Here is a 46,036-nt window from a genome sequence, read left to right on the forward strand (position 1 = left end):
CGCGCGCACGCTCGACCAGCTCCAGCAGGAGCTGACCGTGATGCCCCTGGCGGAGGCCGCCGCGGCCGGCGACGGCACGTCCGTGCCGGTGCCTGCCGCCACCCCGGAGAAGGCGGCCACCCCCGAGGAGGCCGCCGAGCCTGAGGCGTCCGAAGCCGCTGTTCCTCCTGAGGAAGCTCCCCGTTCCGGTGATGGAGACGCGGCCGGGGACGGCGACCGGGACATCACCCCCACCCGCACCGGACCGGAGATGCCACCCCGTATCCGGGGATGGCGCCTACCCGCTCTGCTGGCACTCGTCGGCGTGCTCGTGGCGGCCGGCGGCTTCGGCGTGGGTGCCGCGGTGTACAGCGACGACGGACAGCGACAGCGTCCGGAGGCCAGACAACAGCCGAAGGTGAGTGTGTCCCCGACCCCGACGCCGACCACCACCCGCAGTCCCTTCCCGTACGGCACCCGAGTGGGCCTGAAGAACGGGCTGATGCCAGGGCAGTGCGTGGACGCGGACTGGAAGGAGGGCGAGTACAAGGGGCAGCCCGAGCTGAAGCTCGTCAACTGCGAAGATGACGACCCCGAGGGCCAGGTGATCACGACCGTCGCGTCCGGCACTGGGCCGGCGTCCGGTGCCTCGTCCGCCCAGACAGAGTGCGCCGAGCGCACGGAGAAGCTGCGCAAGACCATGCCCGACCCCGTCCTGCACGTACTGCCGCCGGCCGCCGGACAGAGCCAGCCGCCGGACACGGCCTGCCTGGTCTTCCTGAAGAAGGCCACCATCGGGGGCCCGCTGGGCGAGTACCGCCCGCAGGGCGAGGAGACGTCCACGACGCAGCTGGGCCCGGGCGACTGCTTCAACACCAAGGATGAGGACAACGGCTGGACCCCCTACCTGGCCAGCTGCGACGAGCCGCACCATGAACAGGCCGTCGGCTGGACGTGGTCCTCGGGCAACGACTCCTCCGAGAGCGTCGACATGGGAGACCTGTGCGAGGAGAAGTACGGCGTCAACTGGGCCCGCGGCAAGGGCCATGCAATGGACGGCTGGTCGTCCACCGACGAGGAGTGGAACGCCGGATTCCGGTGGGTACTGTGCACGGTGTACCAGGAGGACGGCAAGAAGCTTCCCGCAGGGGCGCTGAAACCCGCGTACTGACCGCACTGACCAGGTAGTACCGATGGCACATTGACGATGTACTGACGCCGTACCGACGACATGCCAGGCATCCGGGGCAGCGCAGATGGACGAGATCGAGCAGGAGCACGGGGACCGCGGGGACACCAACGTGGCGCCCCCGCGCCCGTCCGCGCCCGACGCCCGGGCACGCGGCCCCTGGACACGGGTCATCGCCGAGCGGTACGGGCTGATCAAGCCGGTCGGCACTGGGGGCATGGGACGCGTCTGGCTGGCGTACGACCTGCGGCTGCGCCGAGAGGTCGCGGTGAAGGAGGTCGTCGTACGGACGCGGGCCGTGCCGGGGGAGGAGAGCCCGGAGGTACGGACTGCCCGGGCGCTCAGCGAGGCGTGGAGTCTTGCCGCCCTGCGTGAGGCGCCGCATGTGGTGGCGGTCCATGACGTCGTCGAGGAGGACGGCTTCCCGTGGATCGTGATGGAGTACGTCCGCGGCGCCACGACCCTGGAAGCGGTGGTCGAGGAGCGGATGCGGGCGGGCGAAGGGCCGCTGCCGGTCGGCGAGACGGCGCGGATCGGTCTCGCCGTGCTCAAGGCGCTCGCCGCCGGGCATCACATCGGGATCGTGCACCGGGATGTGAAACCGTCCAACATCCTTCTGGCACCGGACGGTTCGGGACACCCGCACGCGCGCGTGGTCCTCACCGACTACGGGATCGCCCACCGTATGGCGGGCACCGTGTCCCACACCGGGCCGCAGCGGGTGATCGGCACGCCCGGCTATCTCGCCCCGGAGCAGCTGTACGGGGGTTCGGCCACCCCTGCATCCGACCTGTTCGCTCTCGGTACGACCCTGTACTTCGCCGTCGAGGGCAGGGAGCCGTTCGCCGAGGGCTCCGGCGGCTACCCGCCGGCCCCCGCGCCGCCGCGCCGTGCCGGGCCGCTCGGCGAGGTGCTGACGCAACTGCTGGCCGCCTCGCCCCTGCACCGCCCGGAACACGGCGCGGTGCTGCGCCGGCTGCGCGAACTCACCGAGGAGACGGGCGCTTCCTGAGGGACTCGTATGTGGAGCGCGTGGTTACGCCTGTGTGGGGCGAGGGGAGGCTTCGCGCAGCCGTGGGGCGCGCACTTCTGGCGGCCTGCGCGGTGGAGTAGCAAGGGCACGGCCGGCAAGCGGGCATACGGCGCGCACCGCGGCACAAGCGTCACTGGAGCACAACACCCTTGGAAATCACGGTCATTCGCATGCGCGTGCTGGCTGAGGCGCCGTTCCGGCTGTGGATGGCGGTCAGCGGCACGCTGGGCGTCACCACGCAACGGCAGCTGAGACAGCGGCTGCACGACCAAGTCGAGGACGGGCACCGGGAGTTCTTCCTCGACCTGCAGGAACTCCGCTGTGCCGACGGGCTCTTCGAAGGCGAACCGCGCACCCTCTTCCCGAAGGATCCCGCCACGCGCTTCCATCTCATCGGAGCCCCCGACCGCATCCGCGAGTCCGTCACCGGCGACCCGCGGTTCACCCTGTACGCCGATCCGGGATCCGCCTGGCGCCAGTGGGCCGACGGCGCCTGATCCGGCTCGTACGCCCCCTTCTCAGCTTGTCTTTCAACCTCTGTGCGCTTCAGTTGTGTCTGCGGGTGCCTCTCCGTAGGGCGCGGTTTCTGATCACGCGGAAGGGGAGAGCTGTTCGCGCACCCATTCGGGATCGGGGTTGGTGTGTGGCTGGCCCGCCACGGCGACGGTCGGCACGGTCTCGTTGCCGTCGTTGGCTGCTCTCACCGCTGCGGCTCCTGCCGGGTCGCGCCAGATGTTGACCCAGTGCAACTGGCGGGCGCTGCGGCCCAGCCGGATGCGCAGTCGTATGCAGTACTTGCAGCCCGGCCGCCAGAAGACGACCGGTCGGCCGTCGACCGCGCTGCGGCGTTGTGCCTCCTGCGCACCGATCGACCTCGGGAAGATCAGGGGTGAGTTCACGCTGGCGAGCGCCAGGAACGCCAGCAGGAGTGCTGCGGCTGTGCCGGGGCTCCCCTTGAAGATCTGCCCAGCCGCGACGGCTGAGCCGCTGAGTACAAGCAGCATTGGCAAGGTCCAAGCGCGCATCATGGTGATGCAGGCTACCGATGAGTCGAAATGCTCCTCTGACTAGGCCGCTCACCTGGGCATTCGCCGGACAGGCGGACGGCCCCCGCGTGAGCATGCGTTCCGTCACAGAACCGTACTTATACGAAGGCCGCAGGGGTGAGTCTGCTGCACCACGATGCCCGGCACGAGGCATTCGGCTTCACGTCCCACTTCCGGGAGGACTTCTACGGATGCCTGACCCGGAGCGGTGACACGTTGTTCGAAGTCACGGACGCGATGCTCTGCGAGAACGGGCCGGTGACCTCGCCGGTCGACCTGACGCTGCTGGCTGAACACCGGCGTGGGCACGACGCGTCGAGCGGCGCTCCACCTCTCCGCGATTCTCATCTGGCCCGGTGCTGGCCCTAGGGCTGATCAACGGTGTGTTCCCTCAGGAAGGCCCCTGCGTAGGCTGCCGCCTCTTCCTTCGTCGCGTACGAGGTGTCGCCGTCGGGCGTGCCGTGTGTTCCGTCGGCGCCCTCGCCTGTCCACCTCCAGCCGCCGGACGAAGGCTCTTGCGTCAGTTCGGCCGTTCCACCGAACAGTTCGAGTACAGCGCTCGCGTGCGCTGCGGCGGTTGCCGGGCGGCTGATGGCATCAGGCCACTTCTTGCGGGCACCTTGCCGGGTGATGCCCCAAACGGCGCCCAGCTGCTCGTAGCTCGCGCCGTAAGACCCGGCGGTTCCCGCTGCGATCGCCGTCAACCGTTTGACCTCCGTGTCCACCGCCTTCCATGCGGCAAGGACGGACAGCGCCACTTCGATCGGGTCCGCCTCCCACATGCGGTCACCTGACAGCCCAGAACCCCGGGAGCGCATGGCCGATGCGAGCGGGTTCAGAGCGTCGTAGAGGGCCTTGTCGAGCTCTACCTGCTCTTCGGGGGTGATCTCAAGCGAAGTCATGTGACAACTTTAGTTACCCGCAATGAGGATTGTAAACAACAGTTTCCGGTCGAGAGTGTGAGCCATGCACCGTCAGCCTTGCACTGAGGGCCAGACCGGATCGTCGCAGCAACTTGCCAGTCCTACGGCTTCAAGCAGGCAGTCCCGCCGCACCAGCCAGTCGGCATCCCGCGAGAACGACAGAGACTGACGGTCGCCCGGACCGCCGCCACTCCTGGTTTTGTACGTGGGAGCGAGCAACGTTTGTCGACGGTTTTGGGCAGCACTTAGAAGTCATCTCATTTGATTGACTCGGCATTCTGTGGGTCATGGTGGGGATGATTGAGCGGTTGGTGCCGGACAAGTTGTGGGAGTTGTTCCAGCGGGTGGTAGCGGAGGCGCCGTCGCGACCTCAGGGGTGGCCGACGTCGGTACGGTGACCGGGAGGTGCTGGCCGCGATTGTGTTCGTAGCCACGTCGGGTTGCACCTGGCAGCAGGTGCCGTCGGCGTCGTTCAGGCTGTCGGGGGCGACGGCCCACCGCCGTTTCACGGAACGGTCGGGTCTGCCCATATCCGTCGGGATTTTCGGGGCCAACCTGCATGACGGCCAGGCCCTGATTCCGCTCGTGAAGGGCATCCCGCCGATCCGCTCGCGCCGCGGACGACGACGGCGCAAGCCCGCCAAGCTTTATGCCGACAAGGGCTACGACTACGCCTATCTGCGGCGATGGTTACGTGAGCGGGGCATCACGCACCGGATCGCCCGCAAGGGAGTGGAGTCCTCGCAACGACTGGGCCGTCACCGTTGGACCGTAGAGCGCACCATGGCCTGGCTCGCCGGCTGCCGCCGCCTCCACCGACGCTACGAACGCAAAGCAGACCACTTCCTCGCCTTCACCAGCATCGCCTGCACCCTCATCTGCTGCCGCAGGCTCTGCGGGGCACGTTCAAGTGCCCCCACGGGCATGGAACGCCTCCGCCGCCCTGCAGGTTGGCCGCCCACTTGTCGTCCTGCGTGGTGAAGTGTGTGCCTCTGATAACTCCGACAGCAGGGAGCGTTCCTTCCGATGACCACACAGCCCGCACGCCCTGAGCGCAGCGGTCCCGAGACCGCCTCGGTGATGGATGTCTCGCCGTTCAAGCCTTCTCTCGTCAAAGCGGTGTTCAGGGACGTGACCCCGATGCACGTCTCTCGGTCGGCCGCGTGGGCCGCCGCGTCGGTGACGCGGACAGTGCTGACGGAGATCATCGACGGCGCGAGGAGAGCGGCGGCGGCGGAGGCCCGGAAGAAGCTGATTCCCGGGGACCTTCTCTCGGCGATCGACCGGAACGTCGAGCTCGAGGTGGGGACCAAGTGGTACGACCACAGCCCGACGTTTCAAGGCCTGACCGGTGTCCTGTACGACGCCGAGGGCGTCATCGTGCCTTCTCGTAAGCGCAGTAGGTCGCGCAAACCGAGTGCTGTGGTCGGCGCCCACAGGTTCGAGGCTGGGGTCAAGAAGCTGCTGCGGAGCCAGAGGGCGACGGCCGTCCCAGCGATGGTCCGCGACCTGGACGGAATCGCGAGCGTGTTCCTGACGGACCTCGCCCGGGACGCGGCCTTGGTCGTCCGCGAGGGCGGGGTCAAACGTTTCGGTACGGTCACCCTAGTGATGTCGGGCGAACCGGCCCCACCCCCGTTCCTCAAGGATTCCCTCCGGGCACCGTCCACCCGCAGGGGGGACGGGCGGACCATCGGCAGGGAGGACATCCTGGCCGCCACCACGATTCAGTTGTTCGGCGGCAACCTCAGGCAGCGAGCCCTCACCGAAGCACGCAAGGCGACACAGAACACTTCGGTCGGCTGAGCGGGTGCGACCAACATCGCTGCCTGCACCCTCATCTGCTACCGCAGACTCGCCAAATGAGATGGCCTCTTAGCGATCACACGGCTCGGAAATGTCGATGAGAACCAGCAACGCTGCTGGCGCCTGAGGGCCCTTCGTGCGGCCGCGACATGGCGGTACTCCACATCGCAGGAATCGCTCTCTGGTCCGTGTAGCACTGCCTGGCTGTGGCGGCGCGTACGCCTCGGGGCTGATACGGCGGCAATACGGTTACGCCGTGTGGCTGATGGTGTTCATGCCGTGGCCGGACGCCGGGCGGCGGGGCCTGCGAAAACATCAAGGGCATCGCACGACATCGCTGATCAAGGAGCGTGCCGCATGCCCACGAGGAATAGTCAAGACCTGTGGATCTAGTGCCCCCCGAGCCGTCGTTCCGTCGCGAGGGAGCGGCCAACGTGCCAGGACAAATCACGTCAAGCCGTAACTCGCGTGGGCCGGTATCGCTGGGCTACCGCCCCCGACTGGAACTCATGGCGGTCCACGAGCTCGAGCTGGATGCGCTCGCGCAGACCGGCGAGCAACGTCGGCCCGTGTCCGGCAAGGACCGGCTGAACAAGGAACTCGTACTCGTCGATCAGTCCCAGATCTGCCAACGCCAGGGGGAGCGTCACGCCACCCACCCACAGGCCCTCGCCTGACTCCTGCTTGAGCCGCTGAACCGCTTGCCCCAAGTCGCCTCGCACCAGGTCGGCATTCCAATCGACCCCGCTCAGCGTGCTCGACACGACGTACTTCTTCGCCCGGTCGATGGTCTCGGCGAACGGGATCTGCCACTCATCCATCCAGTCAGGCCACGTGCCCGTGGCCGGCTTCCGCCACGCCGACTCCATCATCTCGTAGGTCACCCGGCCGAATAGCAGGGCATCGGCTCGCTCCATCTCAGCGGTCCAGTAGCGCATCGACTCCTCGTCCGGGGGGAGCCCTGCCTCGTGATGGCAGCAGCCGTCGAGCGTGACGTTGATCGAGTATCGAAGTGGTCTCATCTCGTTGCTCTCCCTTGATGCGCGCCCCGCGTTCACCGGACCGTACTCAGACGACTGCCGGCGCCATTTCTCATCGGCGCCCCGATCGCACCTACTTTGACGCCGTCGTGATGCGAACTTTAACGTCGTCGTGATGCGAACCAGACCGCAGACCGAGCGCGCGACCGATTCGGCGCTCGGAGCGTTCAGGTTCGCAACGGGACGGCGCCCATAACGCTCGACTTCGATGCACGGTGCCGCGTCACCTACCGTCGGCTCAGGGTCAACGACGAACGTCGCAAACGTTGCCTGACGCGGCACTAGTCAGTTCGGTGGTTGATCCAGTTGTTCCATCCGTCGGCTTGCCGCGTTGCGGACGCGGCGGGTTCGTCCCTGTTCGGCGAGCAGGCTGAGGGCGTCGGATGAGGTAATGATCTGCGCGGTCGCGGCTGTGCGTTGGAACCAGTCGGATGCGGCGGTAAGCGCCTCGGCGGCCCATGGCTCGTCCAGGGCGATGGTCCTCAGCAGGGTCCACTCGCGCAGGCGGCGGGCGAGGTAGTCCCGGTCCCCGATGACCGCGGCCATGATGTGAGCCCAGACGGTGAACTCGGCGTCGGTCAGCAGCTGGGCTGCCCGGCGGTCCAGGTGGTGAACCACCGCGCCTTGCGCCATCGCCTCATCCTGATCGCGCAGCACTGCGGCCACCAGCTCGGCCTCCTCCGCCTCCGAGGCGGCATCGAGGGCCTGCAGGTAGTGCGCGTAACGCTGGTGCTCGGTGGGTTCACGGTCGTGCTGGGGGTCGGTCATGCGGCCCTTCCTTCGGGCCGTTCGACCAGCTGGCCGCGTTCGAAGCGGGCGCCGGCACGGACGAGGGCGACGAGGTGGGGTGCGTTCACGGCTCGCCAGCGGGCCTGGGCGGACTCGATGAGCTTGAAGACCATGGCCAGGGCGGCGGCCCGGCTCCCGGCACCCTTGGTGACCCTCGTTCGAAGTCGCACGGTGGCGAAGGTCGATTCGATAGGATTCGTCGTACGTAGGTGGATCCAATGCTCGGCCGGGTAGTCGAAGAACGCCAGTAGCTCGTCCTCGTCGTCGGCGATCCGCCTGACGACCTTGGGGTACTTCGCGCCGTACTGCTTGGCGAAGGCGGCCACCGCCCGCGCCGCGTGCTCCTTGTCCTCGGCTTTGTAGATCTCCTGGATCGCGCGCTTGGCCGCCGGCTGCGCGGACTTCGGCAGCGCGTCCAGACAGTCGGCGGTTTTGTGAACCCAACACCGCTGGTGGCGGGTCATGGGGAAGACCTCGCTCAAAGCGTTCCAGAAGCCGAGTGCACCGTCGCCGACGGCCAGCACCGGGGCGCGCATGCCGCGGCGGGCGCAGTCGCGGAGCAGACCAGCCCACGCCTCTGACGACTCGCGGTAGCCGTCACTCATCGCGATCAGCTCCTTGGTGCCATCGGCGCGCACGCCCATCAACACCAGCACCGCGGCCTTCGCCTCCTCCAGGCGGATGCGCAGGTGGACGCCGTCGGCCCAGACGTAGACGTAGTCGGTGGCCGACAGGTCGCGATCCTGGAAGGCGGTGTGATCGGCCTGCCACTGCACGGTCAGCCGCGTCACCGTCGCCGGGGACAGACCGGCCGAGGAGCCCAGGAACTGCTCCAGGGCGGGCACGAAGTCACCAGAGGACAGGCCATGCAGGTAAAGCAGCGGCAGCACCTCGCTGACCTTCGGGGACTTGCGACACCACGGCGGCAGGATTGCCGAGGAGAACCGCCGACGCTCGCCATTCGCCTCATCGACGCGCTTGTCGTTGACGCGCGGCGCCTTCACCTCGACCGACCCGGCGGCGGTGGTGACCTTCCGCGGCTGGTGGTAGCCGTTGCGCACCACCAGGCGGCGACCGGACTCGTCGCGCTCCTCGGCCACCTCGGCTATGTAGGCGTTGACTTCCGCCTCGAGGGCGGCGGCCAGCATCCGCCGTGCGCCCTCGCGGACGATCTCGTCCATCAGGGAGCCGTTCGGGGTGGAGCCATCGGCGTTGACTACGCTGAGCACGGGCGTGCCTTCCCGACCGACGTTCGCAGCGTCGGCCTACTCGGTGACCATCAATCGATCACTCGGGAAGGTACGCCCTTCGCGCGCCTCCCGAGCCCCGATCCACAGGTCCTGAGCATTGCTCCATGCCCACCACTGTTCCCTTCTCCGACAACGCGCAGGCCGAAGGAAAGCACTTGTCCGACCGCGCATCGGGTCGGACGGTGCCGGGCGTCCCGGCCTGGGCGCGGCGTGCGGCGGCAGCGGTCGTCTGGGTGTCTCTGCCATCGGCTGTGTGGCGCCTCGCCGCCGTGCTGGGTGTTCCGCTGGGACTCGGACAGTCCGAGTACGATGCCATGCTCCTGCCCGGCTGGGGCCTGCTGGTGCTGCCTCTGCTGTCGCTGGCCCAAGAAGGTCTGGCCTGGCTGACACTCGGCTTGGTGCGGCCGTGGGGAGAAGTGTGGCCGCGTTGGCTGCCGTATCTCGGAGGCCGTCCGGTCCCGGTACGTGCCGCGGTTATCCCGGCGGCGTTCGGCACACTCGCCTGCAGCGTCTACGGAGTACTGTTTGTCTGGACGACCCTGCACGCTCAGATGGACATCACGCCGTGGGGCAACCGGCTCCTGACCGCCTGCTATCTGCCGGTGACCGCCTGGGGGCCGCTGCTGGGTGTGGTGACCGTGCACTACTACCGGCGCCGCACGCGCGGGTGAAGGGCGGAACCCCGTCACGGGCAAGTCCCGTCAGCTGGTGGCCGTGTCTTGCGCCGCCCGGACGCGGACCAACGGACTCTCTTCACAGCGTCACGATACGTCGACGTCGCCCTCTCTCGGGATCAGAAACAGGCACTCACGTACGAGTTCTCACGTACGGGCCGGCTGCCCCGTGTCGGCCCCGTGATGCCGCCCCATCGGAATGACCAGGGGTGTGCCGCTGACCGGGTCCATGGTGATCTTGCAGTTCAGGTCGAAGACGTCCGCCACGGTCTCGGCGGTGATGACCTCGGCCGGCGGGCCCTCGGCGGCGATCCGCCCGGACTTCATGGCGACGACGTGGTCGGCGTAGCGGCAGGCCTGGTTGAGATCGTGCAGCACCATCACGACGGTGCGGTTCTCGCGCCGGTTGAGGTCCGTGATCAGGTCCAGTACGTCGATCTGGTGGGCCAGGTCCAGATACGTCGTCGGTTCGTCGAGGAGCAGTACGGGCGTGCCCTGCGCGACCGCCATGGCGATCCAGGCACGCTGGCGCTGCCCGCCGGAGAGCTCGTCGACCGGACGGTCCGCGAGGTCGGTCATCGCGGTGGCGGCCAGCGCCTGGTGCACGGCCTGCTCGTCGGCCTTGGACCACTGCCGCCACCAGGTCTGGTGCGGTGAACGGCCGCGGTTGACCAGGTCGATGACGGTCAGTCCCTCGGGGGCCACCGGGCTCTGCGGCAGGATGCCGAGGCGCTGGGCGAGTTCCCGGGACGGTATGGACTGCAGAGCCCGGCCGTCCAGGTGGACGGCGCCCTCACGGGGCGCGAGCAGCCGGGCCAGGGCGCGCAGCAGCGTGGACTTGCCGCAGGCGTTGGCGCCGACGATCGCGGTGATCCGGCCGGGCGGTACGGCCAGGTCCAGGCCGTCCACGACCAGCCGGTTGTCGTACGCCAGGCGCAGCCCGCTCGCCCGCAGGTCCGGGTCGGCCGCGGGTGAGGCGTCCGCCGACTTGGGATCAACCGACATGGATCAACCTCCTGAACCCGCGCGGTTCACGCGGACGAGCAACCAGAGCAGGACCGGCGCGCCGAGCACGCCGGTGACGATTCCGACCGGCAGTTCCGTGCCGGAGATGAGCGTACGGGCGATGAGGTCGCTGCCGAGGACCATCAGGGCGCCGGTCAGCCCCGAGGCGACGGGGGGCGGCCAGGCGGTACCGGCCAGCCGCTGGGCGATCTGCGGCGCGGCGAGCGCCACGAAGGCGACGGGGCCTGCGGACGCGGTGGCGAAGGCGATCAGGCCGACCCCGGTGAGCAGGATGGACAGGCGCACGAACTGCACCCGGGTGCCGAGGCCGGTGGCGACGTCGTCGCCGAGCTGGAGGGTGCGCAGCAGCCGACCGAGCAGCAGCGACGCCGGCAGCAGCACCGCCAGTACGACGGCGAGCGGGGTGACCTGGTCCCACGTACGGCCGTTGAGGTTGCCCACCAGCCAGCCGAGGGCGGCCTGTGCCTCGAACCGTCCGCCCTTGGCCAGCAGATAGTCGGTGGCGCTGGTGCAGATCCAGGCCACGCCGATGCCGATCAGGATGATCCGGTAGCCGGTGGTGCCGCGCCGCCAGGCCAGGGCGTACACGATCAGGGCGGTGGAGAGCGCGCCGACCAGTCCGAGGGCCTGGGTGCCGAGGCCGCCGTCCCAGCCCAGCACGATGCCCGCGACCACGGCGGTGCCCGCACCCTGGGTGAGGCCGATCATGTCGGGGCTGGCCAGCGGGTTGCGGGTCATGGTCTGGAACAGCGCGCCGGAGACGGCGAACGCGATCCCGGCCAGCAGTCCGACCAGGGAGCGTGGCAGCCGCAGTTCCTGGACGACGAGGACGGTGCCGGGGTCGCCGGTGCCGACGAGGGCGCGTACGACATCGGCGAAGGCGATCGGATAGTCACCGATCGTCAGGCCCCAGCAGAACAGCAGGAAGGTGGCCGTGGCGAGCACCGCGTTCAGCGCCACCAGGCGGGGACGGAAGATCCCGGAGACCGGCGGGGCGGCCAGCCGGAAGGTGCGGTAGGAGCGGACGCGTTGGGGGGCGGGCGAAGTGCCGGAGTCCAAGGGGGACTTGGTGAGGGTGGACTTTGGGTTGGACATGGTCACACCTCCGCGAGCTGGCGTCGGCGGACCATGGCGATGAAGAACGGGCCGCCGATGAAGGCGACGACGATGCCTGCCTGGACCTCGGTCGGCCGTGCGACGAGGCGGCCGATGATGTCCGCGGCGAGCAGCAGACTCGGGGCGAGGACGGCCGACAGGGGCAGCAGCCAGCGGTGGTCGGGGCCGATTCCCGCCATCTGGACGAGGACCCGGGCGACATGGGGGACCACCAGGCCGATGAAGACGATCGGGCCGATGACCGCGACCGCGGCCCCGGTCAGCAGGGTGACCGCGGCGACGCCCTGCAGCCGGATCAGGCCGAGGTTTCGGCCGAGGGAGGCCGCCACGTCCTCGCCGAGGGCCAGGCTGTTGAGGGCCGGAGCGCAGGCCAGGGCCAGAATGGTGCCGGCGGCGAGGAACGGCAGGATCCGCAGCACCGTGGCACCGTCCTGGTCGGCCATGGAGCCGGCGGTGAAGAAGCGGTAGCGGTCGAGTGCGTCCGGGTCGGTCAGGGCGATGGCGCTGGTGAGTGAGGTGAGCAGGAAGGTCACCGCGATACCGGCGAGCGCCAGCTTCACCGGCGTCTGGCCGGAACGTCCAAGGCCGCCGAGGAGGTAGACCACGACGCTCGCCGCGAGCGCGCCAGCGAAGGCGAACCAGACGTACCCGTAGAACGAGCCGAACCCGAACACCCCGACCGCCAGCACGATGGCGAAGGTGGCGCCCGCGCTGACCCCCAGGATCCCGGGATCCGCGAGCGGATTACGGGTCAGGGCCTGCATGAGGGCGCCCGCGAGGCCTAAGGCGGCACCCGCCGCGAGGCCCAGCGTGGTGCGCGGCACCCGTGCCGACCAGACGATGTTGTCCACGAACCGGCTCGGGGCGTCGCCGAACAGCGTCCGGATCACCTGGTCCGGGGGAACGCTTGCGGCGCCCAGCGCGAGCGACAGCAGACAGAGCACCACCAGAACAGCGCCGAGCAGCGCCACCAGCAGTACGGGGCCAAGTCTCTTGCCCCGCTTCACCGTTCGGTCTCCACGGACCAGACTCCCTTAGGTTAGGCAGGCCTTAATCCTAGTCGTGAGCTTGGCCTCTGTGGCGATTGGGTCTTTTGGTTAGGTAATCCTTACCTTAGTATGACCTGCGGTCCTCCGGCAGAGCCGGTTCCGCACATCCGGGAGGCACGGTCAGCTGTGTCCGGTTTTGTAGAGCGTGTGTCAGGCATCGACGACAACGAAGTACAGACTTTTTGGAGTCGACGGCTCGACCCGCTTCCTCAGGAGACAGCCCTCCCGGTCGACTTCCCGTATCCCCTGCGGCCCGGCGGGCAACAGGGGGCGGTGAGTCGCCCGTTGGGCACCGCGGCCGACGAGGCGACGCTGCTGTCCGCGTATGTCGCGGTGCTGCACCGCTACAGCGGCGCGCGGGACATCACCGTCGGGTACGACGGCCTGCCGGTCAGGGTCGCCCTGGACGGCGGCATGGAGTTCACCGAACTGGTGCGCCGGGTGGCCGAAGCCTGTGCGGAGGCCCGGGACCACCGGGTCGAACTGTCCACGCTCATCGCCCAGTTGAGTCCGGAGCCCACCCGCGGCGACGGTCTGCTGTTCAACACGGCCTTCGGGGACACCGCATCGGCCGGCCCGCTGGACGTCACGCTCGAAGTCACCGCCGGCGAAGTCGCTGCGGACGTCTCTGACGGCGAAGTCTCCGCAGGCGAAGTGCGCGTGACCTACCGTCAGGATCTCTTCGAGGCCGCGACCGCCGAGCGCATCGCGGACCACTACGCGACCCTGCTGGCCGACGCCCTCACCCGGCCGCACACTCCCGTCGGTGAACTGGAACTGCTCGCCGCCGAGGAACGCCACCGCATCGTCGAGGAGTGGAACGACACCGAGCACGACGTTCCGTCACGCACCTGGCCGGAATTGTTCGCCGAGCAGGTACGCCTGCGCCCGGACGCCGTCGCCCTCGTCTTCGAGGACGCCCAACTGACCTACGCCGAGCTCGACGAGCGCGCCAACCGGCTCGCCCACGCCCTCATCGCCCGCGGCGCCGGACCCGAACGGGTCGTCGCGCTCGCGGTGCCCCGCTCGGCCGAACTGATCATCGCCGAGGTCGCCGTACTCAAGTCCGGCGCCGCCTACCTGCCGGTGGACACCGACTACCCGGCGGACCGCATCTCCTACATGCTCACCGACGCGGCCCCCGCCTGCCTGGTCACCACCACCGAGGTCGCCGCCGACATCCCGCCGAGCGACGGCATGGACCGCCTGATCCTCGACGAGCCCGACACCGTACGGGAGTTGGGGCAGCGCCCGGCGCACGATCCCACCCCCGAAGCGCTGTCCACCGGCAACGCCGCCTACGTGATCTACACCTCCGGCTCCACCGGCCGCCCCAAGGGCGTGATGCTCTCGCACGCGGGCGTCGCCAAGCTGGTCGCGACGCAGATCGAACGGTTCGGCATCGGCCCGCACAGCAGGGTGCTGCAGTTCGCCTCGCCCAGCTTCGACGTGGCGTTCTGGGACCTGTGCCTCGGACTGCTCTCCGGCGGCCGGCTCGTCGTCGTACCGACCGAGTGCCGGGTGCCGGGCGCACCACTCGCCGAGTACGCGCACGCCCACGGCATCACCTTCATGATCCTCCCGCCGGCCCTGCTCGCGGCCATGCCCGAGGACATCGAACTGCCGCCCGCCACCCTCCTCGCCGGCACCGAACGCGTCTCGCCCGAACTCGTCGGGCGTTATGCGCGCGGCCGGATGATGTTCAACGCGTACGGCCCGACCGAGGCGACCACCAACTCCACCCTCGGCCTCTGCGACCCCGACACCCCCGCCGGCACCATCGTGCCCATCGGCGTCCCCGACCCCGGAACTCGCGCCTACGTCCTCGACGCCCGGCTGAAGCCCGTCGCGGCGGGCGTGGCGGGCGAGCTCTACCTCGGCGGCGCGGGCCTGGCCCGCGGCTATCTGGGGCGGCCGGACCTGACGGCCGAGCGGTTCGTCGCGGACCCGTTCGGGGCGCCCGGCGAGCGGCTGTACCGCACCGGCGACCTGGTGCGCTGGAAGGCCGACGGGCGCCTTGAGTTCCTCGGCAGGGCCGACTCCCAGGTGAAGATCCGCGGCTTCCGCATCGAACCCGGCGAGATCGAGTCCGTACTGCGCGGCCACCCGGCCGTCGACCAGACGGCGGTCGTGGTGCGTGAGGACCGGCCCGGCGACCGCAGGCTGGCCGCCTATGTCGTGCCTTCCCTGGACGCCGAGGCGGCCGGGGACGAGACCGAGCAGGTCCAGGAGTGGAAGGACCTGCACGAACTGCTCTACTCGGCGGCCGGATCCGAAGGCCGCCGGGACAGCTCGGCGGGCTTTCGCGAGAACTTCGCGGGCTGGAACAGCATGTACGACGGCCTGCCCATCCCCGTCGACGAGATGCGGGAATGGCGTGACGCCACCGTCGCCCGTATCGAGGAACTGACACCCCGCCGGGTCCTGGAGATCGGCGTCGGCAGCGGACTGATCCTCTCCCGTGTCGCGCCCGGGTGTGAGGCGTACTGGGGCACCGACCTCTCCGAAGAGGCCGTACGCGCCCTGCGCACCCAGGTCGAGGCGGTGCCGGAACTGGTCGACCGGGTCCGCCTGAGCGCCCAGCCCGCGCACGACACCTCCGGGCTGCCGAAGGGCTACTTCGACACCGTCGTCATCAACTCCGTCGCCCAGTACTTCCCGAGCACCGACTACCTCGCCGAGGTACTGGGCGCCGCCGCGGAACTGCTGGCGCCCGGCGGCCGGCTGTTCATCGGTGACGTCCGCAACGCCCGTCTGCTGCGCTGCCTGCGCGCGGCCGTGGAGACCCGCCGCGCCGACGACCCGGAGGACAAGCAGGCCCTGCGCACCGCCGTGGAGCGGTCGGTGGCTTGGGAGGGGGAGCTGCTGCTCGACCCCGACTTCTTCGCCGCGCTCGACGGCTTCGACGCCGACATCCGCGTCAAGCGCGGAGCCCATCACAACGAGCTGACCCGGTACCGCTATGACGTGGTGCTCACCAAGCGGGCCGCCGCCGCTTCGGCTCCGGCCGACAGCGACGAGATCGCCTGGGCCGACCTCGGTGGCTTGGACGACCTCGACGCCCGCCTGGGCGAGGGGCCGTCCATGCTCCGGGTCGTGGGCGTGCCGAACGTCCGGCTCGCCGAGGACCTGGCCGCGCTGGCGACCCTGGACGGCCGCAGTCGCACCGTCACGTCCGCCGGCGCGCCGGATCCGGAGGCGTTCCATGCCCTCGCATCCCGGCACGGGCATCGGGTCGCCGTCACCTGGAACGGTTCCGCCGACGACGGCAGCCTCGATGTGCTGTTCGCCCTCGGTGACGCCCCGTACGACGGCCGCTTGTACCACCCGTCCGGCACGGTCCCGCACGCCAACCGCCCCGCGCCCTTCCGTGACGTGAACGCCCTGATGAGGACGCTGCGTTCGTACGCGGCCGACCGGCTCCCGGAGTACATGGTCCCGGCCGCCGTCGTCCCCCTTGACCGCCTCCCGGTCACCCCCAGCGGCAAGCTCGACTCGGCCGCGCTGCCCACCCCCGACTACGGCGCCCTCAGCTCCGGCCGCCCGCCGCGCGACGCCCGCGAGGAACTGCTGTGCGCGGCCTACGCCGAGGTCCTCGGCCTGCGCTCGGTCACCATCGACGACGACTTCTTCGCCCTCGGCGGTGACAGCATCACCGCCATCCAGCTCCTCGTCCACGCCCGCCGGGCCGGACTGCGTCTCAGCTCCCGCGACGTCTTCCGGCACCGTACGGTCGCGGCCCTGGCCGAAGCCGCCGACGTACGGACCGACGCGCCGGACACCGAGGAGGACACCCCGCTCGTCCGGCTCACGGAAGCCGAACTCGCCGAGCTGCAAGGTGAACACCCGGTCGGCGTCCAGGAGTTGCTGCCGCTGAGCCCGCTCCAGGAGGGCTTCTACTTCCACTCCCTCGTCGACGGCGCCGATCGCGACGCGTACGTCGTCCAGCAGGCCCTCGAACTGTCGGGCCCGGTCGACGGCGAGACCCTGCGCCGGGCCGCCCAGCGCGTCCTGGAGCGGCACGCCCCGCTGCGCGCCTGCTTCCGCCCGCTCGCCGACGGCCGCCCGGTGCAGATCGTCGCCGACCGCCTTGAGCTGCCCTGGCGCGAGGTGGACCTGTTCACGCAGGAGGCAGGGGTGCGGCCGTCGCTCGCCGGCGCGGTAGCCGCCGACGAACGTGCCCGCCGCTTCGACCTCGCCCGCCCGCCGCTGGTGCGCTGCGCGCTCGTGCGGCTCGGCGAGAACCACAGCCGACTGCTGTTGACGTTCCATCACATCATCGCCGACGGCTGGTCCCTGCCGGTACTGCACCGCGAGCTGATGGCCTGCTACGGGGACACTCCGGCTCCGCTGCCTGAAGTCGCGCCGTACGACGCGTATCTGCGTCGCCTGGCCACCGCCGACCGCGACGCCGCCCGCGAGGCCTGGCGCACCGTGCTCGCCGGTCTCGACGAGCCCACGCGGCTGGTCGAGGCGCCCGCCGACGGTACGCCGATCGAGCCCGCGCAGGTGCGCGTCGAGCTGTCCGAGCAGGTCACCGCCCGCCTTGCGGCGCGTGCTCGGGAGCTCGGGGTGACTCTCGGCACGGTCGTGCAGAGCGCCTGGGGTCTGCTGATCGGGCGGCTGACGGCCCGGCAGGACGTGGTGTTCGGCACCACCGTCTCCGGCCGTGACGCCGAGGTCGAGGGCATCGAGTCCATGGTCGGGCTGTTCATCAACACCCTGCCCACGCGCTTTTGTTGGGAGCCCGCCGACACCCTCGCCGAGCTGCTCGGCCGGCTCCAGGACGAGCAGGCGCGGCTGCTGGACCACCAGCACCTCGGCCTCGCGGAGCTTCAGCGGGTCGCCGGGCTCGCGGGCAGCGGCGAACTCTTCGACACCCTGGTCGTCTTCGAGAACTACCCGTCCGCGACCGGCCTCACCGACCCCTCCGGCACCGTCCACGTCACGGGCCACGAGTTCCACGACGCCGTGCACTACCCGCTCGCCCTGATCGTGAAGCCGGGCCGCCGACTCGATCTGCGCCTGAAGCACCACGCCCAGCGGCTCGACGCCGAGAGCGTGCACCGGATCGCGGACCGGCTCACCCGGATCCTGGGCGCCCTCGCCGCCGACCCCGGACAACCGGCCGCCGCCCTGGAACTGCTCTCTGCGGAGGAACTGTCCCTCGCCCACCCGGCCGGCGAACGACGCGACGTACCCGAGACGACGCTGGCCGCCGCCTTCGAGGCCCAAGCCGCCCGTAGCCCCCAGGCCACCGCTGTGGTGTACGAGAACGAGACGCTCACGTATCGCGAACTCGACGCCCGCGCCGAGGAGTTGGCAGCACGGCTCCGAGCCCGGGGCGCCCGTCCCGGCGCGGTCGTCGCGGTCGCCGTACCGCGCTCGACGGAACTCATGGTCGCCCTGCTGGGTGTGCTCAAGTCCGGCGCCGCCTACCTCCCGGTCGACGTGGACTACCCGGCCGACCGCGTGACGCACATGCTCACCGACTCCGGAGCGGCGACGGTCGTCACCACGACGGCCACCGTTCCCCGGCTGCCCGAAGTCCCCGGACTCACACCGTTGTTGGTGGACACCCCGGCCGAGTACGTGCCTGAAGCCGCGTCCGTCTCCGTTCCCGCGCGTCCCGACGACCCGGCTTACCTGATCTACACCTCCGGCTCAACCGGCCGTCCCAAGGGCGTAGTTGTCACCCACCGTGCCATCATCAACCGCCTGGCCTGGATGCAGGGCGAGTACCAACTTGCCCCCGACGACTGCGTGTTGCAGAAGACCCCCGCCAGCTTCGATGTCAGTGTCTGGGAGTTCTTCTGGGCACTGTGCGAGGGCGCCGCAGTCGTCCTCGCGCGCCCCGACGGGCACCGCGACCCGGTGTACCTGGCCGAGCTGATCCGCGAACAGGGCGTCACCACCCTGCACTTCGTGCCCTCGATGCTCGAAGCCTTCCTGCAGTCCGAGGAGATCACCGCCGACCCGGCCTGGGCCGCCTCCCTGCGCCGCGTCTTCAGCAGCGGCGAGGCGCTGCCCGTCGCCGCCGCGTCCCACTGGCGCGAGCTCACCGGGGTACCGCTGCACAACCTGTACGGCCCCACCGAGGCCGCCGTCGACGTCACGTACCACCCGTACGACGGCACACCCGGCACCACCGTGCCCATCGGCCGCCCGGTGTGGAACACCGGCCTGCGCGTGCTGGACTCCTGCCTGCGCCCCGTGCCCGAAGGCACCCCCGGCGAGCTGTACTTGACCGGCGTTCAGCTGGCGCGCGGCTATCACGCCCGCCCCGGCCTGACCGCCGAGCGGTTCGTGGCCGATCCGTACGGCGGGCCCGGCGAGCGCATGTACCGCACGGGTGACCTGGTGCGCCGCTGTGCCGATGGGACCGTCGAGTATCTGGGCCGCACCGACCGCCAGGTCAAGATCCGCGGCAACCGCATCGAACTCGGCGAGATCGAGGCCGCGTTGGGCCGACAGTCAGCCGTCGCCCAGGCCGCCGTGACCGTCGCGGGCAGCACCCTGATCGCGTACGTCGTCCCCGCCCGCGACGTCCGGCCGGAGCCCGCGGAACTCCAGGCCGCGCTCGCCGATTCGCTGCCCGCTCCCATGGTGCCCGGCGCCTATGTCGTCCTGGACGCCCTGCCGTTGGCCCCCAGCGGCAAGCTCGACCGGGCCGCACTGCCCGCGCCGCAGACCGTACGCGCCGAGGCGCGCGCCCCGCGCGACGAGCGCGAGCGCGCCCTCACCGAGATCTTCGCGGCCGTGCTGAAGCTCGACGGCGTCGGCATCGACGACGACTTCTTCATGCTCGGCGGCGACAGCATCACCTCGATCGGCGTCTCCAGCCGCGCCCGCAGGGCGGGCCTGGAGCTCAATCCGCGGGACGTCTTCGAGCACCGCACGCCCGCGGCCCTCGCCGCGGCGGCCGTCCCCGTGGCCTCGGCCCGCACGCTGACCTCCGCCTTCTCCCTCACCGCCGAGGAAACCGAGCGAGTCCACCGGCTCAGCCCGTACCCCGTCGAGGACGTCTGGCCGCTGGCCCCGCTCCAGGAGGGGCTGTTCTTCCACTCGACGTACGACGACAGCGCCTTGGACGTCTACACCGTCCATGAGTCGTTCGACTTCGCCACGCCCCTCGAGGCGGACCGGCTGCGCACCGCGGCCCGCGTCCTGCTGGAGCGCAACCCCAGCCTGCGCGCCGGGTTCACCAGCGAAGGCCTGCGCCAGCCGGTGCAGTTCATCGTGCGCGATCCGGAGATCCCGCTCCACGAGGTCGACCTGTCCGGGCTGCCCGCCGCCGAACAGGACGTGCGGCTACGGGAGTTGATGGACGAGGAGCGCACCCGCCGCTTCGACCTGACCCGGCCGCTGCTGTTCCGGATGCTGCTCGTACGGCTCGGCGAGGAGCGCGGTGACCGGCTGGTCGTCGGCCGGCATCTGCTGCTGTGGGACGGCTGGTCGGCCTGGGTCTTCCTGGACCAGCTCTTCGCCCTGTACGAGTCCGGGGGCGACGCGAGCGCCCTGCCCGCGCCCGGCTCGTATCGCGACTACCTCACCTGGCTGGAGGCCCAGGACACCGCCGTCGCCACCCGCGCCTGGCGTACGGCCCTCGCCGGTCTGGACGAGCCCACCCTGCTCGCCGCCGCCGACCAGGGCCTGGAGCCGGACATCCCGGAGAGCCTGGATGCCGTCCTTCCGGCGGACCTGGGCGAGCGGCTGCGGGACGCCGCACGCCAGCACGGACTGACCCTCAACACAGTGCTCACCGCCGCCTGGGGGCTGACCCTGGCGAGCGCGACCGGCCGTACCGACGTGGTCTTCGGAACCACCGTCGCGGGCCGGCCGAGCGAGGTGCCGGACATCGAGAACGTCATCGGCATGTTCCTCAACACCGTCCCCGCCCGGATCGCCTACGACCCCGCCGAGCCCGTGCTCGGCCTGCTGCGGCGCGTCCAGGACGAACGCCTTGCCGTGATGCCGTACGAGTACCTCGGCCTGGGCGTCCTCCAGGCCGAGACCGGCCACCGTCGGCTGTTCGACACTCTCTTCGTGCTGCGCAACAGCGACACGGAGGAACGGCTCGCCGAGCTGGCCGACCGGCACGGCGCCCGAGCCGTCGCGAACGTCGACGCGACGCACTATCCCGTGAACCTGGTCGTCACGCCGGGGCAGCGCATCCAGGTCACTCTCACCCACCGGGCCGACGTCGTCGGTGGGCGGCAGGCCCAGGACCTGCTCGACCGCTTCACGCTTCTGCTGGAGCGGCTGGCCCAGGACCTGGACGCCCCTGTAGGTGGCCTCGATCCGCTGCTGCCCGCCGAGCATGCCGAGTTGGAGCGCGAGCGGGCCGCGAGCCGTGTCCCCGACCCCGAGGACACCATCGCCGACCTGCTGGCCGCGCAGGCCGCCGCCACTCCCGAGGACACCGCGCTCGTCTTCGGCGAAACGACGCTCTCGTACGCCGAACTCGACACCCGTATCAACCGCATGGCCCGGCTGCTGCTCGCCCGCGGTGCCGCGCCCGAGAAGGTCGTCGCCCTCGGGCTGCCCCGGTCCCTGGACATGGTCGTCGCCCTGTTCGCCGTACTGCGCACCGGAGCCGCGTATCTGCCGCTGGAGCTGGACTACCCGGACGACCGGCTCGTCACGATGCTCGACGACGCCCGGCCGACGCTGATCCTGTCCACGCGGGCGGTCGCCGCACGACTGGAGGGGGCTGCCCCCGACAGCCCGCGCGTGCTGCTCGACGACCCGGCGGTGACGGCCGAACTGGCCGCGTTCCCGGGCGACTTGACGCGCCAGGTGTTCAGCCTGGAGCACCCGGCGTACGTCATCTACACCTCCGGCTCCACCGGCCGCCCCAAGGGCGTCGTCACGCCGTACCGCGGCCTGACCAATATGCAGCTCAACCATCAGCGGGAGATCTTCGAACCGGCCATCGCCTCGGCGGGCGGCCGTCGGCTGCGTATCGCGCACACGGTGTCCTTCGCCTTCGACATGTCGTGGGAGGAGCTGCTGTGGCTGGTCGAGGGGCATGAGGTGCACATCTGCGACGAGGAGCTGCGGCGTGACGCCGAGGCCCTGGTCGCGTACTGCGAAACCCATCGCGTGGACGTCGTCAACGTCACCCCCACATACGCCCATCTCCTCATCGAGCAGGGCCTGTTGGAGGGCCACCGGCCGCCACTGGTGCTGCTCGGCGGCGAGGCCGTCTCGGAGACGGTGTGGAACCGGCTGCGCGACACCGAGGGCACCTACGGCTACAACCTCTACGGGCCGACCGAATACACCATCAACACCCTCGGCGGCGGCACCCTCGACAGCGCGACCCCGACGGTCGGGCGTCCGATCCGCGGGACCCGCGCCCACATCCTGGACGGCTGGCTGCGACCGGTCCCGGACGGCGTGCCCGGCGAGCTCTACATCGCCGGCATCGGCCTGGCCCGCGGCTACCTCGACCGGCCGGGCCTGACCGCCGAACGTTTCGTCGCCGACCCGTTCGGTGAGCCCGGCGAGCGCATGTACCGCACCGGCGACCTGGTGCGCCGTCGCGCCGACGGCAACCTGGACTTCCTGGGCCGCACCGACGACCAGGTCAAGATCCGCGGCTACCGGGTGGAACTCGGCGAGATCGAGACCGCGCTCGCCCAGCACCCCAGGGTGGCCCAGGCCGCCGTCCTCGTCCGCGACGACCGGCTCGTCGGCTATGTCGTCCCCGACCGGCCCACCGGCGGGGACCGGGACACCGCCGAGCGCGAACAGGTCGGCGAATGGCAGGAGATCTACTCCGACGAGTACGAGGAGATCAGCACCGCCGTCTTCACCGAGGACTACGCCGGCTGGGACTCCTCGTACGACGGGCAGCCCATCCCCTTCGACCACATGCGGGAGTGGCGCGAGGCCACCGTCGAACGCATCGGTTCGCTGCGGCCCCGGCGGATCCTGGAGATCGGCGTCGGCTCGGGCCTGCTGCTGTCCCAGCTCGCACCGCGGGCCGAGGCCTACTGGGCCACCGACTTCGCCGCCCCCGTCATCCGCAAGATCGGCGAGGACCTGCGCCAGGACCCGGAACTCGCCGCCAAGGTCACGCTCCGCGCCCAGCCCGCCGACGACCTCACCGGACTGCCCGGCGACGGCTACTTCGACACGATCGTCATCAACTCCGTCATCCAGTACTTCCCGAGCATCGACTACCTCACGTCGGTGATCCAGGGCGCCATGGAACTGCTCGCCCCCGGCGGCGCGCTCTTCGTCGGCGACGTACGCAACCTGCGGCTCGCCCGCACCTTCCAGACGGAGATCCAGCTCGCGCGCGGCGTGACCGGTGACGCTCTGGGCAGGGCAGTCGAGCGCGGACTGCGCCTGGAGAAGGAACTCCTCGTCGATCCCGACTACTTCACCACCCTCGGCTACGGAGTCGACCTCCGTACGAAGCGCGCCCGCCACCACAACGAGCTCAGCCGCTACCGCTATGACGCCGTTCTGTACGCGGGCGATCCCGCCCTGCGTCTCGACGACGTCCCGGTCGTCGACTTCACCGGGGACCTCGACCTGGCGGAGCTCGTCGCCACGGCCCCGCTGCGTCTCGCCGGTGTCCCCGACGCCCGTATCGGAGCCGACGGGGGAGTGGACCCGCAGACGCTGCACGACCTCGGTGCCGAACGCGGTTGCCGCGTGCTGACCACGTGGTCCCGCGAAGTGGGCACGTACGACGCCGTGTTCCTGGCCGACGACGGCAGTGAGGCCACTGGGCTTACGGCCGGCCTGTATCTCCCCGGCGGCGGGGAAGCCCCGTACGCCAATGAGCCGACCGCCGCGCGCGACGCGAACAGCCTGGTCCGGCAGCTCCGCGAGGACCTCAAGCAGTGCTTGCCCGACTACATGGTCCCGGCCGCCTTCGTCACCCTCGACCGGCTGCCCATGAACGACAACGGCAAGCTCGACGTGCGCGCCCTGCCCGAAGCCGAACCGGCCGTCGCGCTCGGCACCGGACGAGGGCCGCGCACTCCCGAGGAGGAGGTGCTCTGCCGGCTCTTCGCGGAGGTACTCGGCCTGCCCGAAGTCGGCGCCGAGGACGGCTTCTTCGACCTCGGCGGCCACTCCCTGCTCGCCACCCGGCTGATCAGCCGGGCCCGCACCGAGCTGGGCGCCGAACTGGCGATCCGCGACCTCTTCGAGGCGCCGACACCGGAACTGATCGCCGCCCGCGGCGACGGCGGACGACCGGCCCGCCCGGCCGTCGCGCCTGTCGCCGACCGGCCCGAGCGCATTCCGCTGTCGGCCGCCCAGCGGCGGCTGTGGCTGGTGGAACAGATCACCGGCAGCGGCGTCGCGTACAACTTCCCGCTGGTCTTCCGGCTCCGCGGCGAACTCGACCTGGACGCGCTGCGAGCCGCCCTGCGGGACGTGGCCGGCCGGCACGAGGCGCTGCGCACCGTGTTCCTCGAGGAGGATGGCGAGCCGTATCAGCGGATCGTCCCGGCGGCTGAGGGCGAGCCCTCGTTCACTGTCACGGACTGCGCCGAAGGCGCCCTGCCCACTCTGATCGAGACGGCCCAGCGCTGCCCCTTCGACCTCAGCCGTGAACTCCCGCTGCGCTGCGAGGTGTTCCGGATCGCTCCGGCCGACCATGTCGTGGCCGTGGTCCTGCACCACATCACCACCGACGAGTGGTCCGACCGGCCGTTCCTCAACGACCTCACCACCGCGTACCAGGCTCGTCGCGAGGGCCGCGAACCGGAGTGGGCACCGCTCCCGGTGCAGTACGCCGACTACACCCTCTGGCAGGACACCCTGCTCGGCGGTCGGCTCGGGGAGGAGCAACTCGCCCACTGGACCGAGGCCTTGCGCGCCCTCCCGGAGGAACTGACCCTGCCCCTCGACCGGCCCCGCCCGGCCGAGCCCACGGGCCGCGGCGGCAAGGTCCGCTTCGAACTGCCCACCGACACCGGCAGGGAACTGCGCGAGCTGTCCGCCGCCACGGGCACCAGCATGTTCATGCTGTTCCAGGCTGCCACCGCCGCGTTGCTGCACCGGCTCGGTGCCGGGGACGACATTCCGCTCGGCGCACCCATCGCGGGCCGTACGGACGACGCGCTCGACGATCTGGTCGGCTTCTTCGTCAACACGCTTGTCCTGCGTACCGATCTTTCCAGCGGCGGTCTGTCCGGCGGTGACCTCACCTTCCGTCAACTCCTCGGGCGAGTGAGGGAGTCGGCGCTGGAGGCGTTCGAGCACCAGGACCTGCCCTTCGACCAGGTGGTCGAGGCGGTCAACCCGGCGCGCGTGGCCGGGCGCAACCCGCTCTTCCAGGTCATGCTCGGATACCACTACCGGCCCGACGGCGATCCGGACGTGCTCGGCATGCCGACCGAGTGGTTCGACATGGACACGGGCATGGCCAAGTTCGACCTCCACTTCACCTTCGTGGACGAGGCGGGCCGGGACCGCCTGGTGCTGCTCCTGGAATACGCGGCAGACCTGTGCGACGCGACGACCGCCGAGCGGCTGGCCGGGCGTCTGGTGCGGCTGCTGGAGCAGGTGGTGGGCGATCCGGACCGGCCCGTACGGGACTTGGAGGTCCTGGAGGAGTCCGAGCGGCAGTCCGTCCTCGGCCGGTGGAACGACACCGCGCACGAGGTAGAGCCGACCACCCTGCCGGAGCTGTTCCGCGCCCAGGCGGCCCGCACACCCGACGCGCTCGCCCTCGTCCTCGGCGAACAGCGGCTGACCTACGCCGAGTTGGACGCGCGCGTCGAGCACACCGCGCGGGTGCTGGCCGGCATGGGCGTGGGCCCGGAGGGCACGGTGGCGGTCGCGCTGCCCCGCTCGGTGAACCTCGTGGTGGCGCTGCTGGCGGTGCACCGCGCGGGTGGGGCGTACCTGCCGCTGGACGCCGACTACCCGGAGGAGCGGCTCGCCCTCATGGTGGAGGACGCCCGTCCCGTGTGCGTGATCCGCGACGCCCTGCCTGACGGACCGGCAGGCGAACTGCCCCTGAGCTACGACCCGTTGAGCCCGGCGTACGTCATCTACACATCCGGGTCCACAGGCCGTCCCAAGGGCGTGGTGGTGCCGCATCAGGGCATCGTCAACCGTCTGCAGTGGATGCAGGCCACGTACGAACTCACCGGCGACGACCGGGTGTTGCAGAAGACGCCGTCCAGCTTCGACGTGTCCGTGTGGGAGTTCTTCTGGCCGCTGATCACCGGGGCGACTCTTGTCCTGGCCCGGCCGGAAGGCCACAAGGACCCGGCCTATCTCGCCGAGTTGATCCAGCAGCAGCAGGTCACGACGGTGCACTTCGTGCCGTCGATGCTCCAGCTGTTCCTCGAGGAGCCCTCCGCCGCGCGGTGCACCGGTCTGCGCCGCGTGATGTGCAGCGGCGAGGCCCTGCCCGTACCGCTGGCGAACCGCTTCCACCAGGTGCTCTCCGCCGAGCTGCACAATCTCTACGGCCCGACCGAGGCGTCCGTCGACGTCACCGCGATCGAGGTGCGACCGGAAGCGGAGAGCGTGCCGATCGGCCGCCCGGTGTGGAACACCGGCGTGTACGTCCTGGACGCCGGACTGCGTCCGGTGCCTCCGGGCGTCCCCGGAGAGCTCTACCTGGCGGGCGTCCAGCTCGCCCGGGGTTACCTCGACCGTCCCGGCCTGACCGCCGAGCGGTTCGTCGCCGATCCGTACGGCGAACCAGGCGCCCGTATGTACCGCACGGGAGACCTGGCCCGCTGGACGGCCGACGGCACAGTCGAATATCTCGGCCGCACCGACGACCAGGTCAAGATCCGCGGCTTCCGTATCGAACTCGGCGAGGTCGAGGCCGTGCTCGCCCGGCACGAGGCCGTCGCTCACGCCGTCGTCGTTCCGCATGACCAGCGGCTCGTGGCGTATGTCGTCCCGGCCTCGGAGCGGGCACCTGAATCGGCCGCCTTGCGTGCCCACACAGCGGCAGCCGTGCCCGAACACATGGTCCCCGCGGCCTTCGTGGCCGTCGACGCTCTGCCGCTCACCCCCAACGGCAAGCTCGACCGCAAGGCCCTGCCCGCCCCCGACTTCACGGCGGAAACGGGCAGCGGCACCGCTCCGCGCACCCCGCGCGAGGAGATCCTCTGCGGACTGTTCGCGGACGTGCTGGGCCTGGAACGGGTCGGTGTCGACGACGACTTCTTCGCGCTCGGCGGCCACTCGCTCCTGGCCATGCGGCTGGTCAGCCGCGTACGGGCGGCTCTGGGCGTCGAGCTGGCGCTGCGCACGGTGTTCGAGGCCCCGACGGTGGCCCGGCTCGCGGAGCAGACGGCGGGTGCCGCCGACGAGCCCGCGCGCCCGGTCCTGACCGCTGCTCCGGAACGGCCGGAGCGGTTGCCCCTGTCCTTCGCCCAGCAGCGTCTGTGGGTGCTGTACCGGGTGGAGGGCCCCAGCCCCACGTACAACATCCCGATCGTCTGGCGGCTTTCCGGAGCGCTCGACACGGACGCGCTCCGGCTTGCCGTCGACGACCTGGTCGCTCGGCATGAGCCGCTGCGCACCGTCTTCCCCGAACAGGACGGCCGTGCCCACCAGTTGATCCTCGACCCGCAGCAGGCCGGGATCCAGGTGGAGGTCATCCGCACCAGCGAGGAGGAGCTGGACGGGCGGCTCGTCGAGGCCGCCGGGTACGGCTTCGAGCTCGACCGTGAACCGCCGCTGCGCGTCCGCCTGTTCCAGGTCGCCGACGGCGAACACGTACTGCTGCTCCTGCTCCACCACATCGCGGGCGACGAGTGGTCCGACCGGCCGCTCACCCGCGACCTGACCGACGCGTACGCGGCACGGGCCGCGGGCCGCACCCCGGACCGGGCACTCCTGCCCGTCCAGTACGCCGACTTCAGCCTGTGGCAGCGGGCGATGCTCGGCGACGAGAAGGACCCGGCCGGCCTGGCTGCCCGCCAACTCGCCTTCTGGCAGCGGAATTTGGCAGGGCTCCCCGAGGAGCTCGCGCTCCCCGTCGACCGGCCGCGTCCGCTGGAGGCCAGCTACCGCGGCGGGACCGTGGACATGCCGCTGGACCCACGGCTTGCGGCGGAGCTGCGCGAACTGGCCCGGACGGGCAACGTCAGCATGTTCATGGTTGTGCAGGCCGCGGTGTCGGCGCTGCTTACCCGGCTCGGAGCCGGTACGGACATCCCGCTGGGCAGCCCGATCGCCGGTCGCACCGAGGAGGCGCTGGAGGACCTGGTCGGGTTCTTCCTCAACACGCTGGTGCTGCGCACCGACACCGCGGGCGACCCCACCTTCCGCGAACTCCTCGGCCGTGTACGGGAGACGGACCTCGCCGCCTTCGATCACCAGGACGTGCCGTTCGAGCGGGTGGTGGACGCGCTCAGTCCCGCTCGTTCGCTCGCGCGGCACCCGCTGTTCCAGGTCATGGTCGTGTACCTCGCCGCGGGCGGTGCCGAGGACGGCTTCGCCGGGCTGCGCTCGCGGCGGGAGGAGATCGGTCAGACCACCGCCAAGTTCGACCTCTCCTTCGACTTCGTGGAGCGGGCCGACGACGAAGGCGTCGACGGAGTCCTGGAGTACAGCACCGACCTGTTCGACCACACCACCGCCGAGACCTTCGCCGAACGGCTCATCCGCCTGCTGCGCGCGGTCGTCGCCGACCCCGACACCCCGATCACCCGCATCGACGTCCTCGGCGCCGCCGAACGCCGGCGGATCCTCACCGAGTGGAACGACCGGCCCGTACTCGCCCCGCCGACCACCGTCCCGGCCCTCTTCGAGCGGCAGGCCGGACTCTCCCCGGACGCCCCCGCCGTGGCCTCCGACGGCGTCCGGCTGACCTTCGCCCAGCTGAACGCCAAGGCCAACCGGCTCGCCCGGCTACTGGTCGCGCAAGGCGCCGGACCCGAGCGGATCGTCGCCCTGGCGCTGCCCCGTACCGCCCGCACCCTGCTCGCCATCCTGGCGGTGCAGAAGACCGGTGCCGCCTATCTGCCGCTCGACCCGGACGCCCCGGCGGGCCGCACCCGCGACATGCTCGACGACGCCCGCCCGGTACTCGTCCTCACCACGAAGGACCTCGCCCCGCTGCTGCCCCCGGACGGCCCGCCGTCCGTTCTCCTCGACGACTCGCGGACCGCGGAACTGCTCGCGGGCGAGAACCCCGCCAACCTGCTCGACACCGACCGCACCACACCGCTGACGCCGCGCCACCCGGCCTACGTCATCTACACCTCCGGTTCCACCGGCCGCCCCAAGGGAGTCGTCGTCACCCACGAGACCGTGGGCAATCTCTTCCACAGCCACCGCGAGACCCTGTACGCACCGGCCAAGGCGGCCACAGGGCGGCGGCATCTGCGGGCCGGACACGCCTGGGCGTTCTCTTTCGACGCCTCCTGGCAACCGCAGTTGTGGCTGCTCGACGGGCACTGCGTCCATGTGGTGTCGGACGAGACCCGTCGCGACCCCGAACTGCTCGCGGCGGCCGTCGTCGAGCACGGCTTCGACTTCCTGGAAGTCACGCCGTCGTTCTTCGCGCAGATGGCGGAGACGGGTCTTGTCCGCGAGGACGGCAGCTGCCCGCTCGCCGTCGTCGGCGTCGGCGGCGAGGCCGTGCCGGTGGCGCAGTGGGAGCGGCTCGGGCAACTGCCCGGCACCGAGGCGTTCAACCTGTACGGGCCCACCGAGTCCACCGTCGACGCCCTCGTGGCGCGGGTGCGCGACAGCGACCGGCCGCTCGTCGGCCGACCCGTGGCGGGCACCCGGGCGTACGTACTCGACGACCGGCTGCAGCCCCTGCCGCCCGGCGTCACGGGCGAGCTGTACCTGGCCGGTGGCGGCCTGGCCCGCGGTTACCTGGGCCGCCCCGCGCTGACCGCCGAACGCTTCGTCGCCGACCCGTTCGGGCCGCCCGGCTCGCGGCTTTACCGGACCGGCGACCTGGCCCGATGGACCGCCGACGGACAGATCGACTACCTGGGCCGTGCCGACGACCAGGTGAAGATCCGCGGCTTCCGGATCGAACCCGGCGAGATCGAGTCCGTGCTCTCCTCCCACCCCGACGTCGCCCAGGCTGTGGTGACAGTACGTCAGGAAGGCCCGCGGAAACTGCTGGTGGCGTACGTCGTTCCGGTCGCCGGACGGCTCCCCGACGCCGGACGGCTGCGTGCGCACGTCGGCGGGCAGTTGCCGGACTACATGGTCCCGGCCGCCGTCGTACTCCTGGACCGGCTGCCCGCACTGGCCAACGGCAAGCTGGACCGGGCCGCCCTGCCCGCCCCGGACTTCAGCGCCGTCTCCACCGGCCGGGCTCCCAGTACGGAACTGGAGAAGACCCTGTGCGGCGTCTTCGCCGACGTACTGGGCCTTGACGAAGTCGGCGTCGACGACGACTTCTTCACCCTGGGCGGCGACAGCATCGTGGCCATGCAGCTCGTCAGCAGGGCCCGGGCAGCGGGCGTGCGGATCACCCCGCGCCTGGTGTTCCGGCACCGTACGGTCGCCGCTCTCGCTGAGGTAGCCACGGCTGCCGGACCCGAGGCAGCCGGTGCCCGCCCGGCCGACGACGGCATCGGCACCGTGCCACTGACGCCGGTCATGCACTGGCTGCGCGAACTCGGCGGCTCCTTCAAGGGCTACCACCAGGCCGCCCTCGTCCGGACTCCGGCCGCCCTGGACCGGCCGAAGCTGGCCGCCGTGCTGCGGGCCGTGGCCGACCGGCACGCCATGCTGCGCGGCACGTTGGTCCGCACAGCGATGGATGACTGGACCATCGAGGTCCCGGGCGCCGACGCGGTGGACACCGAGGCATGGATCGAGCGGGTCGACGTCGCCGGGCTGGACGCCGAGGCGCTGCGGACGGTGGTCGCGGAACGCGCCCATGCCGCCCGCGCGACGCTCGACCCGGACGCCGGTGCCATGGTGCGGGCCGTGTGGTTCGACGCGGGCGGTGAGCCGGGCAGGCTGCTCCTGATGGCCCACCACCTCGTCACCGACGGCGTCTCCTGGCGCGTCCTGCTGCCCGACCTGGCCGCCGCCTGGCAGGACGTCGCAGCCGGGCGCCCGGCGGAACTGCCGCCCGTCGACACCTCCTTCCGCACCTGGTCGCGCAAGCTGGCCGAGCTGGCCCAGGACCCGGCCCGCGAGGCGGAACTGCCGTTCTGGACCGGCGTGTTCGACGGCGCCGCGCCCTTCCCGCTGGACCGGCCGCTCGACCCGGACCGCGACACCGTCGGCACGGTACGGGAGCTGGCGCTGCGCCTGCCCGCCGACCAGACGGGCCCGCTGCTCTCGGCTGTGCCCGCCGCCTTCGGCGCCAACGTCAACGACGTCCTGCTCACCGGCCTCGGCCTTGCCGTGGCCGACTGGCGGCGACGCCACGGGGACGGCTCGCCGGGCCCGGTCCTCGTCGACCTCGAAAGCCACGGCCGCGAGGAGGAGTTGGCGGGGGACGCCGATCTGTCGCGTACGGTCGGCTGGTTCACCAGCGTCTTCCCGGTCCGCCTGGACACCGGCCCCGCCGACCTGGACGACGCGCTCCAGGGCGGCCCGGCCGCGGACGAGGCGGTGGCCGCGGTACGACGGCATCTCGGCTCGCTGCCCGCGAACGGCGTCGGCTACGGCATGCTGCGCCACCTCAACCCCCGTACGGCACCGGTCCTCGCCGCCTTCGAGACACCGGCGATCGAGTTCAACTACCTCGGCCGGTTCGGCATCCCCGAGGACACGGACTGGTCGTACGCCCCGGAGGAGGACGTCGCGGACATCGGCGCCGAACCGGAGATGCGGGAGGGCCACGCCCTCGGCATCAACGTCGTGACCGAGGACCGCGCCGACGGCCCCGTCCTGGCCGCCCACTGGTCCTGGCCCGAGGCCGTACTGTCCGAGGAGGCGGTCCGCGACCTGGCCGAGACCTGGTTCCGTGCCCTGAAGGCCCTCGTCACCCGCACCCAGCACCGTCCCTAGCCCCTTGCCCCCTAGCTCCCAGCCCCTTGCCCTCAAGTCCCGCACCCAGGAGGATCACCGCATGAGCAGCGGCAACACCAACCCGTTCGAGAACCCCGACGGCGTCTACTCCGTACTCGTCAACGACGAGGGCCAGCACAGCCTCTGGCCCGACTTCGTGGACGTCCCGGCGGGCTGGACCGTCGCCCACGGCCCCGGCCCACGTCAGGAGTGCCTCGACTACATCGAGACCAACTGGACCGACATGCGACCCACGAGTCTGGTGGAGCGGATGGAGCGGACCGGCTGACCCGATGCTCAGCACCAGACTCACCAACGCGCACATCCTGACCATGGACCCGGACCACCCCGTCGCCCACGACCTGGGCATCTGGGAGGGCCGGATCGTGGGCCTGGACGAGGCGGTGACCGGGCTGCCCGCGCGCCGGGTGGTGGATCTCCAGGGCGCGACCGTGCTGCCCGGGTTCATCGACAGCCATGTGCACCTGGCGTGGACCGGTTTCAAGGCGGCCACCCCGAGCGTGGCGCCGTGCACCTCGGTCGAGGACGTACTCGCGGTTGTCGCGTCCGCCGTGGCGGGCACGCCGCCCGGCGGCTGGACGCATCTCGTCGGATACGACCAGCGGGCCCTGGGCCGCCATCTGACCGCCACCGAGCTGGACAAGGTCAGCGAGGGGCGCAAGGTGTACCTGCTGCACGACTCCGGACACGGTTGTGTGGTCAACACCGCGGTCCTGGACCTGCTGCCCGCCCATGTGCCGCACGAGGACGGCTTCCTCGCCGAGGGCGCCATGGGAGCCGCGCGGGCGCTGCGACTGCCGTACTCCCAGGAGGAGTTGGCGGAGGCGATCGGGCGCGCGGCCCGGGTCTGTCTGGCCGAGGGGGTCACGGCCTGCGCCGAGGCGGGCATCGGCGGTGCCCTGTTCGGACACAGTCCGGTCGAGCTGGGCGCCTACCAACTCGCCCGCGAGCAGGGGAAGTTGCCGCTGCGGGTGCAGCTCATGGTGGCCGCGGACCGGCTGAAGGAGGTGGCCGCACACGAGGACGACGGCATCCCGCGCGCCCTCGACCTCGGACTGCGCACCGGCTTCGGGGACGAATGGCTCTCCGTGGGCGCGCTGAAGATCTACACCGACGGCGGCATGATGGCCCGTACGGCCGCGCTCAGCAGCCCGTACGAAGGCCTGGACCACGCAGGCCAGTTGCAGGACGACCCCGAGGCGCTCGCCGACACGATCGTGGCCGGCCATCTCGGCGGCTGGCAGCTCGCCGTCCACGCCATAGGCGACCGCGCGGCCGACGTCGCCCTGGACGCCCTGGAGCGGGCGCATCACCTCCGGCCGCGACCGGGCGCGCGGCACCGCATCGAACACGCGGGACTGATCCGGCCCGACCAGCTGACCCGCATGGCGCGGCTCGGCGTGAGCGCCGTGGTCCAGCCGAACTTCCTGCGCTACTTCGGCGACGACTACGCGTCGATCATGGGCGAGGAACGGGCACCGTGGATGTACCGGGGGAGGGGATTCCTCGAGCACGGAATCACGCTGGTGGGCAGCTCCGACCGGCCCGTCGCGGACGGATCGCCGCTGCGGGCCGTCCAGTTCATGGTCGAGCGGGCTTCGGAGTCGGGACAGGTGATCGGCCCGGACGAGTCCGTCACCGTCGACGAGGCCCTGCGGGCGTACACCGTCGGCGGTGCCTACGCCTGCCACTGGGACTCCGTCGCGGGCTCTCTCACCCCGGGCAAGCGCGCCGACCTGGTCGTGCTGGGAGACGACCCGAGGCGGGTCGACACCTCGCGCATCGGGGACATCGAGGTGGTGACGACGTACGTCGACGGCCGGGGGAGTCGGGAGAGTAACGGCTAACCCGGGCGCCTCTGCTCATGAACGGGCCGGACCGTGGCTGATGTGTCGTGCGCGGCCCTGCTGTGCAGGAGTTCGCGCAGCAGCTGGTTCGTGGTGCACACGACGCCCGTACGCGCGATCCACCGCAGCGCCATGGAGTGGTCCTCGGCGGAGAAGTCCGCCACCGCGTCGGCCACGACGAACGGCTGGATGTCGTGCATGAAGGCGTCCGCCGCCGTCAGCAGTATGCCGAGGTGCGCCCGCACTCCGCACAGGATCAGCTGGTCCCGCCCGGTGGAGCGCAGCAGCCGGCCGAGATGGCTGCGGAGAAAGGCGTTGTGCCGCACGTTGACCAGCAGGTGTTCGCCCGCCCGTGGCGTGAGCTGCGGGACGATCGAGGCGGCGTCGGGTTCCGGGACCGGCTCCGCGCTGAACACCACCGGCATGCCGAGGGTGCCGGCGAGTTCGCGCAGGGTGGTGATGTTGTCGATGAGCTCCACGACCGGGGAGGAGCCTGCCGGAAACGCCTGCACGTAGTGGTTCTGCATGTCGTGCACCAGCAGGGCGGCCCGCGCCGGGTCGATCGTCCAGGACGGCGACGACGCGGGAAGCGCGGAACGGTCCGGCATGGGGTACGAGTCGATGACCGGTAAACCCATGGCGGGTCCCTCCCTGATGCTTACCCTCGGATTAGTAAGGCTAGCCTAACCTAATCAAGGGTGCTGCGCCCCTGGAAGAGAGGCCGCAGGCCTTCCTTCCAGGGGCGCGGGGAACTGCGCGACCAGCCACAACGGACCCGCAGCGTCGAACTGCGCTTCCACCGGAGCAGCCGGTGCTTCAGGACGCCGGCTGCTCCACCTTCGTCGCCGTGTCGCCGTCCACGGCCGCGGCCAGCTGCGGCACCAGGCGCTCGAGCATGTACGGCAGGCTCAGAACCGACACGAACGAGACGGAGTTTCCGTAGTCGCTCGCCTCCTTGACGAAGACCTCACGGTCCTGCTTCGCCACGTTCAGGTCGGCGTAGAGGGCGTCCTTGTTGAGCTTGGCCTCGTCCTTGGCCACGTCGGAGACGATCCACACGAGGGCGTCCGTGTCCAGCAGATCGGTGCGCTCCTTGCTGATGTTGGCGCCGAACTCGTCGCCGATGACCTTGTCCAGGTCGGTCGGCAGCTTGAAGCCGAGATCCGTGAGCAGCCGGGAGCGCGCGTCCTGGCTGCCGAAGACGAACATGCCCTCGTACGGGGTGGCCATCACGGCGGTCTTCCCGGCGAAGTCCGGGTTGTCCTCGGCCGCCTTCTTGAAGTCGGCCTGGACGCCCTCGACGAGCTCCTTCGCCTCCGCCTCCTGGCCGAGCGCCTTGCCGATGATCTCGGTCTGCTCCTGCCACGGGACGCCGAAGTCGTTGTACGCCTTCGGCTGGGCCACCACCGGCGCGAACTTCGACAGGGTCTCGTACTGCTCCTTGGTCAGCCCCCCGTAGACCGCGAGAATCAGATCCGGCTTGAGCGCGGCGATCTTCTCCGTCTGCGGTCCGGTGCCGGTGTCCGTCAGCACGGTGGGGGCCTTCTCGCTGCCCAGCTTGTCGGCGGCCCAGGGGCCGATGGCGCCCTTGTAGCCGCCGAGCCACTCGGTGGTGCCGACGGGCACCTTGCCCAGGGCGAGCACGGCGTCCTGGTCGGTCAGACCGACCGTGACGATCCGCTTGGGCTCCGCCTTGATAGACGTGCTGCCGTACTTGTGCGGGATGGACACCGGGAAGGCGCTGTTCGCGGATTCCTTGTTCCCCGCGTTCTCTGCGGATCCCTCGGAACCATCTCCCGAGCCGCAGGCGGTGGTGAAGAGCAGTAGCGCGGAGACGAGCGCCGCGGCGAGGCGTGTGCCTCTGAGAGAGCCGAGCATCAGTGGTCCTTCATGGTGGTTGTGTCGGGACGGTGGTGCTGCGTGGGGGGCTGATCGGCCGTGCTACGGGTACCGGACCAGGCCTCCCACAGGGAGGCGTAGGTCCCGCCCGCGGTGCACAGCTCGTCATGGGTGCCGCTCTCCACGATCCGGCCGTCGTCCATGACGACGATCCGGTCCGCGGCCGCGGCCTGGGTGAGGCGGTGTGCGACGACCAGCGCCGTGCGGCCCTCGACCGCCCGGTCGGCCGCCCGCTCCAGCAGGCGGGCTCCGGTGCTCCCGGCCTCGGCCGTCGCCTCGTCGAGCACGGCCACCGGGGGATCGGCCAACACCAGCCGCGCCAGGGCGAGTTGCTGGACCTGCGCGGGCGTGAGGCGGTGTCCGCCCTCACCCACGACCGTGTCCAGGCCCTCGGGCAGCGCTTCGACCCAGTCCAGGGCCTCCACGGTGGCCAGGGCCGTGCGCAGCTCCTCGTCGGCGGCGTCGGCCCGCGCCAGGCGCAGATCCTCCGCGAGCGAACCGGCGAAGACGTGGGTCTCCTGCGTGACCAGCGCCACCGGCAGACCATCGCCGTTGCCGTACGCTCCGGCGCCGGTCAGATGCACCGAGCCGGACGTCGGGGCGTGCACGCCCGCGATGAGCTTGGCCAGGGTCGTCTTGCCCGCGCCGCTCGGACCGACCAGGGCCACGCGTTCGCCGGCGCGGAGCGTCAGGTCCACCTCGTGCAGGACGGGACGGCCGGGCTCGTACGCGTGGTCGATGCCGATCACGGTGACGGTGCCGTCCGCAGCCGTGCCCGGCTCCCGCCGCTTGTGAGGATTCGCCGCCTCTTCCGGCTCGGGGTCCGGCTGGTCGGCGACCCCGACCAGCCGGGCGAGCGCGGCGGTCGCCGACTGCGCGTCGTCGAGCAGTACCAGCGCGGAGTTGATCGGGGCGAACAGGCTGTGGAAGTACAGGGCCGCGGCGGTCGCGGTGCCGATGGACACCGAGTCGGCACGCACCAGCAGGAACCCAGTGACGAGGACCGCGGCGAGGCCGGTGTACTCGGCCACGTGCAGCCGGTTGTAGAACCGCAGCACCAGCTTCACTCCGCGCAGCGTCAGCTCCACCGCCGCCGACGAACGCCGCGTCACATGCGTGGTGTGCTGCTCCTCCAGTCGGAACGCCCGCACCGTGCCGGCCCCGGCGATGGTGTCGAGGAGCTGTTGCTGCTGAGCGCCGGTCGCGATGCGCTGACGGGCATAGAGCGGCACGGCATTGCGTACGTACCAACGGGCGGTGTGCGCCTGGACGGGCACCGCGAGGAGGGCCGCGAGCAGGAAACGCCAGTCCAGCGCCGCCATCGCGCCCAGCGTCAGCACGATGGCCAGCAGGGAACGGGCCAGTTCGGGCAGGGCGTTGCGCACCGCCTCGGCCACCACCGAGACGTCCCGGGTCACCCGGGCGGTGAGGTCTCCCGCGCCCGCCTTCTCCACCTGCTCCAGCGGCAGCCGCAGCGCCTTCTCCACGAACCGCTCGCGCAGTTGCGCCAGCAGGGTCTCGCCGAGCCGGGAGACCAGCGTCAGGCCCAGCGCGGTGGTGCCGCCCTGGGCGAGGGCGACCAGTACCAGGAGGACGACCGGAGTCGTCACGTCCCCGGGCGGGCGCCCCTCGGCCACCACGTCCACGATGCGGCCAAGGAGCGGCTGGACGAGCAGACCCACACCGGTGGCCGCGACCATCACCGCGAAGCTGCCGAGGGCCAGGCCGCGCCGTGGATGCACCAGTTCGCGGACGGCGGCACGGGTGCGGGCCCCGGTCGCCGTGGGCAGCAGTTCCCGGGTGTCGGGCGCCTGCTCGTCCGTATCGGGGCCTGCTGCGGTCATCGCTTCCTTGGTCCCGTTGTTCTCGTTCGCCGAGGTGTCGCTCATGACAACACCGCCGCGCGGTAAGCCTCGTGACGGCGTACCAGATCGGTGTGCGGGGCCGTGTCGGTGATCCGGCCGTCGTCGAGCAGCACCACCCGGTCGGTGACCGCGAGCAGTGCGGGGCTGGTGGTCACGAGCACCGTGGTGCGGCCCTTGCGGATCTCCCTCAAGCCGGTCGCGATCCGGGCCTCGGTCACCGTGTCGACCGCGGTGGTCGGATCGTGGACCACCAGCACGGGCCGGTCGGCCGCCAACGCGCGGGCGAGAGCGACCCGTTGGCGTTGCCCGCCCGAAAGGGACCGGCCGCGCTCACTGACCGCGGTGTCCTCGCCGTCCGGCAGGGTCTGCGCGACCTGTGCGACCCCGGCCGCCGTCATCGCCGGTTCCGCATCGTGGGAGTCGGGCGCCGCGGCGGTGACGTTGTCGCGGACGGTGCCTTCGAAGAGGTCCGCGTCGTGCTCGGCCACCAGCAGGGCCGTACGCATCTGAGCGGGATCCAGGTCGCGCAGGGACACGCCGTCCAGTTCGACCGTTCCGGCTTCGGGGTCGGTCTGCCGGGACAGGCAGCGCAGCAGGTCGGCGGCGTGTGCGGGGTCGGTCGCGACCACGCCGAGGAGTTCGCCGGGTGCGATGTCCAGGTCCACCTCGCGCAGCCCGCCGTGGCTGAGCCCGCTCAGCCGGACCGCGCCGCGCACCTGCTGCGGCAGGCTCTGGCCACCGGACGTGACGGAGTGCGGCGTGGCAAGGACCTCTGCGATCCGGGCGGCCGAGGCCCGGCCCTGCGCGAACTCGGCGTTGACCCAGGCGAGCGTCTCCAGGGGCCCGAGCAGGAAGAGCGCGAGCCCTACCGCCGACACCAACTCGCCCAGGCTGATGCTGCCTTGGGCGGCCAGTCGGCCACCGACGAGTGCGACGACGGCGATCAGGCAGCCGGTCAGCGCCAGGACCATGCCGTTCTGGAAGGCCTGCGCGCGTGCGGCCCGCAAGGTCGCCTGCAGGGAGTCGCGGCTGGTGGTGCGGTAGCGGGCGATGGCCGTCGACTCGCCGCCGATGCCCTTCAGGATCCGCAGACCGGCCACCAGGTCGGCGGCGACGGCCGATGCGTGCGCCGCCCGCTCCTGCTCGGCCTCGCTGCGGCTCTCCAGCGGCTTGCTCAACAGATGCCCGAGCCAGAGCAGGACCGGTGTGCCGAGCAGCACCACCAGACCGAGCAGCACCGACGTACGCAGCAGGACGACGGCACAGGTGAGCAGGCCCATCAGTGCCGAAATGCCGAACATCAGCGCCAGGTTGACGGCACCGACCCGCTTGGCGTCCTCGGTCGCGATGTTGGCCATCGCTCCGGGCAGCCGGCCCTCCTCCGCCCCGCCGCCGGGGTCCAGGACCCTTCGTACGAGAGTGATCCGCAGCGAGTGCTCGGCCTGCACGGAGGCCTTCTCACCGGACCAGGCGCCGATGCGGAAGCTCAACGCCAGTCCCACATAGACCACGGCGAGGATCGTGAGCCAGAGGAAGAGGGCGCCGGTGTCGGAGTCGGTGACGGCCTGGTCGATCACGATACCGATCAGGACCGGAACCAGCGCCTCGCCGATCTGGTGCCCGGAACCTAGGAGAGAGCCGAGCGCGACGTTACGTCGCTGACCCCGGACCGTGTCCCTCAGGACGTCCCGCCCCGACGGATATGAAGGACCCACCCGTACCCCTCCGGGATCGGACAAAGAGAAAAACCTAGGTGAGGCTACCCTAAGTCGAAGCGCCTGCCCAGCCCGGGGCGCGCACACGACCGCTCCGAGCGCCGTTCGACGGCACGCGCGCGCGTGCCGTCGTCACGACGATGAACTGCCCTTTCAGGCCGATGAATTGACGGAGGAACTGACAGAGGCACTGATTCCCGCGGCCGCGTCGCTCGCACGGTGGGCGAGCAGGGAGTCGAGGATCTCGCCGGAGCGTACGGCGGTGGTGGACAGCAGGGTGGAGGTGAGACCGTGCGTGTGCTCGGTCGCGCCCTGCAGATAGATGCCCGCGGTGACCTCGGCCGCGACCTCCACGCGATGGTCGCGGCCCACGCGTACGGCATCGTCGTCGTCCCGCAGACAGAGCTTCGCGGCCCTGCCCAGCAAGGTCTCGAGGTCCCTGGGCCGGTAGCCGGTCGCATGGACCAGCAGGTCGGAGGACAGCACCTCCCGCTCGCCGGTGGGCAGGAACTCGACGGTGACGTCCAGTCGGTCGTCCAGTGTGCGTACGTCCCGGATACGGGAGACGTTGCGCAGGCGCAGACGTTCGTTGCCCTGGACCTTCTCGCGGTACATGGTCGCGTACAGCGACTCGATCAGGTCCATGTCGACCACCGAGTAGTTGGTGCTGCGGTGGTAGTCGACCAGGGACTGCTTCACCTCGGGCGTCGACTGGAAGTAGACGTCCACGGCCTCGGGGTCGAAGATCCGGTTGGCGAAGGGGCTGTCGTCGGCGGGGGTGTACCCGTACTTGGCGAAGACCGCGCAGACCTCCGCCTCGGGGAAGGAACGGTGCAGATAGTCGACCGCCTCCGCGGCACTCTGACCTGCGCCGAGGACCAGAATGCGGCCCACCGAAGTACCGGATTCGTTCAACTCGCGTACGCGCGGCACCAGTTGGCTGTTGTGCCAGATGCGGTCCGACAGTTCGGTGCCCGGCGGGAGATGGGGCTCCAGGCCGACGGCCACCGAGATGTTACGAGCCCTGCGGACGACGGTGCGTTCGGGGGCGCCGGGGACGCGGCTGACGACGTCGAACCAGCGGACCTCTCCGTCCTCGGCCAGTACCGGCTCCACGGAGACGACTTCGGCGCCGTAGTCGACCTGGTGCGCGATGCGGGCGGCGGCCCACTCGAAGTACTCGTGGAACTCGATCCGCAGCGGGAAGAGTGTCTTCGCGTTGAGGAAGTCCACGAGTCTGCCGCGCTCCCGCAGGAAGCACAGGAAGCTGAAGTCGCTGGTCGGATTGCGCATCGTGACAAGGTCCTTGAGGAAGGACACCTGCATCGTGGCGTCGTCGATGAGCATGCCACGGTGCCAGCCGAAGGACGGCTGACGTTCCAGGAACCGGGCTCGGATGCGATCTTCGGGTGCGGCTCGGGAGTTGTGTTCCTCGACTGCGATGGCCAGTGCGAGGTTTGACGGGCCAAAACCCACGCCGATCACATCGTGGATGGCGTCCGGTTCGTCGTGCAGTGCGTTCACCGCAACTTTCCTTCCCTTAGGCGCCACTGATGTTAAATAAGGTTAGCCTTACCTTGCAATGGTGTGTTCTAGGAGAGGATCGAGTATGCGGGTCGTCATGTTCGGCTATCAGACCTGGGGGCACCGCACGCTCCAGGCTCTGCTGGAGTCCGACCACGAGGTGGTCCTGGCCGTGACCCACCCCAAGAGCGACCACGTATACGAGAAGATCTGGGACGACTCGGTGGCCGATCTCGCCGAGAAGCACGGCATCCCGGTGCTGCTGCGCAACCGCCCCGACGACCCCGAACTCCTCACCGCGCTACGCGAAGCGGAACCGGACCTGATCGTCGCCAACAACTGGCGGACCGTGCTGCCCCCCGAGGTCTTCGACCTCCCGCCGCACGGCACGCTCAACATCCACGACTCGCTGCTGCCGGCGTACGCGGGCTTCTCCCCGCTGATCTGGGCGCTGATCAACGGCGAGCGGGCAGTCGGCGTCACGGCGCACCGGATGAACGCCGAACTCGACGCGGGCGACATCCTGTTGCAGCGAGCCGTACCGGTGGGCGCCACCGACACGGTCACCGATCTGTTCCACCGCACCGTCGACCTGATCACGCCGGTCGTGACGGAGTCGCTCGACCTGATCGCCTCGGGACGCGCGCAGTGGATCCCGCAGGACCGCAGCCGGGCCAGCTTCTTCCACAAGCGGTCGCTCGAGGACAGCCGGATCGACTGGACCTGGCCGGCCGAGGACCTGGAGCGCCTGGTACGCGCCCAGTGCGACCCGTACCCCAACGCCTTCACCTACCACCGCGGTCAGCGCCTGCGCATCGTCGAGGCAGCGGTGTCGGAAGCCCGTTACGGCGGCACTCCCGGCCGCATCTTCATCCGCGAGGGCGACGGCGTGGTCATCGTCGCCGGCGCGGAGGCCAGGAACGGACAGCTGCGCGGCCTCTGCGTGAAGCGCGTCCGCACCGAGGACGGCACGGAGCACGCGGCGGCGGAGTACTTCCGCACGATGGGGGGCTATCTCACGGCGCGTCCGTGACCTGACGGACCGGCGGGTTACGCGAACTTGCCGAAGTCCGGTGCGGTACCGCGCCCCTGAGGAGGCCGTAGGCCCTGCTCAGGGGCGCGGGGCTGTGTCGATTTGCGGCTCCGCCGCGATGGGGTCCCCCCATGCATCACGATGGCGCCGGTCGCCGCGCGTCACGTCGCGCGAATGCCCTCGCGGTCTTCGAGGGCGCTGATGGCGGTGGCGGTGAGGCTGTGGGTGATGTGGCCTCGCATCAGCTGGGCGGCTTCGGCGGCGCGGCCGTCCACTATCAGGGAGACAAGCTGGTGGTGTTCCTGTAGGTCCCGGGTGCGGGGTTCGTCACCGGGCGGGAGTTCGAGGCCGAGGCGCCGGTAGCGATCGGACTTGTCCCACAGGTCGTCCAGGAGACGGATGAGGACGTCGTTGTGCGAGGCCCGGTACACCGCCTGGTGGAAGGCGCGGTGGGCCGTGAGTGCCTCTTCCCCCCATTGGCGGGTGACGGGGAGGAGCTTGTTGACGGCGGCCTGCATCGTGGCGATGTCGTCGTCGGTCCGTCGCTGGGCGGCGAGTTCGGCGGCGGTCGGGTCCAGGGACAGGCGGACCTCGAAGAGCTGGCGGGCCTCGGTCGAGTTCATGACGGAGACTCGGACGTCGCGGTGGGTGTCGACGGTGACGAGTCCCTCGCTGCTGAGGCGGCGGATGGCCTCGCGCAGGGGAGTGATGCTCATGTTGAGGGACTCGGCGAGGTCGTACTGGGCGAGCCGTGACCCGGCAGGAAGAGTGCCGAAGAGGATCCGATCGCGGAGTTCCGCGTAGGCGAGGTCGCTCTTGCTGAAGAACAGGTTCTGTCCTGCCATGGCCCCCTGACCGTTCCTTTCCGGAGGTTCCCCACCCCTTGACATCCCGCATCGGGCCAGCCCAGTCTAACAGCCGTCGCATCTTATAAGATATGAGAAAGGTTCCGCAGTGAAGATCACCAACGTCTACGAGGGCGTCGTTCCGATCAGCTCCTCGATCCGCAACGCCTGGATCGACTTCAGCTCCATGGACTGTTCGATCGTGGCGATCGAGAGCGACGTCATCCGGGACGGCAAGCCCGTGGTGGGCTACGGCTTCAACTCCAACGGCCGCTACAGCGCCGGAGAGATCCTGCGCCGCCGGGTCCTGCCCCGCCTCCTCGAGGCCGAGCCCGGCAGCCTGCTCGACGAGCAGGGCGGCCTGGACCACGCCAAGGCGTGGGACGTGATGATGAACAACGAGAAGCCCGGCGGGCACGGCGAGCGTTCGGTCGCGGTCGGCGTGGTGGACATGGCCCTGTTCGACCTGGCCTCCAAGATCGAGGGCAAGCCGCTGTACCGGTATCTGTCCGAGCGCTACGGCGACGGGCAGCCCGACGACTCCGTCTTCGTCTACGCCGCCGGCGGCTACTACGCCCCGGGCAAGACCCTCACCGACCTTCAGGACGAGATGCGCGGCTTCCTCGACCTGGGCTACGACGTCGTCAAGATGAAGATCGGCGGCGCCGACCTGGCGGAGGACCTGCGCCGTATCGAGGCCGTCATCGACGTCCTGGACGGCGACGGCTCCCGGCTGGCCGTCGACGTCAACGGCCGCTTCGACCTCAACACGGCCCTGGAGTACGGGCGGGCCATCGAGCCCTACGGGCTGTTCTGGTACGAGGAGATCGGCGACCCGCTCGACTACCACCTCAACGCCACCGTCGCCGAGCACTACACCGGCTCCATCGCCACGGGCGAGAACCTCTTCTCCCTCCAGGACGCCCGCAACCTGATCCGCTACGGCGGCCTGCGCCCCGACCGCGACACCATCCAGGTCGACCCCGCGCTCTCCTACGGTCTGGTGGAGTACCTGCGCATCCAGGACATGCTCCGCCGGCACGGCTGGTCATCGAGGCGCTGCATCCCGCACGGCGGGCACCAGTTCTCCCTGCACATCGCAGCCGCCCTCAAGCTCGGCGGCAACGAGTCCTACCCGGGCGAGTTCCAGCCCACCGGCGGCTTCGCCGACGACGCCGTCGTCGAGAAGAGCCGCGTCGGCCTGACCGACACCCCCGGCATCGGCTTCGAGAGCAAGGCCGCCTTCTACGAGGTGCTGCGCGCCCTGCACAGCTGACCGCCACCCCACCGCAGACGCGCCCGCGCCCGCCACCGGGCGGGCGCCACACGAGACCGGGGGCGCGCGAGCCGCGTCGCGTCCCCCGCACCCCCCACGGGACAGGGCTACACACGATCGTCGTGCAAGGGAGCACCAACGATGACAAGCACCACCACCGCCGCCGACCGCCCGCAGCGGTCACGGCTGAGCCGTCTCATACGGGAGCTGTGGTTCCAGGTCGTACTGGCCGCCGTCCTCGGCATCGCCGTCGGCATCCTCGCGCCCGGCCTGGGTGAGGACCTGAAGCCGCTCAACGACTGGTTCATCGCGCTGGTCAAGATGATCGTGATCCCGGTCGTCTTCTGCGTGGTCACCACCGGCATCGCCTCCATGGACAACCTGCGCAAGGCGGGCCGGATCGGTGTGAAGGCGATCGGCTACTTCCTGGTGCTGTCCCTGGCGTCCATGCTGATCGGGCTGGTCGTCGCCAACATCTTCCAGCCCGGCTCCGGCCTGCACGTCGACCCCTCGTCACTGAACGCCGACGACGTGCCCAAGACCGCCACCGAGCACGCCACCTTCACCGGCTTCATCTCCTCCCTCATCCCCGCCTCCCTGCTGGGCGCGATCACCGGGGATGCGATCCTGGCCGCGCTGATGGTCTCGATCGTCTTCGGTGTGGCCCTGAACATGGCCGGCGAGGAAGGGGCACCGCTGACCCGCGGCATCAAGGCGCTGTCGGACGTCGTCTTCCGCATCGTGGGCTGGGTGATGCGGCTCGCGCCCTTGGGCACCTTCGGCGCCCTGGCCACCGTGGTCGCCACCTACGGCGCCGAGAGCCTCAAACAGCTCGGTTACCTCATCATCCTGTTCACCGCGACGTGCGTCGTCTACGTCCTGGTCGTCCTCGGCGCCATCATGCGGGCCTGCCGCCTGAGCCTGTTCGGCCTCATCCGCTTCCTCAAGGCCGAACTGCTCGTTGCCCTCAGCACCTGTTCCAGCGAGGCCGTCCTGCCCCAGCTGGTACGCAAACTGGAGATCCTCGGCATCGGCCGGCCCGTGGTCGGCATCGTCATCCCCTCCGGGTTCTCCTTCAACCTGGACGGCTCCGCGGTCTACCTCACGATGGCCTCCCTCTTCCTGGCCCAGGCCATGGGCATCGACCTGTCCTGGCAGCAGCAGCTGATCATGGTCGGCGTCATGATGCTCACCAGCAAGGGCACCGCCGGGATTGCGGGCGGCGCGTTCATCGTCCTCGCCAGCACCGTCACCGCGGTCGGCCACATCCCGCTCGCCGCCCTCTCCCTGATCGTCGGCATCGACCGCATCCTCAACGAGGGCCGCGTCTTCATCAACGTCCTCGGCAACGCCGTCGCCACCATCGTGATCGGCAAGTGGGAGAACGACTTCGACACCGAACAGGCCCGCAAGGTCCTGCACTCCCGCACCACCACGCCGCCGCAGGCCAAGGTGGACACCACCAAGGCCGGCGCCGACAAGTAGCCGTGCCCGTCGAGTGCAGTCACCCCTCGACGGCATATACGTCACCCACCGGCGGCATCCTCCAGGCCGCCATGCACCAGGACAGTTGAGAACCCGTCCCGTGAGCACGCCCAGCGTCTCCTACTCGATGACCATCCGGCTCGAAGTCCCGCGGCAGGCAACGCGGTCTTTCAGCTGACGGCCACGACGGAGGCGCTGGGCGGTTCGGTCACCGCCCTCACCGTCGTCAGCCGACGCCGAGCGTCTCGAACGGTCCTTCCCTGAGACCTCCTCTTCGACGACTCCGGTAATTGACAGGGTACGAACGTACCTCTTAACGTACCCAAATCCAGGACGACGCCGGCAGCTCAACGAGGAGCACCGATGCAGCACCTATACGACATAGATGTCCAGGTTCCGATGCGTGACGGCGTAGCCCTCGCCGCCAACGTGTGGCATCCGGCCGAGGGACAGGCTCCGACGCTGCTGGTGCGCATGCCGTACGGCAAGGACGTGATGGGCCTCGGCCAACCAGCCATGCCCGACCTCCTGGCTCTGGTGGAGGCCGGCTACGCGGTGGTGGTGCAGGACTGCCGGGGCACCCACCGCTCGGAAGGCGAGGGGGCCGTCGGAAATCTACGTGTTGCTTCCGGGGCTTGGGCTCGTTGACGTGGTATGGGGCGTT

25 protein-coding genes and 3 pseudogenes are annotated in these 46,036 nt (G+C 70.3%); 14 read left to right on the forward strand and 14 right to left on the reverse strand.

Annotated features, from left to right (window positions below; translation table 11 throughout):
- From IEZ21_RS25355 to IEZ21_RS25365, 3 genes and pseudogenes are all read left to right on the forward strand, one after another.
- Positions 1 to 1,150, forward strand: a pseudogene (locus IEZ21_RS25355) (hypothetical protein); the annotation flags it as partial.
- A gap of 85 nt (positions 1,151 to 1,235) precedes the next feature.
- Positions 1,236 to 2,180: a serine/threonine-protein kinase gene (locus IEZ21_RS25360; RefSeq protein WP_189324184.1), complete on the forward strand. Its 945-nt coding sequence runs from the start codon at positions 1,236 to 1,238 to the stop codon at positions 2,178 to 2,180.
- Positions 2,181 to 2,371: 191 nt separating this feature from the next.
- Positions 2,372 to 2,698: an STAS domain-containing protein gene (locus IEZ21_RS25365; protein ID WP_189324185.1), complete on the forward strand. Its 327-nt coding sequence runs from the start codon at positions 2,372 to 2,374 to the stop codon at positions 2,696 to 2,698.
- A gap of 93 nt (positions 2,699 to 2,791) precedes the next feature.
- Here IEZ21_RS25365 and IEZ21_RS25370 read toward each other — a convergent pair whose 3' ends face one another.
- Positions 2,792 to 3,229, reverse strand: a complete 438-nt coding sequence (locus tag IEZ21_RS25370; protein ID WP_189324186.1) for a glutaredoxin domain-containing protein — start codon at positions 3,227 to 3,229, stop codon at positions 2,792 to 2,794.
- A 141-nt stretch (positions 3,230 to 3,370) separates the two neighbouring features.
- Between IEZ21_RS25370 and IEZ21_RS25375 the strand changes: the two are divergent.
- A pseudogene (locus IEZ21_RS25375) lies at positions 3,371 to 3,562 on the forward strand (NF041680 family putative transposase); the annotation flags it as partial.
- A gap of 50 nt (positions 3,563 to 3,612) precedes the next feature.
- On the opposite strand, the gene IEZ21_RS25380 reads toward IEZ21_RS25375, so the two are convergent.
- Complete coding sequence (locus IEZ21_RS25380; protein ID WP_246568129.1) at positions 3,613 to 4,149, reverse strand: hypothetical protein; 537 nt, start codon at positions 4,147 to 4,149, stop codon at positions 3,613 to 3,615.
- Positions 4,150 to 4,466: 317 nt separating this feature from the next.
- On the opposite strand from IEZ21_RS25380, the pseudogene IEZ21_RS25385 reads away from it, so the two are divergent.
- Together IEZ21_RS25385 and IEZ21_RS25390 are read left to right on the forward strand one after the other, a co-directional pair.
- Positions 4,467 to 5,058, forward strand: a pseudogene (locus IEZ21_RS25385) (IS5 family transposase); the annotation flags it as partial.
- A gap of 138 nt (positions 5,059 to 5,196) precedes the next feature.
- On the forward strand, positions 5,197 to 5,976 hold the full coding sequence (locus IEZ21_RS25390; protein ID WP_189324187.1) for a hypothetical protein: 780 nt from the start codon (positions 5,197 to 5,199) through the stop codon (positions 5,974 to 5,976).
- A 452-nt stretch (positions 5,977 to 6,428) separates the two neighbouring features.
- On the opposite strand, the gene IEZ21_RS25395 is transcribed toward IEZ21_RS25390, so the two are convergent.
- From IEZ21_RS25395 to IEZ21_RS25405, 3 genes are all read right to left on the reverse strand, one after another.
- Positions 6,429 to 6,998 carry a dihydrofolate reductase family protein gene (locus IEZ21_RS25395; RefSeq protein ID WP_189324188.1) on the reverse strand — a complete coding sequence of 190 codons (570 nt, stop codon included), beginning with the start codon at positions 6,996 to 6,998 and terminating at the stop codon, positions 6,429 to 6,431.
- 303 nt (positions 6,999 to 7,301) lie between these two features.
- Positions 7,302 to 7,784 (reverse strand): hypothetical protein, encoded by a 483-nt coding sequence (locus tag IEZ21_RS25400; protein ID WP_189324189.1) that lies wholly within the window; start codon positions 7,782 to 7,784, stop codon positions 7,302 to 7,304.
- Positions 7,781 to 9,034, reverse strand: a complete 1,254-nt coding sequence (locus IEZ21_RS25405) for an IS256 family transposase (RefSeq protein WP_189324190.1) — start codon at positions 9,032 to 9,034, stop codon at positions 7,781 to 7,783. Before IEZ21_RS25405 ends, IEZ21_RS25400 begins: the two co-directional genes overlap by 4 nt.
- Before the next feature lie 125 nt (positions 9,035 to 9,159).
- On the opposite strand from IEZ21_RS25405, the gene IEZ21_RS25410 reads away from it, so the two are divergent.
- Entirely contained in the window at positions 9,160 to 9,726 is a 567-nt protein-coding gene (locus IEZ21_RS25410) for a hypothetical protein (protein WP_246568131.1), read from the forward strand.
- Between the two features lie 150 nt (positions 9,727 to 9,876).
- Here IEZ21_RS25410 and IEZ21_RS25415 read toward each other — a convergent pair whose 3' ends face one another.
- The 3 genes from IEZ21_RS25415 to IEZ21_RS25425 are packed head-to-tail and all read right to left on the reverse strand — an operon-like array spanning position 9,877 to position 12,878.
- Positions 9,877 to 10,734, reverse strand: a complete 858-nt coding sequence (locus tag IEZ21_RS25415) for an ABC transporter ATP-binding protein (RefSeq protein ID WP_051745063.1) — start codon at positions 10,732 to 10,734, stop codon at positions 9,877 to 9,879.
- 3 nt (positions 10,735 to 10,737) lie between these two features.
- Complete coding sequence (locus IEZ21_RS25420; protein ID WP_189324191.1) at positions 10,738 to 11,850, reverse strand: FecCD family ABC transporter permease; 1,113 nt, start codon at positions 11,848 to 11,850, stop codon at positions 10,738 to 10,740.
- 2 nt (positions 11,851 to 11,852) lie between these two features.
- Positions 11,853 to 12,878: a FecCD family ABC transporter permease gene (locus IEZ21_RS25425; RefSeq protein ID WP_189324192.1), complete on the reverse strand. Its 1,026-nt coding sequence runs from the start codon at positions 12,876 to 12,878 to the stop codon at positions 11,853 to 11,855.
- Between the two features lie 111 nt (positions 12,879 to 12,989).
- Here IEZ21_RS25425 and IEZ21_RS25430 point away from each other — a divergent pair, with 111 nt between their 5' ends.
- From IEZ21_RS25430 to IEZ21_RS25440, 3 genes are all read left to right on the forward strand, one after another.
- Positions 12,990 to 31,862, forward strand: coding sequence for a non-ribosomal peptide synthetase (locus IEZ21_RS25430; RefSeq protein ID WP_189324193.1), 18,873 nt, complete (start codon positions 12,990 to 12,992; stop codon positions 31,860 to 31,862).
- Between the two features lie 61 nt (positions 31,863 to 31,923).
- Positions 31,924 to 32,151: an MbtH family protein gene (locus IEZ21_RS25435; RefSeq protein WP_033325065.1), complete on the forward strand. Its 228-nt coding sequence runs from the start codon at positions 31,924 to 31,926 to the stop codon at positions 32,149 to 32,151.
- 4 nt (positions 32,152 to 32,155) lie between these two features.
- On the forward strand, positions 32,156 to 33,730 hold the full coding sequence (locus IEZ21_RS25440; RefSeq protein ID WP_189324194.1) for an amidohydrolase: 1,575 nt from the start codon (positions 32,156 to 32,158) through the stop codon (positions 33,728 to 33,730).
- Here IEZ21_RS25440 and IEZ21_RS25445 read toward each other — a convergent pair.
- The 5 genes from IEZ21_RS25445 to IEZ21_RS25465 all read right to left on the reverse strand — a co-directional run bounded on the left by IEZ21_RS25445 (position 33,727) and on the right by IEZ21_RS25465 (position 40,733).
- Positions 33,727 to 34,368: an isochorismatase family protein gene (locus IEZ21_RS25445; RefSeq protein ID WP_213089348.1), complete on the reverse strand. Its 642-nt coding sequence runs from the start codon at positions 34,366 to 34,368 to the stop codon at positions 33,727 to 33,729. The genes IEZ21_RS25440 and IEZ21_RS25445 overlap by 4 nt on opposite strands.
- A gap of 178 nt (positions 34,369 to 34,546) precedes the next feature.
- A complete protein-coding gene (locus IEZ21_RS25450; protein WP_189324195.1) occupies positions 34,547 to 35,608 on the reverse strand; it encodes an iron-siderophore ABC transporter substrate-binding protein in 1,062 nt (353 codons plus the stop codon).
- Complete coding sequence (locus IEZ21_RS25455) at positions 35,608 to 37,473, reverse strand: ABC transporter ATP-binding protein (RefSeq protein WP_189324217.1); 1,866 nt, start codon at positions 37,471 to 37,473, stop codon at positions 35,608 to 35,610. The genes IEZ21_RS25450 and IEZ21_RS25455 overlap by 1 nt, the downstream gene beginning before the upstream one ends.
- 41 nt (positions 37,474 to 37,514) lie before the next feature.
- A complete protein-coding gene (locus IEZ21_RS25460) occupies positions 37,515 to 39,209 on the reverse strand; it encodes an ABC transporter ATP-binding protein (RefSeq protein ID WP_189324196.1) in 1,695 nt (564 codons plus the stop codon).
- Positions 39,210 to 39,362: 153 nt separating this feature from the next.
- Positions 39,363 to 40,733: a lysine N(6)-hydroxylase/L-ornithine N(5)-oxygenase family protein gene (locus IEZ21_RS25465; protein ID WP_189324197.1), complete on the reverse strand. Its 1,371-nt coding sequence runs from the start codon at positions 40,731 to 40,733 to the stop codon at positions 39,363 to 39,365.
- An 85-nt stretch (positions 40,734 to 40,818) separates the two neighbouring features.
- Between IEZ21_RS25465 and IEZ21_RS25470 the strand changes: the two genes are divergently transcribed.
- On the forward strand, positions 40,819 to 41,766 hold the full coding sequence (locus IEZ21_RS25470) for a methionyl-tRNA formyltransferase (protein WP_189324198.1): 948 nt from the start codon (positions 40,819 to 40,821) through the stop codon (positions 41,764 to 41,766).
- Positions 41,767 to 41,927: 161 nt separating this feature from the next.
- Here the strand turns inward: IEZ21_RS25470 and IEZ21_RS25475 are convergent, their stop codons facing one another.
- Positions 41,928 to 42,611 (reverse strand): GntR family transcriptional regulator, encoded by a 684-nt coding sequence (locus IEZ21_RS25475; protein WP_189324199.1) that lies wholly within the window; start codon positions 42,609 to 42,611, stop codon positions 41,928 to 41,930.
- A 109-nt stretch (positions 42,612 to 42,720) separates the two neighbouring features.
- Here IEZ21_RS25475 and IEZ21_RS25480 point away from each other — a divergent pair, with 109 nt between their 5' ends.
- From IEZ21_RS25480 to IEZ21_RS25490, 3 genes are all read left to right on the forward strand, one after another.
- Entirely contained in the window at positions 42,721 to 43,887 is a 1,167-nt protein-coding gene (locus IEZ21_RS25480; protein ID WP_189324200.1) for a mandelate racemase/muconate lactonizing enzyme family protein, read from the forward strand.
- 141 nt (positions 43,888 to 44,028) lie between these two features.
- Entirely contained in the window at positions 44,029 to 45,372 is a 1,344-nt protein-coding gene (locus IEZ21_RS25485; protein ID WP_189324201.1) for a cation:dicarboxylate symporter family transporter, read from the forward strand.
- A 363-nt stretch (positions 45,373 to 45,735) separates the two neighbouring features.
- Positions 45,736 to 46,020, forward strand: a complete 285-nt coding sequence (locus IEZ21_RS25490) for a CocE/NonD family hydrolase (protein WP_246568133.1) — start codon at positions 45,736 to 45,738, stop codon at positions 46,018 to 46,020.
- Positions 46,021 to 46,036: the final 16 nt, after the last annotated feature.

The organism is Streptomyces flaveus (assembly GCF_014647675.1).
Classification (GTDB): domain Bacteria; phylum Actinomycetota; class Actinomycetes; order Streptomycetales; family Streptomycetaceae; genus Streptomyces; species Streptomyces flaveus.

Excerpts from the sequence above, each read along its gene's own strand:
- IEZ21_RS25360 (WP_189324184.1), top strand. The coding sequence starts at position 1,236 with ATGGACGAGATCGAGCAGGAGCACGGGGACCGCGGGGACACCAACGTG.
- IEZ21_RS25365 (WP_189324185.1), top strand. The coding sequence starts at position 2,372 with ATGCGCGTGCTGGCTGAGGCGCCGTTCCGGCTGTGGATGGCGGTCAGC.
- IEZ21_RS25370 (WP_189324186.1), bottom strand. The coding sequence starts at position 3,229 with ATGATGCGCGCTTGGACCTTGCCAATGCTGCTTGTACTCAGCGGCTCA.
- IEZ21_RS25380 (WP_246568129.1), bottom strand. The coding sequence starts at position 4,149 with ATGACTTCGCTTGAGATCACCCCCGAAGAGCAGGTAGAGCTCGACAAG.
- IEZ21_RS25390 (WP_189324187.1), top strand. The coding sequence starts at position 5,197 with ATGACCACACAGCCCGCACGCCCTGAGCGCAGCGGTCCCGAGACCGCC.
- IEZ21_RS25395 (WP_189324188.1), bottom strand. The coding sequence starts at position 6,998 with ATGAGACCACTTCGATACTCGATCAACGTCACGCTCGACGGCTGCTGC.
- IEZ21_RS25400 (WP_189324189.1), bottom strand. The coding sequence starts at position 7,784 with ATGACCGACCCCCAGCACGACCGTGAACCCACCGAGCACCAGCGTTAC.
- IEZ21_RS25410 (WP_246568131.1), top strand. The coding sequence starts at position 9,160 with ATGCCCACCACTGTTCCCTTCTCCGACAACGCGCAGGCCGAAGGAAAG.
- IEZ21_RS25415 (WP_051745063.1), bottom strand. The coding sequence starts at position 10,734 with ATGTCGGTTGATCCCAAGTCGGCGGACGCCTCACCCGCGGCCGACCCG.
- IEZ21_RS25420 (WP_189324191.1), bottom strand. The coding sequence starts at position 11,850 with ATGTCCAACCCAAAGTCCACCCTCACCAAGTCCCCCTTGGACTCCGGC.
- IEZ21_RS25430 (WP_189324193.1), top strand. The coding sequence starts at position 12,990 with ATGACCTGCGGTCCTCCGGCAGAGCCGGTTCCGCACATCCGGGAGGCA.
- IEZ21_RS25435 (WP_033325065.1), top strand. The coding sequence starts at position 31,924 with ATGAGCAGCGGCAACACCAACCCGTTCGAGAACCCCGACGGCGTCTAC.
- IEZ21_RS25440 (WP_189324194.1), top strand. The coding sequence starts at position 32,156 with ATGCTCAGCACCAGACTCACCAACGCGCACATCCTGACCATGGACCCG.
- IEZ21_RS25445 (WP_213089348.1), bottom strand. The coding sequence starts at position 34,368 with ATGGGTTTACCGGTCATCGACTCGTACCCCATGCCGGACCGTTCCGCG.
- IEZ21_RS25450 (WP_189324195.1), bottom strand. The coding sequence starts at position 35,608 with ATGCTCGGCTCTCTCAGAGGCACACGCCTCGCCGCGGCGCTCGTCTCC.
- IEZ21_RS25455 (WP_189324217.1), bottom strand. The coding sequence starts at position 37,473 with ATGACCGCAGCAGGCCCCGATACGGACGAGCAGGCGCCCGACACCCGG.
- IEZ21_RS25470 (WP_189324198.1), top strand. The coding sequence starts at position 40,819 with ATGCGGGTCGTCATGTTCGGCTATCAGACCTGGGGGCACCGCACGCTC.
- IEZ21_RS25475 (WP_189324199.1), bottom strand. The coding sequence starts at position 42,611 with ATGGCAGGACAGAACCTGTTCTTCAGCAAGAGCGACCTCGCCTACGCG.
- IEZ21_RS25485 (WP_189324201.1), top strand. The coding sequence starts at position 44,029 with ATGACAAGCACCACCACCGCCGCCGACCGCCCGCAGCGGTCACGGCTG.
- IEZ21_RS25490 (WP_246568133.1), top strand. The coding sequence starts at position 45,736 with ATGCAGCACCTATACGACATAGATGTCCAGGTTCCGATGCGTGACGGC.